This window comes from Stutzerimonas kunmingensis, from assembly GCF_032106285.1.
Taxonomy (GTDB): Bacteria; Pseudomonadota; Gammaproteobacteria; order Pseudomonadales; family Pseudomonadaceae; genus Stutzerimonas; species Stutzerimonas kunmingensis_B.
On sequence record NZ_DAMCPO010000011.1, the window covers coordinates 57,220 to 113,814 of the forward strand.

A 56,595-nucleotide genomic window follows, 5' to 3' on the forward strand; every position below is an offset into this window, starting at 1 on the left:
CATCGCCCGGCCAGCGCGGGTGCGGTGGGTTGCTGGCGTAACCGATCAGGTCGCGTGGGTAGTCGGCGCTCACTGGGGTGCTTCCTGTATGGCGGGTCGTCATGGCACGACCGGATGACTGGATTGTATACAAATTGAATGGGGCTTTGTAAATAGCAATTTTCATCCTTTCGCTATAGCTGGTATCTGCCGTGTCGCGATTAACCATGCTCAGAGCCATCTGCAGCTTGCAGGTAACGGGCCAAACGATGCTTGAAAAACTGTATACAAAAATATCTGCAGATTGTCTTGAGCGATGTGGGGCGGATGGTTATGCTCGGGGCAGTTTCCATTCAATGAAGCGGAGGTGCCCGTGGGCCGATTGACCACACACGTACTCGACGCCGCCCACGGTTGCCCGGGCAGCGGAATCAAGGTGGAGCTGTATCGCGTCGAGGATCAGGCGCTGACCCTGATCGCAACCCGTGAGACCAATGCCGATGGGCGCTGCGACAGTCCATTGCTGGAAGGTGCGGATTACCTGTCCGGTGTCTACCAGCTGCAGTTCAGTGCCGGCGACTATTACCGCCGCCGCAGTGTGGCCCTGGCGAATCCTGCGTTTCTCGATGTGGTGGTGCTGCGCTTCGGGATCGATTCGGCGCAGGAGCATTACCACGTGCCGTTGTTGGTATCGCCGTATAGCTATTCGACGTATCGGGGTAGCTAGTCGCTTTTCCGTTCAGTGCTGACTCTTGTGGAGTCCCTTTGCCCGCCATAATGGCGGGTTTTTTATGGGGTGAGTATGGTCTGCGTGAGGCGCTCGGCGCTGATTTTTAGCCTGAGTGACCTAGGCACCTGTGGCGTGAGATTCGCGCGATGGCGCCGCGCTTTCCTCACTTCTAAGCGACGAAAGAAAACGCGCATTGCTTGCTCCTAGTTGCACGGTCTAGCAGGCGACGTTCATCTTCCGCGACTGGAAAAATGAATTGCCCAGCAGCGCGGAACCAATGCCTCAGCCAGGAGCCTGGCTAGGGGGCTAGCTGCAGAGCGCTACCGGCTCATCAAAGACGTTGCCCCCGCGCCCCCAAACAGCGCCGCACTTGTCCGGTTGAACCACACATGCCCCTTCCCGGTGCGCAGGTAACGTGCCGCCCCCTGCGCGCCCAACCCGTAGGCCAGCTTGCAGAGCAGATCGAGCACGGCCCAGGTAACGATCATCACCAACAGCTGTGGCAACAACGGCTGGCCGGCACTGAGAAACTGCGGCAGGAAGGCGGCAAAGAAGAGGATGTCCTTCGGATTGCTGCCACCAAGGATGAACGCCCGGCCGAACAATCGATTGAAACGAGGGGTGAGGGCAGGGCTCTCGATCTCGCGGGCAGCGGGTGCCTGGCGCGCCTCTTGCCAGCTCTGCCAAGCCAGATAGAACAGGTACAGCGCGCCGACCAGCTTGAGTGCACTGAATAGGCGCTCGGAGGCCATCAGCAACGCGCCTAGCCCCAGCGCCGAGGCGCTGAGCAGGGCGATGGACGCTGTCACACCGCCGAGAAAGGCTGGCCAGGAGCGGCGTACTCCGTAGTTCAGGCTGTTGCTGATCATCAACAGCGACAGCGGCCCGGGGATCAGGATCACCACCAGCGCCGCACCGGCGAACAACAGCCACATCTCCAGGGTCATGACGGCCTCCTATAGCCAATCCAAAAGCCCCACCGCGAAGCAGTGGGGCCGTAGGTGAGCCGGACGCTGCCGGCCCGGTTCAGAGAAACGCGAACTTGGCGATGAAGATCACACACAGCACATACAGGCTGATCGACACCTTGTCACGCTGGCCGGTCAGCAGCTTGAGCGTCGCGTAGGTCAGAAAGCCCAGGGCGATGCCGTTTGCGATGGAAAAGGTCAGCGGCATCATCACCACGGTGACGATGGCCGGGATGGTGTCGGTGTGGTCCTTCCAGTCGATATTCGCCAGGCCGCTCATCATCAGCATCGCCACGTAGATCAGCGCGCCGGCGGTGGCATAGGCGGGAATCATGCCGGCCAGCGGGGCGAAGAACATGGCAATAAGGAACAGCACGCCGACGGTCACTGCGGTCAGCCCGGTGCGGCCGCCGGCGGCGACGCCCGCGGCGCTTTCCACGTAGCTGGTCACTGGCGGGCAACCGACGAAGGCGCCGACCACGCTGGAGCTGCTATCGGCCTTCAGCGCGCGGGAGAGGTTCTCGATCTTGCCGTCCTCGTTGACCAGGTTGGCGCGGTGGGCGACGCCCATCAGGGTGCCGGCGGTGTCGAACATGTTCACGAAGAGGAAGGCGAGGATCACGCTGACCATCGCCACGTTGAGCGCGCCGGCGATATCCATGGCCAGCCAGGTCGGTGCCAGGCTCGGCGGCATTGACATCAGGCCGTTGTACTCGACCAGACCAAGCGCCCAGCCGATACCGGTGACCACCAGCATGCTGACCAGGATCGCGCCGAAGACATTGCGGTGACTGAGGACCGCAATCATCAGGAAGCACACCGCGGCCAGCAGCGCCGACGGCTCGGCGAACGAGCCCATGGTCAGCAATGTCGCCGGGCTGTCGACGACGATGCCGGCGGTCTTCAGGCCGATCAGGCCGAGGAACAGGCCGACGCCGGCGCCCATGGCGAAGCGCAGGCTCATGGGGATGCTGTTGAGCAACCATTCGCGAATGCGCGACAGGCTCATGATCATGAACAGCACGCCCGAGATGAACACCGCGCCGAGCGCGATCTCCCAGCTGTAGCCCATCTCGCCGACCACCGTGTAGGTGAAGAAGGCGTTGAGGCCCATGCCTGGCGCCAGGCCCACCGGCCAGTTGGCGTACAGCCCCATCAAGAGGCAGCCGAGCGCCGCGCCAATGCAGGTGGCAACGAAGGCAGCGCCGTGGTCGATGCCGGCGTCGGCCATGATGTTCGGGTTGACGAAGATGATGTAGGCCATGGTGACGAAGGTCGTCAGGCCGGCGAGCAGTTCGGTGCGGATACTGGTGCGGTGTTCGCTGAGCTTGAACAGGCGGCCCAGCCAAACGGGGGCGGTGCGCTGCAAGGGTGCTGCCTGGGGCTTGCGCTTGATGCTTTCCACTGGGCGTTCCTCATCGTTCTTGTTGTCGATCACCCGGAGCGTGAGTACTCCCGAGGGGCGGGTGATGGTGGGCCATCTGCATCGGTAGTTGACCGAAAGGTCAGAAAGGCTTTCCGGATTATGCTTTTGTATACAAGAATTGCAAACAATAAATCGGTGGTCTCGCTGAATGCGCGTGGGCTGCGCGAGCTGAAAGATTTGCGCGTGGGAAACCTTGTGGCTGTGAATTGTGCACAAGGTTAACGGCGTTTCAGCGTATTTATTTGTCCAGCGAACTGCCAGTAGCGGCGCGAACCCAGTAAAGTTCGGCATTGCCGACACCTCATTTGCGAGCCATCGATGAACGAACAGTTGCAGCCCCTGAAGAAGCCGACCAAGACCGGCAAGACTCGCACCGGGACGCAGGACGATATCGTTTATGCGCACATCTTCGATGCCATCCTCGAGCAGCGTCTGGCGCCGGGGACCAAGCTCAGCGAAGAGGCGCTAGGCGAGATATTCGGCGTCAGCCGCACCATCATCCGCCGCGCGTTGTCGCGCCTGGCCCATGAGGGCGTGGTGCTGCTGCGGCCCAATCGCGGCGCGGTGGTGGCCAGTCCGAGCGTTGAAGAAGCGCGGCAGATCTTCTTCGCCCGCCGGCTGGTGGAAAAGGCGATCACCGAACTGGCCGTGCAGCACGCCAGCGACGAGCAACTCGCCGAGCTGCGGCAGATGGTGACTGATGAGCGTGATTGCTTCGACCGAGGCGATCGCGGGGCGGGCATCCGCCTGTCCGGCGAATTTCACCTCAAGCTGGCGGAGGCGGCGAAGAACGCGCCGCTGGTGAGCTTCCAGCGCAGCCTGGTTTCGCAGACCTCGCTGATCATCGCCCAGTATGAAAGCGGCAATCGCTCGCACTGCTCGTACGACGAACACAATGAACTGATCGACGCCATCGCTGCCCGCGACAGTGACAAGGCGGTGCGCCTGATGATGCACCACATGGACCACATCGACAGCAAGCTCAACCTCGAGGAAGACAGTGCCTCGGGTGATCTGCATGCGGTCTTCTCGCACCTGGGCCTGGCGAAGAAGAAGCCTCGCACGGCTCGCTAGCGTTGCCCCGCGCGCTGACTCGTTCTGAGTCAGCGCCGTCAGTCATCACCTGCCGCGGTGGGCGGCAGAGCCATGCCGGCCTGCCAGCGCCGATCGCCCGCCAGGACCGCACGCTGCAACCCAATTCAGCACTGATCACGGCATCAGTACGCTTCCCGCCTCCGATCCGATGCGCATAGCCGCGCTGTTCAGTGCGTCAGCTTGAATTTATCTCCTTAGTGTTATGTTATAACTATCACATGTTGCGCATTGGCGTCTCTCGTTCCTGTTATCGGAGGCGAGCGGTGCGCATTGTCTGGTTTTGAATCCTGAACACCGAGGTAACGATGATCGAATGCCACGGCCTGCAATGGGGCTCGGGTAGGCCGCTCACGCCGCCATTGGATCTGCAGTTGGCTGCGGGCAGCCTGACCGCTGTCATCGGCAGCAACGGATCGGGCAAGAGCAGCCTGCTCAAGGTAATCGCCGGTTTGGATCGCCCTTTGGTGGGACGTATAGAGCTGGGAGTACCGCTGCTGGGTGGTGTCTCCTATCTGCCGCAACAGCAGCATGTGGATAGGCAGTTTCCGATCCGACTTGCCGAACTGGTGAGCGCCGGTTTCTGGCGCAGCCGGCTCGGGCGTGACGAGCGTCGGACGCGGCTGCGCCAGACGTTGGCGGATTGGGGGCTGCTCGATCTACAAACCCAGGGGCTGCATGCATTGTCCGGCGGCGAGCTGCAGCGCGCCTTACTGGCACGGCTGAGCCTGACCGATGCTCAGGTGCTGTTGCTCGACGAGCCCGAAGCGGCGCTGGACGATGTCGGCCTGGGCTTGCTCTGGCAGCACATCGAGCGTTGGCAGCGCGAAGGGAGGACGCTGGTACTGGTCAGCCATAACCTAGTCGGGCTGACTCATCACCACTGTGACGGGTTGCTGATCGCTCGCAGCGGCTGCATCAAGGCACCGATCCGCCAGTTCATGGCCGAGCGGCAACGGCTTGGGCAAGTCGCGTGACGCCGGATTTGCTCTGGGCGCCGTTCGGCGAGTTTGCCTTTATGCGTCGAGCCTTGTTCGGTGGCGTGGCGCTGGCATGCAGCGCGGGGCCGCTGGGCGTATTTCTGATTCTGCGTCGAATGAGTCTGATCGGTGATGCCATCGCCCACGGCATCCTGCCCGGTGCAGCATTGGCGTTCTGGCTGTTCGGCTTGAGCCTGCCAGCATTGACCGCGGGCGGCTTGGTCGCCGGTCTCGGTATGGCGGGCGCAGCGGCCTGGGTCACACGGCGCACCGGGCTACGCGAGGACGCGAGCCTGGCCGCGCTGTATCCGATTTCGCTGGCCAGCGGCGTGCTGCTCCTTGGCCTGGCCGGGCGCAAGCTGGATCTGCTTCACCTGTTGTTCGGCTCGGCGTTGGCGGTCGATACCGCGACCCTGTACGGCATGCTCGGCACCTCGGTGTTCAGTCTGGTGGTGCTTGCGCTGAGCTATCGCGCCCTGGCGCTGGACAGCCTCGATCCGTTATTCCTGCGCAGCATCAGTCGCTTCGGTCCGTTGGCGCATGCCGCTTTCCTCACGCTGGTGGTGCTCAATCTGGTGATCGGCTTTCAGGCGATCGGCGCCTTGATGGTGGTAGGGCTGATGATGCTGCCAGCCGCAGCGGCGCGCTTCTGGAGCCGCAGATTGCTGGTCCTGCTACCGCTTGCCGCGCTGGTCGGTGCGGTGTGCGTATGGCTGGGGCTGGTTCTTTCCTTCTACGCCGGCTTGCCCAGCGGGCCGTGCATCGTGCTGCTGGCCGGCGTTTTCTATCTGTTCTCGCTGGTAGCAGGCCCGGTAAATGGCCTGCTGCGCTCGACTCCTTTCCCCATCACCGTTTGAGGTATTCACATGCGTTACCTGCTTATCGCGCTGGCCCTGTGGCTCCCGCTCTCACTGCAAGCCGCTGAAAAACTGCAGGTGGTGACGAGCTTCAGCATCCTCGCCGACCTGACCCGCGAGGTGGGTGGCGAGCATATCGAGCTCACCAACCTGGTCGACGCCGATGCCGATGCTCATGTCTACGAGCCCAGCCCGGACGACGCCAAGGCGCTATTGCGCGCCGACCTGATCATCGCCAATGGCCTGGGCTTCGAACCCTGGCTGGAGCGCCTGCTGGCCAGCAGCGAGCCCAAGGGCAAGCGGATCGACACCAGCGCGGGCGTTGTTCCGCTGATGCTGGATGAAGATGGCGAGATGGTTCCTGACCCTCATGCGTGGCAGAGCCTGACCAATGCCGAAATCTATGTGCGCAATATCGCCAAGGCACTTGGCGAACTGGACCCGGCCAACCTCAATGTCTACATCGAGCGCCGCGATGCCTACCTGGCGCGCCTGCACGCATTGCTGAAGAAAGCCGACGCGCAGATTGCCGGTTTGCCGGCCAGCCAGCGCAAGGTGGTGACCAGCCATGACGCCTTCGGCTACCTGGGGCAGGCCTGGCAGCTGAAGTTCATCGCGCCGCAGGGACTGTCCACCCATGACGAGCCCTCGGCGGCGGAAGTCGCGGCCTTGATCCGGCAGATACGCAATGAAGGGGTGCGAGCGGTGTTCGTGGAGAACATCCGCGATCCGCGGCTGATCCGCCAGATCGCCGACGAAGCCGGCGCCAAGGTCGGCGGGACTCTGTATTCGGATGCGCTGGCCAGCGAAGGGCCGGCCAGCACCTATCTCGGGATGTTCGAGCACAATCTCGACACGCTGATGGCCGCGCTCAAGCCGTAAGGTCGAACGCGGGTCATTGATTCTTGCGCCACCAAGCTCCGTGCGATCCGGCGCTGGATGTAAAAGCGACATCCACCCTACGAACGACGGTTGTGGTTCCGGCCCGTAGGGTGGATCACGCTTCACCGATCCACGCGCTCATCAAGCATGGAAACGACCGTTGATGATCAGGTTCTCGATCAGCTGGTCAGCAAGCCTTGCGGTGAACTGAAACCCCGGCGGCGTAGGTTTCCTTCACCGCGCGGTCGTCGCCGAGGATCATCAGGGCGAAGAGCTTTTCCTGCAGCGTTGTCGCCTGGCTCAGGCGATAGCTGATCAGCGGCGTTGCCTTGTAGTCGAGCACCACGAAGTCGGCGTCTTTGCCCGGCTGCAGGTTGCCGATCCTGTCGTCCAGATAGAGCGCGCGTGCGCCGCCGAGGGTGGCGAGATAGAGTGCCTTGAACGCGTCGAGCTTCTGGCCCTGCAGCTGCAGCACCTTGTACGCCTCGTTGAGGCTGGCGAGCTGCGAGAAGCTGGTACCGCCGCCGACGTCGGTGCCTAGGCCGACACGCACGCCGAAACCTTCCACCTTGGCCAGATCGAACAGGCCGCTGCCGAGGAACAGATTGGAGGTGGGGCAGAACGAGACCGCCGAGCCGGTCTCACCGAGGCGCCTGCATTCTTCGTCACACAGGTGCACGCCGTGCGCGAATACCGAGCGTGGGCCGATCAGGCCGTGGTGGTCGTAAACGTCCAGGTACCCCGTGCGTTCGGGGAACAGCTCCTTCACCCATTCGACCTCCTGCTTGTTCTCGGAGATATGCGTGTGCATGTACAGATCGGGGAATTCGGCGAACAGCTTGCCGGCGAGGGTCAGCTGCTCCGGGGTGCTGGTCGGGGCGAAACGCGGGGTGACGGCGTAATGCAGGCGGCCCTTGCCGTGCCAGCGCTCGATCAGCTCGCGGCTGTCGGCGTAGCCGGACTCGGCGGTATCGGTGAGGAAGTCCGGTGCATTGCGGTCCATCAGCACCTTGCCGGCGATCATCCGCAGGTTGAGCTTTTCCGCCGCTTCGAAGAAGGCATCCACCGACTGCTTGTGCACCGTGCCGAACACCAGCGCGGTGGTGGTGCCATTGCGCAGCAGCTCGCCGAGGAACAGCTCGGCCTGCTCGCGGGCATGCGCCATGTCGCTGAAGCGGCCTTCGTTGGGGAAGGTGTAGGTTTCCAACCAGTCCAGCAATTGCGCGCCGTAGGAGCCGATCACGCCGACCTGCGGGTAGTGGATATGGGTGTCGATGAACCCAGGGGTGATCAGCGCGTCCGGGTATTCGATCACTTCGGTGCCGGCGGCCAGCGTCGGCAGCAGCTCGGCGGCATGGCCGATGCGTGCGACCTTGCCGTCCTCGACGATCAGCAGGCCGTCCTCGAAGTATTCGTGGGATTGCTCGATGCCCACCTCGCGTGGATCGGCGAGGCAGTGGAGCAGGGCGGCACGGTAGGCTTTGGTGCTGGACATGGTGACTCTCGGAAATCGTTATATGAGGGTGATGCGTTGACATGGGCAGGCCGCCGCCGGAGGCGTGCCTGCAACGAGGAAATCGGGCGGTCAGTTTGTCTGGGCGCGACGCGAAGCGGGGACCAGCATCGGCACCGGCTTTTCACCGTCCTCGGCTTTCTCACCAAAGTTGGCGTTGTAAGTGGCGATCACTTCGCCGGCGATGGACACGGCGATCTCCACCGGCAGCTTGCCCTTCACCTCGGCGATGCCCATCGGGCAGCGCATGCGTTGCACAGTTTCGGCCTGGAAGCCACGGTCCCGCAGGCGGTGTTCGAACCTGGCGCGTTTGCTCTTTGAGCCGATCAGCCCGTAGTAGGTGAAATCGTTGCGCGAAAGGATCGCGGCGGTCAGCTCCAGGTCCAGCTGATGATTGTGGGTCATGACGATGAAGTAGCTGCCGGCGGGCATGTTATCCACTTCCTCGACCACATCGTCGTTGACCACCTTTTCCACGCCGCGCGGAATCTCGGCAGGAAATTCGTTATCGCGCGAATCGATCCAGCGCACTTTGCACGGCAGGCTGGCCAGCAGCGGCACCAGCGCGCGCCCGACATGCCCTGCGCCGAACACGGCGATATGCGCCTGCGGCTGGCCCATGGGCTCGAACAGCAGCACCGTGGCGCCACCGCAGCACTGTCCGAGGCTGGCGCCGAGGGAGAAACGCTCGAGGCGGGTGTCGCGGCTGCGTTTTTCCAGCATCTCGCGGGCGATCTCTTGCGCCTTGTATTCCAGATGGCCGCCGCCGATGGTGTCGTACAGCCGTTCGCGGCTGACGACCATCTTCGAGCCGGCATTGCGCGGCGTGGAGCCGCGCTCCTCAATGATGGTCACCAGCACGCAGGGTTCGCCTTGTTGTTGCAGTTCGGCGAGGGCGTCGATCCAGACCGTGTTGCTCATGGTTCTGTCCTTCGTATTGCCCGGTGGCGCGTGCAAAGCGCCGCCACCGGGACATTCGTGTTGCGCTAACGGTGGACAAGCACAGCGTTGTCCACCCTACGTCAGGCCGGGGTCGTCTGCGTTGCCGCAGGCTTGCCCGCCGCCTGCTTCAACTTGCGCATCTGTTCCACGCCCCAGAGCACGCGCTCGGGGGTCGCCGGAGCATCGATCTGCGGCTGCGCCCGGTAGTCGGCCAGGCTGGCGACGGCGTCCTTGATCGCGCACCAGACCGAGATGCCGAGCATGAACGGCGGCTCGCCCACGGCCTTGGAGTGGAACACGGTGTCTTCGGGGTTCTTGCGGTTCTCCACCAGCTTCACGCGCAGATCCAGCGGCATGTCCGCCACCGCCGGGATCTTGTAGCTGGCCGGGCCGTTGGTCATCAGCTTGCCCTTGTCGTTCCAGACCAGCTCTTCCATGGTCAGCCAGCCCAGACCCTGGACGAAGCCGCCTTCGACCTGGCCGATGTCGATGGCCGGGTTCAGCGAGGCGCCGACGTCATGCAGGATGTCGCTGCGCAGCATCTTGTATTCGCCGGTCAGGGTATCGACGATCACTTCCGAGCAGGCAGCGCCGTAGGCGAAGTAGTAGAACGGCCGCCCGCGCGCCTGGCTGCGGTCGTAGTAGATCTTCGGAGTGCGGTAAAAACCGGTGGACGACAGCGAAACCTGGCCGAAATAGGCCTGCTGGATCAGCTCCTCGAAGCCGATGTACTGGTCGCGCAGGCGCACCTGGCCATTCTTGAACTCGATGTCTTCTTCGAATATCTGCCACTTGCGCGCGGCGAACTCCACCAGTCGCTGCTTGATGGTCTGCGCCGCGTTCTGCGCCGCTTTGCCGTTGAGATCGGTGCCGCTGGAGGCGGCAGTCGGCGAGGTGTTCGGCACCTTGTCGGTATTGGTCGCGGTGATCTGGATGCGTTCGATGTCGACCTGGAACACCTCGGCCACCACCTGGGCGACCTTGGTGTTCAGGCCCTGGCCCATCTCGGTGCCACCGTGGTTCAGGTGGATGCTGCCGTCGGTGTAGACGTGCACCAGCGCGCCACCCTGGTTGAGAAAGCTGGCGGTGAAGCTGATACCGAATTTCACCGGGGTCAGCGCCAAGCCCTTTTTCAGGATGGGGCTCGCGGCATTGAACGCGCGGATATCTTCGCGTCGCTTTGCATATTCGCTGCTGGCTTCCAGCTCGGCGGTCATCTCCTCGAGCATGTTGTGCTCGACGGTCTGGTAGTAGTGGGTGACGTTGCGCTCGGTCTTGCCGTAGTAGTTGCGCTTGCGCACCTCGAGCGGGTCCTTGCCCAGCTCGCGGGCCACGGCATCCATGATTTCCTCGATGGCGACCATGCCTTGCGGGCCGCCGAAGCCGCGGTAGGCGGTGTTCGAGGCGAGGTTGGTCTTGCAGCGATGGCCGTTGATGGTGGCGTCGCCCAGGTAGTAGGCGTTGTCGGAGTGGAACATGGCGCGGTCGACGATGGAGCCGGAGAGGTCCGGCGAGTAGCCGCAGTTGCCGGCAAGGTCGATCTCGATGCCATGCAGCAGACCGTCGTCATCGAAACCGACGTCGTACTCGACATAGAACGGGTGGCGCTTGCCGGTCATGGTCATATCTTCCATGCGTGGCAGACGCATCTTGGTCGGCCGACCGGTGAGGTGTGCGATCACCGCGCACATGCATGCCGGGCCGGCGGCCTGGGTTTCCTTGCCGCCGAAGCCGCCGCCCATGCGGCGCATGTCGATGACGATCTTGTTCATCGAAACGCCGAGCACCTCAGCGACGAGCTTCTGCACCTCGGTGGGGTTCTGCGTCGAGGTGAAGACGATCATGCCGCCGTCCTCGGTGGGCATGACCGAGGAAACCTGGGTCTCCAGATAGAAGTGCTCCTGCCCGCCGATGTGCAGCGAGCCCTGCAGCCGACGCGGCGCGCTGGCCAGGGCCGTGGCCGAGTCACCACGCTGGTGGGTGTGGCTGTCGAGCACGAAGTGCTTCTTGTGCAGCGCCTCGACCACGTCGAGCACCGGCTCCAGATCCTCGTATTCGATGATTGCGGCCATGGCCGCCTTGCGCGCGGTTTCCAGGCTGTCGGCCGCGACGGCGATCACCGGCTGGCCGATGTATTCGACCTTGCTGTCGGCCAGCAGTGGATCGCCGGGCAATACGGCGCCGATATCCAGCTGCCCGGGTACATCCTGAGCGGTGATGGCGATGGCCACGCCCGGCACTTCATAACACGGCGCCGTGTCGATGCGGACGATGCGGGCGTGGGCCCGGTCGCTCATGCGAGCATAAATATGCAGCTGATTGGGAAACTCCAGGCGGTCGTCGACGTACACCGCCTCGCCAGAGACATGCTTGGGCGCGCTGTCGTGCTTGACGCTCTTGCCGACGCCGGTGACCAGATCTTCGGTAAACAGCGCCGCGATTTCTTCCTGAGTGCGGGTGGTTACGTGGTTAGACATAAGCGGTCACCCTCGTTTCGGTTTTCGGTGCGTGTTGTTCGAGGAAGCATTTACGCAGCAGGTTCTGCGCGACCAGCAGGCGATATTCGCGGCTGGCGCGAAAGTCGGTCAGCGGCGTGAAATCCTCGGCCAGCGCATCGCAGGCCGCCTCCACGGTTTGCTGGTTCCAGGGCGCGCCGTTCAGAGTCGCCTCGCAGGCCGCGGCGCGTTTTGGGATCGCCGCCATGCCGCCAAAGGCGACGCGGGCATCGGCGATCATGCCATCAGTGATTTTGAGATCGAACGCGGCGCAGACCGCGGAGATGTCGTCGTCCAGTCGTTTGGAAACCTTGTAGGCACGGAACAGGCGATCCGGCGTGGCGCGCGGCACGATGATCTGCTCGATGAACTCGCCGGGCTGGCGTGCGGTGACCTTGTAGTCGAGGAAGTAATCTTCCAGCGGCAGGGTACGGCTGACATCGCCCTTGCGCAGCACGACCTCGGCGCCTAGGGCGATCAGCAGCGGTGGGGCATCGCCGATGGGCGAGGCGTTGCCGATGTTGCCGCCCAGCGTGCCCTGATTGCGGATCTGCAGCGAGGCGAAGCGCTGCAGCAGATCGCCGAAGTCCGGGTACTCGGCAGCCAGCGCGGCGTAGCAGTCGGTCAGCGGTGCGGCTGCACCGATCTCGATATGACGGTCGGTGATCTGGACCTGTTTCATCTCGGTGATCTGGCCGACATGGATCATCACCGGCAGCTCGCGATGGAACTGGGTGACCTCCAAGGCCAAGTCGGTGCCGCCGGCGAGCAGCCGCGCTTGCGGATTGGCGGCATACAGCTCGGCCAGCTCAGCGACCGTCAGCGGCGACAGGCTGCGCTTTTCGCCGTCGCTGAGTTCGGCGGTTTCGCGCGGCGTGATGCGCTGCAGCTGGGCGATGGTCTCGGCTTCGCGGGCATCGAACTGGTCCGGCTGCTTAGCACAGCAGGCCTGTTCGGCGGCTTCGAGAATCGGGCGATAGCCGGTGCAGCGGCAGAGGTTTCCGGCCAGGGCTTCGTGGGTCTGGTGTGGATCGTAGGTCTGCACGCCGTCGCCGCGATTCTTCTGCAAGGCGAACAGGCTCATGACGAAGCCGGGAGTACAGAAGCCGCACTGCGAGCCGTGGCAATCGACCATCGCCTGCTGGACGCTGTGCAGCTGACCCTGATGCTTGAGGTCTTCGACGGTGATCAGCTGTTTGCCGTGCAGAGCGCAGACGAAGGTCAGGCAGGAATTCAGAGTGCGGTAGCGCAGCCGATCGCCGACCAGTTCGCCGACCACGACGGTACAGGCGCCACAGTCGCCGGAGGCACAGCCTTCCTTGGTGCCCGTCTTGCCGCGGTGTTCGCGCAGGTACTGCAGCACCGTGGTGTTGGGGTCGAGAGTCTGCTCGCTGCGCAGCTCACGATTGAGGAGAAACTGGATCAAGGCGGTGCCTCCGACTGTTGTTGTTCTGACGCGCAAATTATCGCTATCTGACTTTTCGGTCAACTTATTCCTGACTCAAAAGTCAATGCGGCATGCGCGCGCAGGTCGGGCGAGGGCTGGGTGGCCATCGCCCGGTTTTTCCTACTGCAAGTAAAGCCCGCTCAGGCCGATTCGGCCTCGCCCTGCCGTCGGTAGGCGTAGGTCTCGGCGAAGCGCGAGAGCATGTATCGGCTGCAGGTGGTGCTGGGGTATTTCGGCGGGTTGGTTTCGTCGTAGCAGCCGGGCAGGCAGGCGATTTCGGTGTCTGGATGCGGCTCGGCGAAGAACGGCATCGAATAGCGATCCACGCCCAGCGGGCTGATCACGCGATGTGGCGTCGACTTGTAACGATCATTGCTCCAGCGCGCCATCATGTCGCCGATGTTGACCACGTAGGTGCCTTCGATGGGTGGCGCGTCGATCCATTCGCCCCTGACGTTCTGCACCTGCAGGCCGCCGGCCTGGTCCTGATAGAGCAGGGTGACGCAGCCGTAGTCGGTATGCGCGCCGGCGCCTTGCTGATCGGCGCTAGTGGCCGTCTGCCGGGGCGGGTAGTGGATCATGCGGAATACGCTGATCGGCTCGACGAAGCGCTTGTCGAAGAAGTCCCGCTCGATGCCCAGGGCGAGCGCGATGGCACGCAGCAGGGTGCAGGCGAGATCCTGCATGTCGCGGTAATGGCCCTCCATCAGCTCGGTCCAGCCTTCGATCTGGAGCGGATGACGGTTGGGCCCGCGCAGTGGTTTTTCGGCCAGCACTTCGGGGTGATCGGCAGGCATATGGAAACCCATGTCGAAGGTTTCCTTGAGGTCGCACGGCTGGCTCGGGTCGAGCTGCTCGGTAGCGACGGCACCGTAGCCGCGGTGGTGGCGGCTCTTGGTGATGTCGATCTTCAGCTTTTCTTCGGCGGGCAGCGCAAAGAAACGCTGGGCATGGTCGGTGAGGGTGGCGATGCGCTCGGCGCTGATCGGATGACCCTTGATATAGAAGAAGCCCCACTCGCGGCAGGCGCGGTCGATGGCCTCGGCGACGGCCAGATGGCCGGCTTCGTCGGCGTTATAGAGCGGGGCAATATCGATGATGGGCAGTGAGTTCATGGCTGACTCCGGGTACGGCGCCGCCGGTCTTCTCGTACCGGCGGCCTTCGAGGGCAATGCCCCTGCGTGCGGTTCGCCCGGAGGCGGGACGGCACGCGAGATTCCGCAGTGCGCCGGTTGGGCCGGCGCAGGTGACGCTTACTTCGGCATTTCAGCCTTGACGCCCTGGACGTAGTAATTCATCGAGGCGAGGTCCTTGATGCTGGCGGTCTCGCCCTCGGCGATGCGCACTTCGCCAGCCTGATCCTTGATCGGGCCGGTGAACGGGTGGAATTCACCGCTCTTGATGCTGGCGATGATCGCTTCGGCTTCGGTCTTCACATCGGCCGGCACCAGATCGCTGATCGGCAGGCTGATGCTGTCCTGGGCCAGACCACCCCAGAAGTCTTCGGATTTCCAGGTGCCGGCCATCACCGCTTCGGCGGACTTGGTGTAGTGCGGGCCCCAGTCGTTGACGATGGAGGTCAGCACGGCCTTGGGCCCGAAGTGCTGCATGTCCGAGGCATAGCCGACGGAATAGACGCCACGACGCTCGGCGGCCTGGATGGGGGCCGGGCTGTCGGTGTGCTGGAAGATCACGTCGACGCCCTGGTCGATCAGCGCGTTGGCGGCATCGGCTTCCTTGCCCGGATCGAACCAGGTGTTGACCCACACCACCTTGATCTCGGTGCCGGGGTTGTACTTGTCCAGCGCCAGCTGGATGGCGTTGATGTCGCGGATCACTTCCGGAATCGGGAAGGAGGCGATGTAGCCGACCTTCTTGGTCTTGGTCATCTTCGCGGCGAGGAAGCCGCCTACATAGCGGCCTTCATAGGAACGGGTCAGGTAGGTGCCGACGTTCTTTGCCTGCTTGTAGCCGGTGGCGTGCTCGAAGGTGACCTTGGGGAACTGCTTGGCGACTTTCAGCGTGGGGTTCATGTAGCCGAAGGAGGTGGTGAAGATCAGGTCGTAGTCGCTCTTGGCCATGTTGCGGATGACCCGCTCGGCATCGGCGCCTTCCGGCACGTTCTCGACGAAGCTGGTCTTCACCTTGTCGCCCAGTTTTTCTTCCATGTACTTGCGGCCCTGCTCGTGCTGGTAGGTCCAGCCGTGGTCGCCGATCGGGCCGATGTAGACGAAGCCGACCTTCAGCGGATCGGCGGCCGACGCTGCGGCGGTCGTCAGTGCGGCGCTGAAGCCGATCGCTGCGGCGAGTGCACGCAGCAGGGTTTTCCGAGTGTTGTTCTGCATGGCGGATGACGCTCCTGTTTGTCTAGCTACAGAGCCTATGTTGGCTGATAGCTGGTTAGCAAAAAGCTGACCAACTGGACAGATACCTTCGTTGTGCCGGATTGCGGGCGCTTCGACTCGACGCTGATGCCTGGTCGAGGCTTGCGCTGGTGCGCCAGTAATCCACGGCGCCCAGCTTTGGTGCAAGCCTCGATCATTGCCGGTCAGCCGTTTACCAGCTGCCGGGCCGCCTGCTGGTGGTCGGCGATCAGACCCTGCACGTCGAGGCCTTCGACTTGGCCATCGATGACGCGCCACTTGCCGCCAACCATCACCCGGTCGGCTCGGTCGGCGGCGCACAGCAGCAGCGCGGCGACGGGATCGTGGCTGCCGGAGAAGCGCAGTTCGTCGAGCCTGAAGAGGGCGAGGTCGGCCTGCTTGCCGACCGCCAGTTCGCCGATGTCGCTGCGCCCGAGCAGGCGCGCGGAACCGTGGGTTGCCCAACCGAGGACCTTCTCTGGCGTGATCTTCTCGGCGCCGTAGCGCAAGCGCTGGATGAACAGCGCCTGGCGCGCCTCGAGCATCATGTTGGAGGCATCGTTGGAGGCCGAGCCGTCGACGCCCAGGCCAATGGTGGCGCCCTTGTCTTCAAGCTCCAGCGTGTGGCAGATACCGGAGGCCAGGCGCATGTTGGAGCTTGGGCAATGACAGATGCCGACCCCGGCCGCGCCCAGGCGGTGAATCTCCACCTGATTGAAGTGAATGCCGTGCGCCAGCCAGGTCCGCGGCCCGAGCCAGCCGACGCTCTGCAGATAGTCCACGGTGCGCATGCCGAAGCGCTGCGCGCAGAACTCCTGCTCGTCGAGCGTTTCGGCCAGATGGGTATGCAGACGTACGTCGCGCGCTTCGGCCAGCTCGGCGCAGGCACGCATGATGTCGGTGGTGACCGAGAAGGGCGAGCAGGGCGCCAGGGCGATCTGGATCTGCGCGCCGTCGCCGCGCTCGTGGTAGCGATCGATCAGCCGCTCGCTGTCGGCAAGAATCGTCTCGGCGCCCTGCACCACGCTCTTGCAGGGCAGGCCGCCGTTCTCCTTGGACAGGTTCATCGAACCGCGGGTGAGCATGGCGCGCATGCCCAGCTCGCGGACGGCCTCGACCTGGATATCGATGGCGTCCTCGAGCCCGCCCGGAAACAGGTAGTGGTGATCCGCTGCCGTGGTGCAGCCGGACAGCAGCAGCTCGGCCAGCGCCACCTTGCTCGCCAGCTGCAGCGCCTGCGGCGTGAGCCGCGCCCAGACCGGGTAGAGGGTCAGCAGCCAGTTGAACAGCGGCTCGTTGACCACCGGCCCCCAGGCGCGGGTGAGGGTCTGGTAGAAGTGGTGGTGGGTGTTGATCAGCCCCGGCAATACCACGTGCTCACGGGCGTCGAAGGTCTCATCCACCGGCAGCGCGGGCGTGGCGCCAGCGGTTAGTAGTTCGGTGATGACACCGTCTTCGATCACCAGTCCGCCTGGGGCTTTCTGGTCGTTGGCAGTGAAGAGGGCGAGAGGATTCTTGATCCAGATTCGATGAGCAGCCATGGCCGGCTTTCTCCTGAATGGTTGAGTTCAGAGTAGCCAGCTCAGTTATGCCCTGTCTGCTGATCCAGGAGGCGGAGCGGTGGATGCCTCGCCGGGGGAGGAAGATAAAGGGTTTGGGGTGGATTTGTCACAGGGCTGCCAAGGGTTGGGTAGTGGGAGCGGCCAATCCGACTCCCGAGATAACCCTTGTGGCCGTCATCACCAGGGCAGCGGATTGCCCTGGTAATCCAGATACCGATGCCCACCCTGTCCAATGGCCTGGGTAACCTGCTCGAGCATACCGCGCGTGCTGGTCTCGACATCCAGTGGCGCCTGATCGCCACCCATGTCGGTCTTGACCCAGCCGGGATGCATCGACAACACGGTCAGCCGGGTCTCGCCCAGTCCGGCGACGAAGGTACGGGTCATGTGATTCAGCGCGGCCTTGCTCGCGCCGTACAGGTCCATGCCCATGCCCGGACCGGTTTCGACGCTGCCGAGGATGGAGCTCATAAAGACGATCACGCCCTGCGCAGAATCGACCAGCGGCAGCAACCGCTCGGCCAGGCGCACCGGTGCGACGGCATTGGTGAAGAACAGCTGGCCGACTTCTGTTTGAGTGGCTTGCGTGGCCGATTTGTCCTGCGGGCCGGCGACGCCGGCGTTGACGAATAGCACGTCGAGTCTGGTACCGGCCAGGCGGGCGGCCAGCTGGTCTACGCTGCCTGCATCGTCCATATCCAGCGTTTCGACGCGCACCTGCGGTATCTGGCTGAGGGCTTCGGCGTGCTGCGGGTTGCGCACCGTGGCGATCACCTGCCAGCCTGCGGCGCAGAACTGTTTCGCCAGGCCGAGGCCCAGACCGCGGGAGGAGCCGATGATGAGTGCTGTTTTTTGCATGCTGCGTCCTCGGTAGGTCATGACTGACCGGCAAGAATAGCGCGGCTGCGACGCGCGCGTGCAGCAATGCTGGGGTGCGACATCTGGTCGTTGTGCGAGTGTTGCAAGCGGTTTCGCGGCGGTGGTCATAGGGGCGCTGTTTCGGCTCTGATGGGCCAGCGTTGCCGGTGCCTCCGGCATCATCGAATCAAAATCAGGGGGATCCAATGCCCGACCCGCAAACACAGTCGAACCGCTGGCATGCTCGGCAGAGCGATGAAGCGTTGCTCGAACTGGAGTCCTCGAGCGCCGGCCTCAGCCACGAACAGGCCCGGCAGCGCCTGCTGCAATACGGTCCCAATCGGCTCGATGAGGCCAAGCCGGCGAGTGTCTGGCTGCGCCTGCTGCGTCATCTCAACAATCTTCTGCTTTATGTGCTGATCGCCGCGGCGCTGGTAACCGGCCTGATGGGGCATCTGGTCGACACCTTCGTGATCCTGGCGGTGGTGGTGGTCAACGTGGTGATCGGCTTCGTTCAGGAGGGCAAGGCGGAAAAAGCGCTGCAGGCGATTCGGCATCTGCTGGCGCCGCACGCGGTGGTGTTGCGCGATGGCCGCCAGCAGGACCTCGATGCCGCCGAGCTGGTGCCCGGGGATGTGGTACTGCTGGCTTCCGGCGACAGCCTGCCGGCTGACGTGCGGCTGCTGCAGGCGCGCAACCTGCGTATCGACGAGGCGGCGCTGACCGGCGAATCGGTTCCAGTCGACAAGCAGGTCGAGGCCGTGGCCGCCGATGCTTCCATCGGGGATCGGCTTTGCATGGGTTATGCCGGCACGCTGGTGACCCAGGGCCAGGCGCGTGCGGTGGTGGTCGCCACGGGCGCGGCGACCGAGATCGGGCGTATCGGGACGATGCTGGAATCGGTCGAACAGGGCACCACGCCGCTGCTGCGCAAGATGTCCGATGTCGGCCGGGCGCTGACAGCCGTGATCCTGGCCGCGGGCGCTCTGCTGTTCCTGTTCGGCACGCTGGTGCGGGGCATGGGCGCCGGTGAGATGTTCATGGCGGCGGTGGGGCTTTCGGTCGCGGCGATCCCCGAGGGGCTGCCGGCGATCATGACCATCACCCTGGCCATCGGCGTGCAGCGTATGGCCAGTCGCAATGCAGTGATCCGGCGCCTGCCGGCGGTGGAGACGCTGGGCTCGGTGACGGTGATCTGCTCGGACAAGACCGGCACCCTGACGCGCAACGAGATGACGGTGCAGGAAGTGATCTGCGCCGGGCAGGCACTGGAGGTCGAAGGCGCGGGCTATGCACCGCAAGGTGCGTTGCTGTTCGAGGGCGACGCAGTCGAACCGGCGGCCCTGGCAGCGCGCACGCCGGCAGCCAGCGCGCTTGCCGAAGCCGCGGCGCTGTGCAACGACGCCAGCCTGCACGAGAAGGACGGACTGTGGACCCTTGCCGGCGACCCCACTGAGGGCGCGTTGCTGACCCTGGCGATGAAGGCAGGACTGTCGCCGGCCAACCTCCACGTCGACCGCCCGCGGCTGGACGTGATTCCCTTCGAGTCGGAACACCGCTTCATGGCGACTCTGCACGCCTGCGAAGGCGGCAGCGAAGTGCTGGTCAAGGGCGCGCCGGAACGGGTCCTGGCCATGTGCGCGCGGCAGCTTGAGGCCGACGGCCAGGAGCGGCTGCTGGATCAGTCGCACTGGCATGAACAGGTCGAGGCGCAGGCGCGGGCCGGTCGTCGCGTGCTGGCCCTGGCGCGGCGCAGGCTGCCGGCCGGCAAGGAAGCGATCGAGCATGCCGACGTTGCCAGCGAGCTGACCCTGCTCGGGCTGGTCGGCATTATCGATCCGCCGCGTGACGAGGCGATCCGTGCGGTGGCACAGTGCCGTGCAGCTGGCATTCGTGTGGTGATGATTACCGGCGACCACGGCGTCACTGCCAGTGCCATTGCCAGACAGCTGGGCATGGGGGATGACATCAAAGCGATCACCGGGCCGGAGCTGGAGCTGATGGATGAAGCGGCCATGCGCCAGGCCGTCGCCGAGGCCCGGGTGTTCGCCCGCGCCAGTCCGGAACACAAGCTGCGCCTGGTGCGTGCGCTGCAGGCCAATGGCGAGGTGGTCGCCATGACCGGCGACGGGGTCAACGACGCGCCAGCGCTGAAGCAGGCAGATGTCGGCGTGGCCATGGGCATGAAGGGCACCGAGGCGGCCAAGCAGGCCGGCGCCATCGTGCTGGCGGACGACAACTTCGCTTCCATCGCCCATGCGGTGGAGGAGGGGCGCACCGTCTACGACAACCTGCGCAAGACTGTGACCTTCCTGCTGCCGATCAACGGCGGCGAGTCGCTGTCGCTGCTGCTGGCGGTGCTGCTCGGTATCGCGCTGCCGATCACGCCGGTGCAGGTGTTGTGGGTCAACATGGTCAGCTCGGTGGCGTTGGCCATGGTACTGGCGTTCGAACCGACCGAGGCGGATGTAATGCAGAGGCCGCCGCGGCGGCCGGACGAGCCGATGCTGTCGCGCTTCGTCATCTGGCGGATCTTCTTCGTTTCCGCGCTGTTTCTCGCCGGCATCTTCGGCATGTACCAGTGGATGCTGACGCAGGGCGCGACGATCGAGGCGGCACGCACCGTCGCAGTCAACACGCTGGTGTGCATGGAGGTGTTCTATCTGTTCAGCGTGCGTTATCTGAAGGCGCCTTCCTTCACCGTGCAGGGCGTCAAGGGTACGCCGCGGGTGCTGGTGGCGGTGTTCGGTGTGTTCGCCCTGCAGCTGATGTTCACCTACGCGCCGTTCATGCAGTCGCTGTTCGCGTCCGAAGCGTTGCCGCTTGCGACCGGTGTGCTGGTGGTGCTGGCCGGGGTGGCCGTGTTGGTTATTCTGGAGATCGAGAAGGCGCTGTTGCGTCGGATGGGCGTTGGCCCGGCGTGAGTCAGGCTTGCGCAAAGGTCAGAGCGGCGGCAGCTCTTCCATCAGGTCGGTCGTGTACACGCCGGGGATATGCAGCTCGCTCTTGGCCAGCTGCTGGCCTTCCATCTGCGGCTGGGTCACCCAGGTGAGGATGTCGTAGTAGCGGCGGATGTTGGCCACGAAGTGCACCGGCTCGCCGCCGCGGGCATAGCCGTAGCGGGTCTTGCTGTACCACTGCTTCTGCGCCAGGCGCGGCAGCATTTGCTTCACGTCCAGCCACTTGTTGGGGTCCAGCCCCTCGGCTTCGGCGAGTTTGCGGGCGTCTTCGAGATGCCCTCCGCCGACGTTGTAAGCGGCGAGGGCGAACCAGGTGCGATCGGGTTCCTGCACGCTTTCGGGCAGGCTGGCGTGCACCTTGACCAGGTATTTGCCGCCGCCCTGGATGCTCTGCACCGGGTCCAGGCGGTTGGTCACGCCCATGGCGTTGGCGGTGCGCAATGTCAGCATCATCAGCCCGCGCACGCCGGTCTTGGAGGTGGCCTCGGGCTGCCAGTGGGATTCCTGATAACCGATCGCGGCCAGCAGGCGCCAGTCGATGCCGTGTTTCCTGGCGGTCTCGCGGAAGGCTTTCTCGTAACGCGGCAGACGCTGCTGCAGATGCTTGGCGAAGGCGTAAGCGCCGACGTAGCCGAGCACGTCCACATGACCGTAGTAGCGTTCGCGCAGGCGCTGCAGCGAGCCGTTCTGCTGGGCCTGCTCGAGGAAGGAGTTGGCGGCCTCGAGCAGGCTGTCGTCCTCGCCCTTGGCCACGACCCAGGCCAGGCTGTTCTGCTCGCCGACATCGAAGCCGGCGCGGATGTTGGTGAAGTACACCTGGTTCATGGACATCTCGTTGGATTCCACCAGGGTCAGGTCGATCTGCCCCTCGTCGACCATGCGCAGCAGGTCGACCACTTCCACGGCGTCGGATTCTTCGTAGCGCAGGTCGGGATATTCGGCCTGCAGCGTGGCGAGCTTCTCCGCCTGGCTACTGCCTTTGAGCACGAGGATGCGCTTGCCGATTAGGTCCTTGGGGCTGGTCGGACGGCGCTGGCCGCTGCGGTAGACGACCTGGGTGGTAACGTCCAGATAGGAGCGGGTGAAGCGTGCCAGTTCCTGCCGGCCTTCGCTGGCGACCAGGCCGGCGGCGGCGAGCGCCGGGCCGCCAGGCCGGTTGAGACGGTTGAAAATGTCTTCGATGTTGTCGGCGGTTTCGATCTGCAGCTCGACGCCGAGATTGCTGGCGAAGCGCTTGGCCAGCTCGTACTCGAAGCCGGCTTCGCCGTTGCGGTCCTGGAAATAGGTGGAAGGGCTGTTGCGGGTGATCACGCGCAGTACGCCTTCCTCCTGTATACGCTCAAGCTCGCTGGGCTTCTCGGCGCAGCTACTGAGCATCAGGAAGAGTCCGGTCGCCAACAGCCAGATGGCGCAGCGCTTGCGGAACACGGTTTGGGCAAACATCGGCGCAGTATACGCAAAGGCGAACCGCCACCATATCTGGACAGCGGTCGGGCTCTCTGCTAGGCGAGCACCTTCCTCCGACAGGGTGATGCTGCCAAACGCCCGTGGCGCGCAAGTCCGGCATAATGCCGGCCCGTACCGCCACCGACTCCGAGAGTTTTGCGAAACATGACCGAGGTTCAGCCCAAGCCCTGGTTCGTCTATCTGGTGCGCGCCGCCAACGGTGCGCTGTACTGCGGTATCAGCGACGATGCGCAGCGTCGTTTCGCCGAGCACCAGCGCGGGCGCGGCGCGCGTTTCTTTCACTCCAGTCCGGCGCAGGCGCTGGTCTATGTCGAGACTTGCGCCAGCAAAGGCGATGCGTTGCGTCGCGAAATCGCCATCAAGCGACTGGACAAGCGTGCCAAGGAACGCCTGGTGAGCCTGGCCAGCCCCGTTGCGTGAATGACGCACCAATCAGCCGGTAGGCTCGGTGGAGCGGAGCGTCTAAGCTGATGCTCTTCCAACGGGGCGACGCCCCATCTCGAGACCTCTGGCGGAGCCTGTCATGCACGAGCTGATCCTGCACCACTATCCCACCTCGCCCTTTGCCGAAAAGGCGCGCCTGATGCTGGGGTTCAAGCAGCTGTCCTGGCGCTCGGTGATGATCCCTCCGGTCATGCCCAAGCCCGATCTGACCGCGCTCACTGGCGGTTATCGACGCACGCCGGTGCTGCAGGTCGGCGCCGACATCTATTGCGACACCGCCCTGATCGCGCGTCGGCTCGAGGCCGAAAAGACCACCCCGGCGCTGTTCCCGGAAGGCCAGGAGTTCACCGCCGCGACGCTTGCCCAGTGGGCCGATTCGGTGCTGTTCCTGAACGCCGTGAGCCTGGTGTTCCAGCCCGAATCCATGGCCGTCCGCTTCGCCCAGGTGCCCAAGGAGTTCGTCCAGATCTTCAGCAAGGACCGTGCGCAGCTGTTCTCCAACGGCTCGGTCAGTCGCGTTCCGCTGGAGCAGGCGAAGAGTGATTGGCCAACCTTCATGACGCGCCTGCAGCAGCAGCTGGCGCGGGAGGAGGGCGAGTTCCTGTTTGGTGCGGCGCCGTCGATTGCCGACTTCGCCGTCGCGCATTGCCTGTGGTTCCTGCGTGCAACGCCGGTCACCGCGCCGCTGGTGGATGGCTACCCGGAGGTGGCGGCCTGGCTTGGCAAGGTACTCGGCGTGGGCCATGGCTCCAGCAGCGAGCTATCCGCCGAGGATGCACTGCGCATGGCGCTGGAGGCCGAGCCTGCGCCGCTGCCGGACGAAGCATTCAGCGAGCCGAATGGTTTTCAGGAAGGGCAGAATGTGGCCATCGCCGCAGTGGATTACGGCGCCGATCCGGTCGAGGGCGAGTTGGTCTTCGCCGGTAGCGAAGAGCTGATCCTGCGCCGCAGCGATGACCGCACCGGGGTCGTACACGTGCACTTCCCGCGTGTCGGCTATCGCATCGAGGCGCGCTGAAGACGCCTCAGTGCGGCGTCGGTGATTCGCCGGCGCGCAGCTTCGGCAGCTCGCGGGCCAGCGTGCGGAAGTAGGCGATGCGCTCGTAGCACAGCGTGAGCTCACCGCTGATGCGGTTGAACCAGGCGTCCGGCGCGCCGCAGGTGGACATGCGCAGGGTTAGGTCGCGGGGCAGCTCGAAGGCCTCGCTGGCCTTCGCCGCGACCGCTTCCAGCTCGCCGCTGGCGCGAATCTTTTCCAGCAGTTCGGTACCACCCGGCAGATGTCCGGGGGGGGGGTCGTAGATCACCCGAATGCGGTGCCGCGCCGGTCGCTCGTCGCTGCGGCCGAAGTGCTCGCGAAACCACTGCACTGCGTGGGCCGCCTGTTCGTATTCCTCGGGACAGTACAGCGCGCGTTCCACCGGCAAGCCGCTGACTTCCAGCACCCAGTCGAGCCGATCCGGGTCGCTGCCGTAGGCCAGGCAGGCGATGTTGTAGAAGCGCTGGGCGTCCAGCGCATGGCTGTCCCAGACCGGCACCGGGGAGCCGTCGCGTTCCGCGTTCTGCCATTCCAAACGCCAGTAATCGGCGACATCCATCAGCTTGGCGTAGAAATCGTCGCGGTGCTGTTCCTGCTGCAACAGGAACAGGCCCATGAAGCCGAGCTGGTCGGCGGCGTCTTCCTCACGCCCCAGTACCGGCAGCTGCAGTTCGCTGATCAGCAGGTGCCCCATCTCGTGCATCAGGGTGAACTCGGAGTTGGCGACCGTGAAGCGGACCTCGTCCACCGACAGCTCCGGCGCTGTTTCGCCTTGCTGCGCCTGCGCCAGCGCCAGCAGCGGCAGAAGCAGCAGCGGCAACAGAGCGAAGCGCTTCATGGCGTGCCGTCCAGATCGGCATGGGTGAATGGCGCCAGCCGCGCCGGCCAGTCTAGTGCCAGGCGCTCGAACGCGCGGGCGAGCAGGCTGGCGACGAGCAGGTCGCGCAACCAGCGGTGGTCGGCCGGTATCACGTACCAGGGTGCTTCGCGGCTGTGGCTTTTGCTCAGCACGGCAGCCCATTGCGCCTGCTGCTGGGCGAAGGTGCGGTGGTCCTGCAGATCGCCGAGGGTCAGCTTCCAGCGCTTTTCCGGCTGCTCCAGGCGCCGATGCAAGCGCTGCTTCTGCTCGCCGGCAGACAGCTGCAGGTAACTCTTGAGCGGCTGGATGCTGGCGGTCGGCAGCTCGCGCTCGAAAGCCAGGATTGCGGCCTCGCGCTGCGGAATATCGGTAGGCGAGCACAGGCCGTCGCGCAGATCGCTGACCAACGCTTCGTAGTAGCTGCGATTGAATACGCCGAGCATGCCGGGCACCGGCAGCCGCTCCCGGTAGCGCCAGAGGAAGTCGTGGCGGCGTTCTTCTTCGCTCGGCGCCTGGAAGCTGTGCGGCGACAGCCCCAGCGGGTCCAGGCCACCCAGCACGCGGCGGATCACGCCGTTCTTGCCGGAGCAGTCCGGCCCCTGCAGCACGAGCAGCAGGGCGTCGCGGCGGTTGGCCCAGAGCATGGTCTGCTGTACCCGCAGCCATTCCTTCAGGCTTGCCAGCTGCGCTTGAGCCTGTGCTTTGTCCAGGCCGTAGCAGCGTGCCGGATCGCGCGCCAGCGGCGCCGCCGGGTCGCACAGGCAGTCATCGAGAATGGCGTCCGCCAGGCGCATGGCGTGGTCAGTCCTTGCGCCGCTTGAGCTGGTCCTTCAGTTGGGTCGGCAGCTGGCGGATGATCAGCATGTCGCGCGCCTCGTCGTACTCGACCTTCGAGCCCAGCAGATGCGACTCGAAGCTGATCGACAGCCCTTCGGCGCGCCCGGTGAAGCGCTGAAACTGGTTTAGCGTGCGTTTGTCGGCGGGAATTTCCGGCGACAGCCCGTAATCCTTGTTGCGGATGTGCTCGTAGAAGGCGCGCGGACGTTCCTCGTCGATCACCCCGGACAGCTCTTCGAGCGACATGGGTTCGCCGATCTTCGCCTGGCTACTGGCGTAGCCGACCAGCGCGCTGGTCTTCTCCCGTGCTTTTTCCTCGGGCAGGTCTTCGCTTTCGACGTAGTCGCTGAAGGCCTTGAGCAGCGTGCGGGTCTCGCCCGGGCCGTCGACGCCCTCCTGGCAGCCGATGAAGTCGCGGAAGTACTCGGACACCTTCTTGCCGTTCTTGCCCTTGATGAAGGAGATGTACTGCTTGGACTGCTTGTTGTTCTGCCACTCGGAGATGTTGATCCGCGTCGCCAGGTGCAGCTGTCCGAGGTCGAGGTGCCGGGCTTCGGTCACGTCCAGCGAGTCGGTAACGGTGACGCCGTTGCTGTGGTGCAGCAGCGCGATGGCCAGGTAATCGGTCATGCCCTGCTGGTAGTGGGCGAACAGCACGTGGCCGCCGGTGGAGAGGTTGGATTCCTCCATCAGCTTCTGCAGATGCTCGACTGCCTGGCGGCTGAATGCGGTGAAGTCCTGATTGCCTTCCATGTACTGCGCGAGCCAGCCGCTGAACGGATAGGCGCCGGACTCCTCGTGAAAGAAGCCCCAGGCCTTGCCCTGCTTGGCGTTGTAGCTCTCATTGAGATCGGCCAGCAGGTTCTCGATAGCCTGGGAGTTGCCCAGCTCCGAGTCACGGGCGTGGAGCACGGCGGGGGTGCCGTCCGGCTTTTTCTCGATCAGATGGACGATGCAGTGGCGGATGGGCATGGTGGTCTCACGGCTGGAATGCAACAGGTTGGGCAGTTTACCCGAGAGCGGGTGGTGCGTGCCTGCAGCCGAAGCTGCGGTCTGGCGGAGTCGATCTGTGTCAAGGACGCCTGGCGGCGTTGGGGTTAGCCTGCCGTACACCAGACGATAGCGGGAGGCGTAGATGAGCGGAACCTTGGACTGGCTGGGTGTGGCGCGCGGTCGTTTCCTGCTGCTGACGCTGAGCTGCGTGGCGCTCGGGCTGGCCTTGGCAGCGCGCGGGAGCGCGGAAGCGATGTCCTACAGTGATGCACTGCTGGTGATGCTCGGCGCCCTGGCCGCCCATGTGGCAGTCAATGCGCTCAACGAATGGGGTGATTACCGCAGTGGGCTGGACCTGCAGACCCGCCGCACGGCATTCAGCGGTGGCAGCGGTACCTTGGTGACCCACCCGCATCTGCTGGGTCGCACATTGCTGCTCGGTCTCGGCAGCCTGCTGACCTGCGCGCTGATCGGCCTGTTCTTCCTGCTGCGCCAGCCGCCGCTGTTGCTCAGTCTGGCGCCGATCGGTCTGGCGGGACTGTTGCTGGTGCTGCTTTACACGCCTTGGCTGACCCGCCACCCCTGGCTGTGCCTGTTCGCGCCGGGCTTGGGCTTCGCGCTGATGGTGCTGGGTACGCGCATCGTTCTCGGCGGCGCGCCGGATCTCGGCGATCTGTGGTTGATCCTGCCCCCTCTGCTGCTCTGCAACAACCTGCTTTTGCTCGGCCAGTTTCCGGACATTGATGCCGACCGCGCTGTCGGCCGGCGTACCCTGCCTATGCATATCGGCTGTACCAACGCCGTGCGCGTGGCGTTTGAGCAGTGGCTGCTGGCCTACGGCGTACTCCTGGCTGTGCTGGCGCAGCCAGGTCTGGCCGGTGGCGCACTCGGCTTGTTGACCTTGCCGTTGGCCCTGCGAGCGGCATGGTTGCTGCGTCGCGAACCGCTGCAGGCGCAGCGCCTGCTGCCGGCATTGGGGCTGAACGCTGCGGTCAGCGTGGCGACGCCGTTGTTGATGGCCGTAGGGTTGCTGGCGCTTTAGCGTTCCGCGAGAGCGGAGGGCACCCGATCGGACACATGGGGTGACGAAAGAAAGGCTTAACTGAGTAAACTGGTCGCCTTTTCTTCGAGGAATGACCCCCATGACCGCTGCATGGCGCAACTCTGCCTGGATTCTCGCTGGTGGCTCGCTGATCCTCGCGATTTCCCTCGGCGTGCGCCACGGTTTCGGTCTGTTCCTGCCGCCCATGAGCGCGGAATTCGGCTGGGGCCGCGAGGTGTTCGCCTTCGCCATCGCGATACAGAACCTGATCTGGGGCCTGGTACAGCCGGTGACCGGCGCGCTGGCCGATCGCTTCGGCGTGGCTCGTGCCGTGCTGATCGGCGGCATTCTCTACGCCATCGGGCTGGCATTGATGGCGGTGTCCGATTCGCCGACGACCCTGACGCTGAGTGCCGGGCTGCTGATCGGACTTGGGCTGTCAGGCACCTCGTTCTCGGTGATCCTCGGCGCAGTAGGGCAGGCGGTTCCGCCGGAGAAGCGCAGCATGGCGATGGGCATCGCCAGCGCTGCGGGCTCTTTCGGCCAGTTCATCATGCTGCCCGGCAGCCTGGGGCTCATCGAGTGGCTGGGGTGGTCCTCGGCGCTTATGGCGCTCGGTTTGCTGGTGGCGCTGATCGTGCCGCTCGCGGGGATGATGCGCAGCCCCGCGCGGCCTCCGGCGGCACCCGGAACTCAGCAGTCGCTGGGCGAGGCGCTGCGCGAAGCGGCCGGGCATTCCGGGTTCCGTCTGCTGGCGCTGGGCTTTTTCGTCTGCGGCTTCCAGGTGGTCTTCATCGGCCTGCACCTGCCGGCCTATCTGGTCGATCAGCATCTGCCGGCGCAGGTCGGTACCACGGTGCTCGCACTGGTCGGGCTGTTCAACGTCGTCGGCACCTACACTGCGGGCTGGCTGGGCAGCTGCTACTCCAAGCCAAAGCTGCTGGCCGGGTTGTATCTGATTCGCGGGGTGGTGATCAGTGTTTTCCTGCTGGCGCCGCTGAGTGTCTGGAGCGCGTACGCATTCGGCATCGCCATGGGCTTGCTGTGGCTGTCCACGGTTCCACTCACCAACGGTACGGTGGCGACCATGTTCGGCGTGCGCAACCTGTCGATGCTCGGCGGTATCGCCTTCCTTTTCCATCAGCTGGGCTCGTTCTTTGGCGGCTGGCTGGGCGGCTGGCTGTACGACCGTACCGGCAGTTACGACCTGGTCTGGCAGATCGCGATCGCGCTGAGCCTGATGGCGGCGGTACTCAACTGGCCGATTCGTGAGCAGCCGGTCGAGCGCCTGCGCGAGGCGCAGGTCAACTGATGCGGCCGCTCTGGCTGGGTGTGAGCGTCGCCCTGGTGCTGGGTCTGCTGATGCTGGCCTGGTGGGGCTGGCAGCGTGGCGGCCTGGCGCTGCTGCAGATGGGGCTGGGCACCTGCTGATTCCAGCTGGCCTGCGATCTCGTAATTCCTTCTTTTCCGCGTGGCCGGTTTATCCGGTCGCGCCAAAGCTGTCATGCCCGCAATACCGATCTCATGGCCTCGCTCTGCAGTTCGAAAGCGGCGACGAACGTGACGGAATCAATTCGGTATTCATCGCTCCAAAGCGAAGCGGCGTAGAAGACGTTAAGAACAAATCGCCGGTTCTTAGCAGCAACCTACCGGCTTTTGTGCATACGCCTGCGATCGAGTGGCAGCCTGGAAACCCTGTTCTAAGCTCGGCTGTCGTATAACCGTCATCAACAGTTGGTAAATACCTGCGGCACGCAGTCAATGGAGCAACAAGCAATGTCCACCCTTACCGAACTCGCCCAACAAATCGCCAAGCTCTATCCGTTGAAGGACAAGCGTGTAGGCAAGCGTTATCGCGTGGTAGGCGAGCTGGCCGGGATGACCGAACTGGAAGAGATCAACGGTGAACCGCGCTATATCCAGACCATGGCGCTGAAGAACAAGCAGCTCTGGGACGTGGCGGTCTAAACCTTTCCGTTGACGCCTGCCTGAATTTCACCCTTTCGCCCAGCGCTCGGCGCGCCAACTCGCCTGCTCCGTTTGACTCAGGAAGGTCCAGGCGACGAAGCGGCTCTTCTTCTGCCCCTGAGCCATGTCCAGCGTGTGCATCTGGCGGGCACCGAGGCGTTTCAGCCGCGCCTCCAGCGGCGCCACGTTGGCGCCCTTCGATACCAGGGTACTGAACCAGTAGACCTGTCCGGCGAACGCGACGCTTTCCTCCGCCATGCGCGCGACAAAGGCCGCTTCGCCACCTTCGCACCAGAGCTCCGCCGCCTGACCGCCGAAATTGAGCGCGGGTAGTTTGCGGCTCGGATCGAGCTTGCCGAGGTTACGCCACTTGCGCTGGCTGCCACTGCTGGCTTCGGCCGGTGACGCATGGAAGGGCGGATTGCACAACGTCAGGTCGAAGCGATCCTCCGGCAACATCACTCCCTTGAAGATGTGCTTCGGCACCGCCTGCTGTCTCAGCTCGATGGCCTTGGCGAGGCCATTGGCCGAGACGATGGTGCGTGCCGAGGCCAGAGCGGTGGTGTCGATATCGCTCCCGGTGAAGCGCCAGCCGTATTCCCGGTGGCCGATCAGCGGGTAGATGCAGTTGGCACCGGTGCCGATGTCCAGCGCGTGAATGGCGGTGCCGCGGGGAATGGCGCTGGCATCGTTCTGCCCGAGCAGATCGGCCAGTCCATGCAGATAATCGGCGCGCCCTGGCACCGGCGGGCACAGGTAGCCCGGCGGGATATCCCAGTGCTGGATGCCGTAGAACTGCCGCAGCAAGGCGCGGTTGAATACCCGCACCGCATCCGGGTTGGCGAAGTCGATGCTTTGCTTGCCGTAGGGATTGAGGATGACGTACTCGGCCAGCTCCGGGCAGCCAGCAATCAGCGCCGGGAAGTCGTAGCGGCCGGTATGGCGGTTGCGTGGATGCAGTACGGCCTTGCCGGGTTCGGCACGGCCGGGCTGCGGAGTCGAGGACGGGGATCTGCGCGGCATCTGATCAGCGGGAGGTTGGCGGCTGGGGCGCGCATTGTCCCACAACCGCTGCCCGCGGATAGGTCTCGTTGCTAACGGCGGCGCGGCACCATCAGCATCCACAGCAGGCCCCAGAGCAGCGCCCCGGCGCCGAGCCAGAAGGCGCTGTGCAGGCTGCCGCCCATGCCCATCCAGATGCTGGTCAGCCAGGGGGCGGCGAGCTGGGTCAGGCCGTAGAGTGCGATCAGCGCCGCTGACAGCCGCGGCCCCTGGTGTGGATGCAGCGCCCGCGCCAGGCGCTGGGTCAACAGCACGGTGCCGAGAAAGGTGCCGCCGACCAGTACCGCACAGAGCAGGATGCCGACCGCGCCGGGCAGCAGTAGCGCGGCCAGTACGCCGAGCAGTTGGGTGAGATAGCTCAGGCGCAAGGCGATGTCGTCACCCATGCGCACGCCGAGACGATTCCACAGCCAGGGCGCCGGCAGCGTCGCCAGCGCCACCACCAGCCAGCTGCCACCGATGAGGAAGTCACCGGGCTCCACCTGCAGACGCGCGACCATCGGCAGGAAAGTCATCGGCAGGATGTAGCCCATGCCGGCACCGGCATAGGAAAGAAACAGCGGTGTGCTGGAGCGATCGAGCAGCTTGCCGCTGGGTGGCTCCTCCGCAGAATGGGCCTGTTCCTCGTCAGGCATGTCCAGCCGCGACAGCTGCCGCCAGCCCCACCAGGCCAGCGGTATCGAAAGCAACGCCGCCGGCCACCAACGCTCGGCTCCCAGCAGATACCCGTCGCTCAGGCTCACCAGCAAACTGGAGAGAATCAGCCCGACGCAGACACCGAGATAGACCAGGCCGCTGGAGGAAACGCGCTGCTGTCGCGCCAACCATTCGAGGATCAGCGAAGGCGCCTGGACGAATACCAGACCGTTGCTGATGCCATTGGCCAGGCGCAATGCGGCGAGGGCGTCAGCGGATTCCGCCTGGGTCTGCAGCAGGGCGCTCAAGACGTGTAGCGCCAGTGCCCAAGGCAGCGTACGGCGGATCTGCGCGACGCGATGCCAGCGCACCGCGAGCAGGGCGCCGATCAGATAGCCCAGGTAGTTCCAGCTGGCGATGCTGGCGCCTTCCTGCACGGTCAGCAGACCGTCCTCCACCAGCCAGGGCAGCAGCGGGGTATAGACGAAGCGGCCAAGGCCATGGACGACCAACAAGAGAACGGCACCGGCCAGCAGGACCGGAAACAGGGCGACACGCTGAGGCATGGAGTCTGTTCTTTTTAGAATGAGAGCTGGAGCTTAACGGCTGGCCCTTTCAGCCGCCATGCCACTTTTCGCTGGCTACCCGTCGGTGGGTGTCCCGAGGCAGCCGGCATTCATAGCGGAAACAGCAGCGGCACCAGCAGCACCGAGACGATCATGATCAGCGCGGTAAAGGGCACGCCAACTCGGACGAAGTCGGCGAAGCGGTATTGCCCGGGACCGAGCACCAGGGTGTTCACCGGCGAGGAAATCGGCGTCATGAACGCGGCTGAGGCGGCCAGCGCGACGATCATGGCGAACGGATAGGGCGAGGCGCCCAGCTGTTCGGCGGTGGACAGCGCAACGGGTGCCATCAGCACAGCCGTCGCCGTGTTGGAGATGAACAGCCCGATCACTGCGGTCAGCAGAAACAGGCAGGCGAGCAAGGCATGCGGTCCGGCGTCGCCGAGCAGGCCGACCAGCCCCGATGTCGCCAGGGCGATGCCGCCGGTCTTCTGCAACGCCAGGGCGAACGGCAGCATGCCGACGATCAGCACCAGGCTTTGCCAGTGAATCGCCTTGTAGGCGCTGTCCATGTCGATGCAGCGGAACAGGCCCATGACCAGGCAGCCAATCAGCGCCGCCAGCACGTTGGGCACCAGGCCGCTGACCATCAATGTCACCATCACCGCCAGCCCGAGCAGCGCGAACGGTGCCTGGTTGGCCGCGGGCGCCACATCGTCCACCTCGGCCGGCAGGCTCAGCACGAGGAAGTCGCGGCTCATGCCCTGCAGACGGTGAATGTGCTTCCAGCTGCCGGCCACCAGCAGCGTATCGGCTGGCTTGAGCTTTTCATCCACCAGCAGCCCCTGCAGGGCTTGGCGATTGCGGCGCAGACCGACCACGTTGAGCTTGTGCCGGCTGCGAAAACCCAGTTGCTGGATTGTCTTGCCCGGTAGGCGCGAATCCGGTGGCAGCGCCACTTCCGCCAGCCCCAGCTCGCGACCGTGCACCGAATAGTAGGAGGTGCTGAGTTGCAGGGGTTCGAGGCCCAGCTCCTGATAGGCGCCGAGCAGGCCGATGGCCGGGCTGGCCAGATCGACCAGCAGCACATCGCCGACGAACAGTTCGGTATTGCCCGTCGCGATCAGCAGAAGGTTGCGAAAGCGGTCATGGCGTTCCACGGCGATCACGTTGATGCCGTACTGGGTTCGCAGCTTCAGCTCGTCCAGCGCCTGGTTGGCGAGAATCGATCCCGGCATCACCCGCAGTCGCCGCTCGCGTTCTTCCAGTCGATACTCCCGCGCCAGATCCGCCAGCGTATGGCGATGTTCTGTCGTTTCGATGCGCTTTTCGCTGCCCAGCCAGCGGCGCGCCAGCAGCATATAGCCGACGCCGAGCAGCAGAATCGCCAGGCCGATGGGGGTGAAATCGAAGAAGGAGAAGCCGTCGAGCCCGGCGCGGCGCAGTTCGCTGTTGATCACCAGGTTCGGCGGCGTCGCCACCAGCGTCAGCATGCCGCTGATCAGGCCGGCGAACGCCAGCGGCATCATCAGCCGCCGTGGCGAGACCTTCATGCGATTGGCGATGCCGAGCACCACGGGAATGAAGATCGCCACCACGCCGGTCGAACTCATCACCGAGCCGAGCGCCGCGACGGCCAGCATCAGCAGAATCAGCAAGCGGGTCTCGCTGCTGCCGGCGGTACGCATCAGCCAGTCGCCCAGGCGATAGGCGATGCCGGTGCGCACCAGGCCGTCGCCGATGACGAACAGGGTGGCGATCAGCACCACGCTCGGATCGCTGAAACCGGCCAGTGCCTCCTGCACGCTGAGCACACCAGTGAGCGGCAGCGCGACCATGGCCAGTACCGCCACCACGTCCATGCGTGGCTTGTTCAGCGCGAACAGGCCGATGCAACCGGTGAGCAGGCCGAGAACCAGCAGCAGGTCGCCACTCATGGTCGATCAGGGATATTCGAGAATGGATTTGATACGCGGCAGGTTGCGCTCGATCCAGCCCTTGTCGATGGCACCCCAGTCGCGGATGGCGTAGTGGCCGGCATTGTGGCGTTCGCCGTCGTCCTGCTCGAAGCTGCAGTCGATGTCCAGCTCCGCGAGCGCGGCAAGGGTGTCCTGGGCGGTGCGCCGCGGCATGCCGGTCGCGGCCATCAGTGCAGGGACACCGCAGGCGGTGCCGCTGTCGATCAGCCAGGCGACGTAGAGTCGGCGATAGAAACTGGTTTTGGTCTTGCTGACGGTCATGGAAGGTCCCTGGCCAGGTCGTCTATGGGGGGCAGCGACCTGGCCAGGCTCACTGCGGTTTAGCGCAGGGCGAGCATGCCGATGTAGGTCACGGCGCCCGCAGTGTAACCGAGGAAGGCCAGCAAGCTGACGCGCTTGACGTACCAGGTGAAGCTGATCTTCTCCATGCCCATCGCCGCGACCCCCGCAGCCGAGCCGATGATCAGCGTGCTACCGCCGGTACCGGCGCAGAAGGCGAGCATCTCCCAGAAGTTGCCATCGACGACGAACTGGGACATCCAGCTAATTTCCTCTGCCGCGGTTGCAGCCAGCATCTTCTCGCTGACCAGCGGGTACATCTTCATCGCACCGGCCACCAGCGGCACGTTGTCGACCACGGCCGAAAGCAGGCCGATGGCGTAGGTGATCGGGTAGATGTGGCCGAGCGATTCACGCAGCGCGGTCGCGACCTGGGTCAGGTGGCCCGCGGTAGCGAGACTGGATACGGCCAGCAGAATGCCGAGGAAGAACAGCACGCTGGGGGTGTCCACCTTGCGCAGAACGCCGACTACCGAAAGCGGGTGCTTGTCTTCGGCATTCTTGTTGCGGTGGATGAACTCGGTGGTCACCCAGAGCACGCCGAGGCCGAAGAGGATGCCCATGTAAGGCGGCAGGTGGGTCACGGTCTTGAACACCGGGACGAAGAGCAGGGCAGCGAGGCCAAGACCGAGTACCAGATTGCGCTCGAATACGGTGGTGGTCGGCGGGTGCTTCTCGGCCAGGTGAGCACGAGGACGCGGGCGTGGTGCCTCGCCGCGCAGACGGAAGCTGAGAATGATCAGCGGCACCAGCAGGCACACCAGGCTTGGCAGGAACAGGCCGGTGATCACGCCGGAAGCGCTGATCTGGTTGCCGATCCAGAGCATGGTGGTGGTCACGTCACCGATCGGCGACCAGGCACCACCGGCGTTGGCGGCGATTACCACGACGCCGACGAACAACCAGCGCTCGGGACGGCCACGGATGAGCTTGCGCAGCAGCGAGACCATGACGATGGTGGTGGTCAGGTTGTCCAGTGCTGCGGAGAGGAAGAAGGTGAGGAAGCCGATGATCCACAGCAGGTGCACGCGCTTGCGGGTCTGGATGCGGTCGGTGATTACCTTGAAACCTTCGTGGGAGTCGATCAGCTCGACGATGGTCATCGCGCCGAGCAGGAAGAAGAGAATCTCCGAGACTTCTCCCAGGTGATGACGCAGCGATTCGACCACCACCGCCGAGGAGTCCCCGGGGTTGTGGCTGCCGGGTTGCAGCAGCGGAAGTATCTGGTCGGCGCCTAGCACCAGAATGGTCCAGGTCACAACCGCGGTCAGGATCGCGGCAGCGGCCTTGTCTATCTTCAGGGGATGTTCAAAGGCTATGCATAGATAGCCTATGACGAACACGACAGCCATGAGTGCATACATCGGAGGGACTCCATCTTGAGGAACCTTGCCGGGCATGCGGGTGTGTCGACGCAGCCTCAGCGGCTGGCAGGGGAACGATTCGCTAGCGAGGTGAAACAAATCGGGGCGGTGGACTGCCCTGGGAGACGGTTGCGCGTTCGGCGAAATACGTGGGGCATTGCGCTTCGCAGCAGGGGGCTCATTTCACATCGTCGAGCTGTTCGTCTTGGCTTTAACGGCCTGCCAGTTTGTAAAGGGGTGTTTCATGTGCGGCATAGTGTATCAGCGTTGCCGGTAATAACTTGTCATCAATCAAGATGACCTCCTTAAGCAAAAAGGCCAGCACCTTTCGGGCTGGCCTTTTGCGTTTACCGCGTCCTGATCAGAGCGTGGCGATGCGGTCGCGCTGCTCCTGCAGCCTGGCTTTGGCCTGTTCGGCCTCGGCCAGTTTGGCGCGTTCCTTGTCGATCACCTCGGCGGGTGCCTTGTCGACGAAACCGGCGTTCGACAGCTTTCCGCCGACGCGCTTGACCTCGCCGTCCAGCCGGGCGAGTTCCTTGTCCAGGCGAGCCAGTTCGGCATCCTTGTCGATCAGGCCAGCCATCGGCACAAGCACCTGCATGTCACCCACCAGCGCGATGGCCGACAGCGGTGCTTCTTCGCCGTCGTTGAGCAGGCGCACGCTTTCCAGCTTGGCCAGTTTCTTCAGCAGCGGCTCGTTGTCGGTCAGGCGGCTTTGATCGGTAGCCGAGGCGTTGCCCAGCACCACGTCGATGCGCTTGGCCATGGAGATGTTCATCTCGCCGCGGATCTGGCGGATGCCCAGCATGAAGGCCTTGAGCCACTCGATATCGCCTTCGGCGGCTTCGTCGATACGCTCCGGGTTGAACTCCGGCCACGGCTGCAGCATCAGCGTCGGACCGGACTTGCCGGCGAGCGGCGCGACGCGCTGCCAGATTTCCTCGGTAATGAACGGCATGAACGGATGCGCCAGGCGCAGCGCGGTTTCCAGCACGCGCACCAAGGTGCGGCGGGTGCCGCGCTGGCGTTCGGCGCTTGCGGTCTCGTCCCACAGCAGCGGCTTGACCAGCTCCAGGTACCAGGCGCAGTACTCGTCCCAGATGAACTCGTACAGCGCCTGCGCGGCCAGGTCGAAGCGGAACGCCTCCAGCTGTCGATTCACCTCGCTCTCGGTACGCTGCAGCGCGGAGATGATCCAGCGATCCACCGACGAGAGCTCGACGGGCTCGCCATTGACCCCCGTGTCCTTGCCCTCGGTGTTCTCGAAGACGAAGTTGGCGGCGTTCCAGATCTTGTTGCAGAAGTTGCGGTAACCCTCGACGCGGCCCATGTCGAACTTGATGTCGCGGCCGGTTGAGGCCAGCGAGCAGAAGGTAAAGCGCAGGGCGTCTGTGCCGTAGCTGGCGATGCCTTCGGGGAACTCGGCGCGGGTCTGCTTGGCGATCTTCTCGGCCAGCTTGGGCTGCATCATGCCGCTGGTGCGCTTGGTCAGCAGTTCATCGAGGGTGATGCCATCGACGATGTCCAGCGGGTCGAGCACGTTGCCCTTGGACTTGGACATCTTCTGCCCCTGACCATCGCGTACCAGACCGTGCACGTAGACGGTCTTGAACGGAATCTGCCCGGTCAGGTGAGTGGACAGCATGATCATCCGGGCGACCCAGAAGAAGATGATGTCGAAGCCTGTGACCAGCACGTCGGTGGGGTGGAAGGTCTTCAGGAACTCGGTCTGCTGCGGCCAGCCGAGTGTGGAAAAGGTCCACAGGCCGGAGCTGAACCAGGTGTCCAGGACGTCCTCGTCCTGACGCAGTTCGACGTTGTTGCAGAGGTTGTACTTGCTGCGTACCTCCACTTCATCGCGGCCAACGTAGACGTTGCCGGCTTCGTCGTACCACGCAGGAATGCGATGGCCCCACCAGAGCTGACGGCTGATGCACCAGTCCTGGATGTCGCGCATCCAGCTGAAGTACATGTTCTCGTACTGCTTGGGCACGAACTGGATTTCGCCGCTTTCGACGGCGGCGATGGCCTTCTCGGCCAGCGGTTTGGTGGAAACGTACCACTGGTCGGTCAGCCACGGCTCGATGATGGTGCCGGAGCGATCACCGCGGGGGACTTTCAGCGCGTGGTCGTCGATCTTTTCCAGCAGGCTCATGGCGTCGAACTCGGCGACGATGGCCTTGCGCGCATCGAAGCGGTCCATGTGCGCGTAGCCGTCCGGCAGGTTGGCATCGATCTTGTCGTTCGGCGTCCCGTCGATGTTGAACACCTGGGCCTTGGCGAGCACCGCGGCGTTGCGGTCGAAGATATTGATCAGCGGCAGGTGATGACGCTTGCCCACCTCGTAGTCGTTGAAGTCATGCGCCGGGGTGATCTTCACGCAGCCGGTGCCGAACTCGAGGTCGACGTAGTCGTCGGCGACGATCGGGATCAGGCGGTTGACCAGCGGCAGCATGACGTGACGGCCGATCAGGCTCTTGTAGCGCTCGTCCTCCGGGTGCACGGCGATGGCGGCGTCACCGAGCATGGTTTCCGGACGGGTAGTGGCGACCACCAGGTAATCCAGGCCATCTGCAGTCTTGCAGCCGTCGGCCAGCGGATAACGCAGGTGCCAGAGATGACCTTTCTCGTCATGGTTCTCGACTTCGAGGTCTGAGATCGCGGTGTGCAGCTTGGTGTCCCAGTTGACCAGGCGCTTGCCGCGATAGATCAGGCCGTCCTCGTGCAGGCGGACGAAGGCTTCCTTGACCGCCTCGGAGAGGCCGTCGTCCATGGTGAAGCGCTCGCGCGACCAGTCCACCGAGGAGCCCAGACGACGGATCTGCCGGGTGATGGAGCCGCCGGACTCTTCCTTCCACTGCCAGACCTTCTCGAGAAACTTCTCGCGTCCAAGGTCATGACGCGAAACGCCCTGCGCGCCGAGCTGGCGCTCGACCACCATCTGCGTGGCGATACCAGCATGGTCTGTACCTGGCTGCCACAGGGTGTTGCGGCCCTGCATGCGGCGCCAGCGGATCAAAGCATCCATGATGGCGTTGTTGAAGCCGTGACCCATGTGCAGGCTGCCGGTGACGTTCGGCGGCGGGATCATGATGGTGTAGGGCTCGCCGGAACCTTGCGGGGCGAAATAGTTGTTCGATTCCCAAGTCTGGTACCAGGAAGTCTCGATGGCGTGCGGCTGGTAGGTCTTGTCCATGCGGCGGGACCCTTAAAACGGCTGGTCGGAAAAACGGGCAAGTATAAAGGCAAACGGCCGCGAGATTTCGCGGCCGTGCTTATTAACTGCGCATTGTCGCGGATGACTCAGGAGCGAGGCGGGGGCGTGCGTACCAGGCGCTCGATTCGGCTCTCGAGGCGACGCTTGAGTTCCGCCTCGATCTGCGGCACGAAGTCGTCGATCACTTCCTGCAGGATCAGATTGGCCGCGGTGCGCAGCTCATGGTCGATGTGCCGTTCGGCCAGGGAGCGAAACGCGCTACGCACGCTGGTTTCCCGTGGCTCGTCGTCGCTGGCGCTCGCGGCCGGAACGGCAGGCGCTGGCTCGACGATATCGGACAGCAGCGGAATGCTGTCCGGGTCCAGCGCTGCGCCGGCCGGAGCCTCGTCTGGAAAATCGTCACCGAGCAGGGCGCGAATGGACTCGAGATCGCTCAGCAGTTCGGCGGGTTTGTTCGGGGCTTTCGGTGTCATCTCAGAAGTTTCCGGGGCTTGAGCATCCCGGCGGCTGCCAGGGGTTTTCCCTTGCTGTCGAATGGTTGGTCTTAAAGCTCGACCCGTTTCGGATCATAGCCCTGGCGTCGATACAGGCGGAAATTCTCCCGGCAGGCGGTCAGCAGTTGCGGTTCCTGGTTGACGATCTCGATGACCCGGCTGAACTGGTCGATGTGCGACGAAAGCGTCGATGCCAGGTTGATCAAGAGGCCCTGCGTGAATTGAGGTGCCTGGTCGACACCGATCACCACCGGGGCCTTCGGGTCGTCGACGTGCTGCTCGTGGGGAATGAAGCGCTCGGCGCGAAAGCCCCAGAGTAGCTCGTCGACCTCGCTCGACTGCGTTTCATCGACGCAGCGAATGAATACCTGCATGCCGTGTTGCCAGCCCTTGGCCGCCAACTGACAGGCCGCCCGCAGGCGGCCGGTCGGGTTGGCGTCGGGCAGGACGTAGAATTCGATCCGCGTCATGGGCGTGCTCCGCTCTGGCCGGGCAGCGCAAGGCGGCTCCGGCCCGAGGGATCAGGCGCGACGGCCAGGTGCATCTCAGTTGACCCGGTCCAGCAGGTACTGGGTCAACAGCGGCACGGGCCGGCCGGTGGCGCCTTTTTCCTTGCCGCCGCTGGTCCAGGCGGTGCCGGCGATATCCAGGTGCGCCCAGGCGAACTTCTTGGTGAAGCGCGAGAGGAAGCAGGCAGCCGTGATGGTGCCTGCTTTGGGGCCGCCGATGTTGGCGATATCGGCGAATGGACTGTCCAGCTGTTCCTGGTATTCGTCGAACAGCGGCAGCTGCCAGGCGCGGTCGGCAGCGTTCTCGCCAGCCTGCAGCAGTTGCTGCACCAGGGCTTCGTTGTTGCCCAGCAGACCGGAAGTGTTGCTGCCCAGGGCGACGATGCAGGCACCGGTCAGCGTGGCCACGTCGATCACCGCGCGCGGTTCGAAGCGTTCGGCGTAGGTCAGCGCATCGCACAGCACCAAACGGCCCTCGGCATCGGTGTTGAGGATTTCCACGGTCTGACCGCTCATGGTGGTGACGATGTCGCCCGGGCGGGTGGCGCCGCCGCTGGGCATGTTCTCGGCACAGGCCAGCAGGCAGACCAGGTTGATCGGCAGCTGCAGTTCCAGCACGGCCTTGAGTGTGCCGAGTACGCTGGCGGCTCCGCCCATGTCGTACTTCATCTCGTCCATGCCCTGGCCCGGCTTGAGGCTGATGCCACCGGTATCGAAGGTGATGCCTTTGCCCACCAGGGCATACGGCTGCTCGCCCTTCTTGCCGCCGTTGTACTGCATGACGATGATGCAGCCGGGCTGGTCGCTGCCCTGGGAAACCGCGAGGAAGGCGCCGGCGCCGAGATCACGCAGCTTCTTCTCGTCGAGCACGTCGACCTTCAGGCCCTTGTAGGCCTTGCTCATCTGCTTTGCCTGTTCGGCGATGTAGGTCGGGTGGCAGACGTTCGGTGGCAGGTTGCCGAGGTCGCGGGTGAAGGCCATGCCACTGGCGATCGCCGAGGCTTCGCGGGTCGCGCGTTCCACGTCGGGCTGCTCGCTCTTGTCACACAGCAGGATGATCTTCTGCAGAGCGCGCGGGTCGGCTTTCTTGCTCTTGAAGCGATCGAACACGTACTGGCCGTCGGCAAGGATTTCCACCAGCAGGCGAGTGCGGCCGTAATTGTCGCGGCCTTTGATCTGAACATCCTGCATGGCGAAGGCCGCATCGGCACCGCCGAGGCCCTTGATTGCGGCAAGTGCGGCATTGGCGATCTTGCGCCACTGGCGGTTGTCCAGTTCGTCGAGCTTGCCGATCCCGACCAGCAGTACGCGCTCAGCCTTGAGGCCGGGCAGGCCATGCAACAGCAGGGTCTGACCCGCTTTGCCCTGGATGTCGCCACGCTTGAGCGCAGTGCTGAGCGCGCCGCCGCTGGCGCTGTCTACGCTCTGCGCGACGCTGCCGAGAAGGCAGTCATCGCCGAGCGGCAGAACCAGGGTGGCGGTCTTCTGGGTGGAGGCTTTGGCGCTTTTGACAACAAATTCCATGACGTGGTGTCCCCAAGACAAAGAGTCGGGTTTGCAGGATAATGCCGGGCTTATTTTTCCGGTGGTTCGCCTGTTCGGTCGTTGCTAACGACTGCGCTAGGCTAGAAACGTTGCAATCGTCGATGCTTCGGCGATTGTTTCGGCGCGGCGGTCCGCGTCCGCTCGGTGCGTCATTACCCAATTTCCAACGGCCCGCTCCGGCGGGCCGGCAACTGGCGGCTAGTTTGAGCGTTGCCGCCAGAGCCTGACAACCCTGGAGTGTCTGGTTTGATCGTCTTTCGTTACCTGTCCCGAGAGCTGCTGGTCACCATGAGCGCGGTCAGTGCCGTGCTGCTGGTGATCATCATGAGTGGCCGTTTCATCAAGTATCTGGCGCAGGCTGCGCAGGGACTGCTCGACCCAGGGGTGCTGTTGCTGATCATGGGCTTTCGTCTGCCCGGCTTTCTGCAGCTGATCCTCCCGCTCGGACTGTTTCTCGGCATTCTGCTGGCCTACGGGCGCCTCTATCTGGAAAGCGAAATGACCGTGCTTTCGGCCACGGGCATGAGCCAGCGCCGGCTGCTGGTCTACAGCCTGGCGCCCGCCGCCCTGGTGGCGGTGGTGGTGGGATGGCTGAGCCTTGGGTTGGCGCCGCAGGGCATCGCCGAGGTGGACCGTATCCTCAATCAGCAGGACTCCCTGACCGAGTTCGACACGCTGGTGCCGGGGCGCTTCCAGACGTTGCGCGGCGGTTCACGGGTAACCTACACCCGCGAACTTTCGGCTGACCGCAGCGAACTCGGCGGGGTGTTCATCTCCGAAACCAATGTCTCGCGTCAGACCGGAAAGGAAAGCGGGCTGTCGGTGCTGGTTGCCGAGAGCGGACGGCAGGAAGTCCAGCCCGATGGCAGTCGCTATCTGATTCTGGAAAACGGCTATCGCTATGACGGCAACCCTGGGCAGGCCGGTTACCGCGCCATCCAGTACGATACCTATGGCGTGCTGCTTCCCAAGCCGGAAGTGAGCATGGAGCTGAGCGAACGTGAGGCGCTGCCGACTCGGGAGCTGCTCGGCAGCGACAACATCCGTCATCGCACCGAGCTGCAGTGGCGCTTCTCATTGCCGTTGCTGGTGTTCGTCGTCACCGTGCTCGCGGTGCCGCTGGCCAAGGTGAATCCGCGACAGGGGCGTTTTCTCAAGCTGCTGCCGGCGATCCTTCTGTACATGACTTACCTCGCGTTGCTGATCGCCGTGCGCGGTGCGCTGGACAAGGGGCGAATCCCGATAGCGCTGGGCCTTTGGTGGGTGCACGGGCTGTTCCTGGCGATAGGCCTGTTGATGCTTTACTGGGAGCCGATCAGGCTGCGGATGAAGAAGGGCAGTGCGCAGCGGGAGGTGGCTCGTGGTTAAGCTGGATCGCTACATCGGAGTCCATGTCTTTCTCGCGATTCTGACTGTCCTCGGCATCATCGTGGGTCTGGCTCTGCTATTCGCGTTCATCGATGAATTGAGTGATGTAGAAGGCAGCTACGGGCTGGGCGATGCCCTGCAGTACGTGCTGCTGACGTCGCCTCGGCGTCTGTATGAAATGCTGCCTATGGCGGCACTGATCGGTTGTTTGATCGGCCTTGGCACGCTTGCCAGCAGCAGCGAGCTGACCATCATGCGCGCGGCTGGTGTCTCGCTGGGGCGCATCGTGGTGGCGGTGATGAAGCCGATGCTGGTGCTGCTCATTGCCGGCATTCTGATCGGTGAGTACGTTGCGCCAGCGACCGAGGACATCGCCCAGGCACGGCGCTCCCTGGCGCAGGGCGCAGGCGAGGCGCAGAGCAGCAAGCGCGGCCTGTGGCACCGGCAGGAGAACGAGTTCGTGCACGTCAACGCCGTGCAGCCCGGCGGCATGCTGGTGGGGGTGACACGTTATCGCTTCGATGACGAGCGCCGCTTGCTGTCGTCCAGTTTTGCCCGTCGCGCCAGCTATCAGGCTGATCACTGGCTGCTCGAGAATATCTCGACCACCCATTTTCGCGGCGATCACACCGAGGTGGTGCGCACGCCGCAGGAACGCTGGGATGTTCAGCTGACGCCGCAGCTACTCGGGACGGTGGTGATGGAGCCGGAAGCGCTATCGATCACCGGCTTGTGGCGCTATATCCACTACCTGGGTGAGCAGGGGCTGAACAACGGTCGTTACTGGCTGGCGTTCTGGACCAAGGTGCTGCAGCCGGCCGTCACCGTTGCGCTGGTGCTGCTGGCGATCTCGTTCATCTTCGGGCCGCTGCGCTCGGTCACGCTTGGTCAGCGCATCTTTACCGGCGTAGTGGTCGGCTTCGTGTTCCGCATTATTCAGGATTTGCTCGGGCCGGCTAGCCAGGTGTTCGGCTTCTCGCCGTTGCTTGCGGTGGTGCTGCCAGCGGGCATCTGTGCACTCATCGGTGCCTGGTTGCTGCGTCGGGCGGGATGACGGGTGCCTCCGGCGCGAACCGCGCGGAGGCGCTGTCGACAAGGTTTGGGTCAGTGTTGGCTCGGTGCGCAGAGCAAAGTCACTTCTTGTGAATGTTCTTCGGTAGCTGAACGGCCTGGCTCTCCGAGTACATGTCGTGCCAGGTGCGGTTCTGTTTGTCGAGCAGCATCCACCAATAACCCATGCCCAGGCATAGCAGCGAAACCAGTGCGATCAAAAAACGCAGAAGCGCCTGCCAAAGATCGATGGCGGTTCCGTCTGCATTCTGGATTCGGATGCCCCAGACCTGCATGCCCAGCGTTTGGCCGCTGTGGGTCCAGAACTTGGCGAAAAAGCCGAACAGGCTGAACAGCAGCAGCGTCGAGAGCAGGGGGTCGATGTCCAGGCGGCCGGCATCCGCGAGCTGCTGCAGCTGTTCACTGCCGTAGAGCAGGCGCAGCAGCACTTGCTGATAGAGCAGTGTCACTACCATCATCAAGGCGATGCACAGCAGGCTGTCATAAAACATTGCAGCAAGCCGGCGTACCAGGCCGGCGGCGGGAAACTGGCCCTGCGGGCTGAGCAGGTGTCTGCGCATTGGGTGTCTCGATCAAAGAGGTGGGCGGCGCATTCTACGGAAGTGCGCGCATAAAAAAGCCCCTGATGTTGCCATCAGGGGCTTTTCGGAGAAGAGGCTTAGCCCAGGATCTGAACCTGGTCTGCCTGCATGCCCTTTTGACCTTGCACTGCGACGAAACTGACTTTCTGGCCTTCTTTCAGGCTCTTGAAGCCGTTGCCTTCGATTGCGCGGAAGTGCACGAACAGATCCGGACCGCTCTCGGGAGTGATGAAACCAAAACCTTTCTCGTCGTTAAACCACTTGACGGTACCGTTCTGACGATTCGACATGTCTTTGTATCCTTGAAACTCAAAAGTAGAATTGCCCCCGCAGAGCAGGAAGCTGGAACTGGTTGCAAGGAGTAAGAGAGTCGAGCGGAGTAGCGGATCTGAAGATCTACTGCACCAGGTCACGATTCAACAGCGACCCATGCAAACACAGTGGGCACACTCTACGATAACTCGCCAGGGAATGCCAACCCCTCGGAGCCATAGAATTTGCCTGTCCAGGCGGCGCCATTTGGCGCTTTTTGACGTGGCTTTGACTCGCCTTATTCGCTGTTGCGAGAGAGGCAATGCCACGAGTCGACTGCATCGATATCGAGTGTCAGTCTGAGGAAAAGCGATGTAGCTGACGTTGCTTGCCGTGCTGCCGATCCAGATTGTCTGGATGCTTGCATGCGGCTTGGTGCGCTTTGAAGCTTCGCTACGGCGTTAGACTTGCAGGCGATCCGGTTGCCCGTTTCGCTAAGCATGCAGCTTGGCTGCGTTGTAGCGATTCACTGATGGTGCCTCGAGAGAGACTCGAACTCTCACGTTGTTACCAACGGCGGATTTTGAATCCGCTGCGTCTACCGATTCCGCCATCGAGGCACAGTGGGCGCGCAGTATAGGGATGCGCGCCGGGGTGGTCAATCGCTTGGCGTGGTCAGGTCGACGTGTTTCGGATAAGATTTGCGCCCTTTCCGCGTCCCGACCTCCGATCCATGCAAGTTGCCGATTTTTTCTTCCAGCTGCCCGATGCCCTGATCGCACGACATCCCCTGGCGGAGCGGCGCGCCAGTCGTCTGCTGGTGCTCGAAGGCGAAACGGGAAAGCTCTCGCATCGCAACTTCGCCGATCTGCTGGACCATGTACGGCCCGGCGATCTGATGGTGTTCAACAATACCCGGGTGATCCCGGCGCGCCTGTTCGGTCAGAAAGCTACCGGCGGCAAGCTGGAAATCCTTGTCGAAAGGGTAGTCGGCAATCGCAGTGTTCTGGCGCATGTCCGTTCCAGCAAGTCGCCCAAGGCCGGATCGAAGATCCTGCTCGATGGCGGCGGCGAAGCGGAAATGATCGCCCGGCATGATGCGCTGTTCGAGCTCGAGTTCGACGAGGATGTTCTGCCGTTGCTCGAGCGCATCGGGCACATGCCATTGCCTCCTTATATAGACAGGCCTGACGCCGCCGCCGACCGCGAGCGTTACCAGACCGTCTACGCGCAGCGCGCCGGTGCCGTGGCTGCGCCGACCGCAGGACTGCACTTCGATGAGGCGCTGCTGCAGACGCTGCGTGAGTCTGGCGTGGAAACGGCCTACGTTACCCTTCATGTCGGCGCCGGCACCTTTCAGCCGGTGCGCGTGGAGCGTATCGAAGAGCATCACATGCATCGCGAATGGCTGGAGGTCGGCCAGGATGTCGTCGATGCGGTGGCGGCCTGTCGCTCCCGTGGTGGGCGCGTGATCGCTGTCGGCACCACCAGCGTGCGTTCGCTGGAGACGGCGGCGCGCGATGGTGAACTCAAGCCGTTCAGTGGCGACACCGATATCTTCATCTACCCAGGCAAGAGCTTTCATGTGGTGGATGCGCTGGTCACCAATTTCCATCTGCCTGAATCCACGCTGCTGATGCTGGTTTCCGCCTTCGCCGGTTATCAGGAGACCATGGCGGCCTACGCCGAAGCGGTGGCTCAGCGTTATCGCTTCTTCAGTTACGGCGATGCCATGTTCATCACCCGCAATCCCGCGCCGCGCGGCCCCGAGGAAACCCAATGACTCGCTCCTGCCATATGTCCTTCGAGCTGCTTGCCACCGATGGCAAGGCGCGCCGCGGACGTCTGACCTTTCCGCGCGGCACCGTCGAGACGCCGGCGTTCATGCCAGTGGGCACTTACGGTACCGTCAAAGGCATGCTGCCACGTGACATCGAGGCGATCGGAGCGCAGATCATTCTGGGCAACACCTTCCATCTCTGGTTGCGCCCTGGCACTGAAGTGATCAAGCGCCATGGGGACCTGCACGACTTCATGCAGTGGCAGGGGCCTATCCTCACCGACTCGGGCGGCTTTCAGGTGTTCAGCCTGGGGGCGATGCGCAAGATCAAGGAGGAGGGCGTCTACTTCGCCTCTCCGGTAGATGGCGCAAAAGTCTTCATGGGGCCGGAGGAGTCGATGCAGGTCCAGCGTGACCTGGGCTCGGATATCGTGATGATCTTCGATGAATGCACGCCTTATCCCGCTGACGAGGACGTGGCGCGGCGTTCGATGGAGCTGTCGCTGCGCTGGGCCAAGCGCTCGAAGGCCGCCCATGGCGACAGTCCGGCTGCGTTGTTCGGCATTGTTCAGGGCGGTATGCACGAATCTTTGCGCATGCGCTCGCTGGAAGGGCTTTGCGAGATCGGATTTGACGGCCTGGCGATTGGCGGCCTTTCGGTTGGCGAGCCGAAGGAAGAGATGATCCGTGTGCTGGATTTCCTTCCGCCACAGATGCCAGCGGATAAGCCACGCTATCTGATGGGGGTGGGTAAGCCGGAGGACCTGGTCGAGGGTGTGCGGCGCGGCGTCGATATGTTCGACTGCGTGATGCCAACGCGCAATGCGCGAAATGGGCATCTTTTCGTTGATAGCGGTGTGATCAAGATCCGCAACGCCGTTCACAAACACGACGATTCTCCGCTGGATCCGAGCTGTGACTGTTACACCTGCAAACATTTCTCCCGCGCTTATCTGCATCATCTGGATAAATGCGGCGAAATGCTGGGTAGCATGTTGAATACCATCCATAACCTGCGGCATTACCAGCGGGTTATGGCTGGTTTACGCGACGCCATTCAACAGGGTACATTGGCGGCCTTTGTCGACGCCTTTTATGCCAAGCGCGGTCTGCCAACGCCGCCGCTTGCGTGACGTGCCAGAACAAAATAATCCTTTCTGCAACAGGAGTGCTACATGAGCTTTCTGATTCCCGCCGCCTATGCCCAGGAGGCTGCTGCTGGTCCTGCTGGTACTGGTTTCGAGTGGGTTTTTCTGGTCGGTTTTCTGGTCATCTTCTACCTGATGATCTGGCGTCCCCAGTCCAAGCGTGCCAAGGAACACAAGAACCTGATTGCCGGCCTGCAGAAGGGCGACGAAGTGGTCACTTCCGGCGGTATCGCTGGCAAGGTCACCAAGGTCGCCGATGACTTCGTGGTGATCGAGGTGTCCGACAACGTTGAGCTGAAGTTCCAGAAAGTAGCGATCGCCGCAACGTTGCCCAAGGGCACACTGAAAGCCATCTGAGCTGACTTCATTCAATATCGACGGGGCGCGCAAGGCGCCCCGCGTTCATTAAACGGGCTGCGTCATGCTCAATAGATTCCCTCTCTGGAAATACCTGCTGATTCTGGCAGTGCTCGCGATCGCCTTTATTTACTCTGCGCCCAACCTCTATCCGGATGACCCGGCGATTCAGGTTACCGGTGCCAGCACATCGCAGGAGATCGGCGAGGCAGACCTCGAGCGCATCAGCAAAGCACTCGTGGATGGCGGTATCGCGGTCAAGTCTGCGTCCCTGGACGAGCAGGGCCGAGGTGGCCTTGTGCGTCTCGAGCGTCAGGATGATCAGTTGCCGGCAAAAGATATCGTGCGCCGCGCGCTCGGCGACGCCTACGTAGTTGCGCTCAATCTGGCGCCTACGACTCCCGACTGGTTGCGCAATCTTGGCGCAAGCCCGATGAAGCTTGGTCTGGATCTCTCCGGTGGTGTGCACTTCCTCCTGGAAGTGGACATGGACAAGGCAATTGAAACGCGCCTGAACGTCTCCGAGGGTGAGGTCAAGAGTCTGCTGCGCAAGGAGCGTGTGCGATACCGCAGTCTGCCGAATCTGAAGGATTCCGTGCAGTTGGGCTTTGCCGATGAGGCTACCTTGGATGCCGCCCAATCGCTCATCCGCAAGGAATTTACCGACTTCGAGCTGACGTCCGCAGAGCGCAACGGCCAGTACGTGCTGCGTCTGACGCTGACCGAAGCCAAGCTGGCGGAAATTCGCGAGTACTCGATCAAGCAGAACCTGACCACGGTGCGTAATCGCGTCAACGAACTCGGCGTGGCTGAGCCGTTGGTTCAGCGTCAAGGTGCCAATCGGATCGTCGTCGAGCTGCCGGGTGTGCAGGATACGGCCGAGGCCAAACGTATCCTCGGCAAGACGGCGAACCTCGAGTTCCGCCTGGCTGCCGATTCAGATGCATCGCGTGCTTCCACCGAAACCTTCGAGTTCCGCGAAGAGGGCCGCCCGCCGGTTCAGCTTGAGCGCACACTGATCATTACAGGTGATCAGGTGACCGACGCCCAGGCCAGCTACGACGAGAATGGCCGTCCGCAGGTGAATATCCGGCTCGATGGCCACGGCGGCGATCTGATGAATCGCGCCACGCGCAACAATGTCGGGCGCAGCATGGCCGTGATCTTCATCGAGCAGCGGCCGATGACTCGCTATGTGCGGCAGACGGTTGATGGTGTTGAGCAGGAAGTGCGCGTCGAGACCTTCCAGGAAGAAAAGAAGATCATCAGCCTTGCAACTATCCAGTCGCCGCTCGGCAGCCAGTTCCGCATCACCGGCCTCGATGGCCAGGGCGAGTCGTCAGAGCTGGCGTTGCTGCTGCGCGCCGGTGGTCTGGCGGCGCCGATGTACTTCGCAGAAGAGCGCACCATCGGCCCGAGCCTGGGCGCTGAAAACATCAAGCTGGGCGTCCAGGCAGCCATGTGGGGCTTCCTCTTCGTCGCCATCTTCATGGTGCTGATCTACAAGTTCTTCGGTGTGTTGGCGACCATTGCGCTGCTGTTCAATATGGTCGTGCTGACAGCCCTGATGTCGATGCTCAATGCCACGCTGACCCTTCCGGGTATTGCCGGTATCGTGTTGACCATGGGTATGGCGGTGGATGCCAACGTGCTGATCTTCTCGCGAATCCGCGAGGAGATCGCCAATGGCATGTCGATCCAGCGCGCCATCCATGAAGGCTTCGATCGGGCCTTCTCGGCGATCGTCGACGGCAACCTGACCACTCTGCTGGTCGGCGGCATCCTGTTCGCCATGGGGACCGGCCCGATCAAGGGCTTCGCGGTCACCCTTTCGATCGGCATCCTGACGTCGATGTTTACCGCAATCATCGTGACGCGCGCCATGGTCAACCTGATCTACGGTGGCCGCGATCTCAAGAAGCTGTGGATTTAAGGGGCTAGCACGATGAAACGCATAATCAATTTCATGGGTGTCCGCCATGTGGCCTTCGCCCTGACCGTGGTGCTGACCGTTGCGTCACTGGCGAGCCTGGTGGTCAAGGGGCTCAACTTCGGGTTGGACTTTACTGGCGGTACACTGATCGAGCTCGGCTATGAGCGCCCGGTTGAACTCGAGCAGGTGCGTGGGCAGCTGGTGCAATCCGGTTTTGGCGACGCTGTAGTGCAGAGCTTCGGTGCGACTACTGACGTGCTGGTGCGCATGCCGGGCGACGATCCTCAGCTGGGAGAGCGCATCGCTGATGCATTGCGCGGCGCTGACAGCGCCAACTCGGTGAGCGTCAAGCGAGTCGAGTTCGTCGGGCCTGCGGTGGGTGAGGAGCTGCGCGACCAGGGTGGCCTGGGCATGCTGCTCGCGCTGGGTGGTATTCTGGTCTACGTGGCATTTCGCTTTCAGTGGAAGTTCGGTCTCGGTGCCGTGCTGTCGCTGTTCCACGATGTGATCGTCGTTCTCGGGGTGTTCTCCTTTTTCCAAATATCGTTCGATCTCACCGTGCTGGCCGCTGTGCTGGCGGTTATCGGCTATTCGCTGAACGACACAATCGTCATCTTTGACCGGATCCGCGAGAACTTCCGCATGCTGCGCAAGGCGGAGTTGCTGGAAAACATCAATATTTCCACGACGCAAACCTTGCTGCGCACCATGGCAACTTCGGTATCCACGTTGCTGGCTGTCGGTGCGCTCATGGTCTTTGGTGGCGAGAATCTGTGGGGCTTCTCGTTGGCGCTGTTGATCGGCGTTGGGGCAGGCACGTACTCGTCGGTCTATGTCGCTGGCATGCTGCTCGTCTGGCTGAAGCTCACCCGTGACGACCTGATTCCACCAGTGGTGGAAGAGGAAGCGGACGAGCGCCCCTGATCTTCTTCGAACTTCCGCAACCTAAAGGAGTCCAAGGCTGCGGAACGGGCGCAGCCCGAAGGAAGAGGAAGTCACAGTGAACAAGTCCATGTTGGTCGGCACGGCGCTCGGAGTGGTGGTCGCCACGGCTGGCGGCGCTTTCGCTACTTATAGTCTGGTTGATCGCGGGCCGAAATTCGCCGATGTGCTGGCGGTGGAGCCGATCAAGGAAACCATTCGGACTCCGCGAGAGGTTTGCAAGGATGTCGCGGTGACTCGGCAGAAACCAGTGCAGGATCAGCATCGCATCGCAGGGACAGCAGTGGGTGCGGTGGTTGGTGGCCTGCTCGGCAATCAGGTTGGTGGCGGTACCGGCAAGAAAATTGCGACGGTCGCCGGTGCGGTCGGTGGCGGTTATGCAGGCAATCAGGTGCAGGGCCGTATGCAGGCCAGCAGCACCTATACCACTACCGAAACACGTTGCAGCACGGTAACCGATTCGCACGACAAGATCGTCGGCTACGACGTGAAGTACGACCTCGCCGGCAAGGTGGGTCGCGTACGCATGGATCGCGATCCGGGTAGCCAGATCCCGGTGCAGGATGGACAGTTGTCGCTATCGCAGCAGTGAGTTGAGCGATTGTGCAGCAACAAAAAAACGCCCCGTTGGGGCGTTTTTTTATGCCGCTATCGTTCTCAGCGTTTGAGAGAAGGTGTCAGGTGCGGCTGGATGGTGGTTAGTACCGCCTTGAAGCATTTGGTGTTGCCGGCAACGATCTGACCCTTCTCAAGGAAGTCATGGCCGCCGCTGAAATCGCTCACCAAGCCGCCGGCTTCCTGGATCAGCAGTGCGCCTGCCGCCATGTCCCATTCGGAAAGACCAAACTCCCAGAACGCATCGAAGCGGCCTGCAGCGACATAAGCCAGGTCGAGGCTTGCGGCGCCGGCACGACGTAGGCCGGAGGTCTGGCCGACCAGGCTGCGGAACATCTTCAAGTAGCTGTCCAGGTTGTCCATCTGGCCATCCTTGAACGGAAAGCCGGTGCCGAGCAGTGCGCCGTCCAGGCTCTTGCGTGCGCTAACGCGCAGGCGGCGGCCGTTCAGGGCGGCGCCACGGCCGCGGCTGGCGGTGAATTCTTCCTGGCGTACCGGGTCCAGCACGACCGCGTGTTCCAGGCGCCCGCGGTACTTGCAGGCGATGCTGACGGCGTAGTGAGGAATGCCGCGGACAAAATTGGTGGTTCCATCCAGCGGGTCGATGATCCACAGGTAATCGGCGCCGTCCCCGCTGCCTTCGAGCAGTCCGCCTTCCTCGCCCAGGATGCCGTGATTCGGGTAGGCCTTGCGCAGCGCATTGACGATGCTCTGCTCTGCGGCCTTGTCGATTTCGGTGACGTAATCCTTCGCTTCTTTCTCGTTGACCGAGATTGCATCCAGGCGATCGGTGGAACGGACAATCAGTTCGCCGGCGCTGCGGGCGGCGCGCAGCGCGATATTCAGCATGGGCTGCATGGATCAATTACCTGGTCGTTAAAGAAAGCGCGAAATTCTATCAGGAAAGCGCCGGCGCATGTAGCGTCACGGTGGTGGTTGCAGGGGGCGGCAGATGGCGGATCGAGAGCCGCTTCCTGTAAGCTTTCTGCTCGCTTTCAAGCAGAGAATTATTGTGTCGCTGCAGAACATTCGTGTCGTGCTGGTCAATACCAGTCATGCCGGCAACATCGGTGGTGCGGCTCGCGCCATGAAGAACATGGGGCTTTCGAGCCTGGTATTGGTCGATCCCGAGGATTTCCCGAGTCCCAACGCGGTGGCCAGGGCGTCCGGTGCAACCGACATTCTCGATAGTGCACGGGTCGTTGCAACGCTGGAAGAGGCGCTCGCTGGTTGCAGTCTGGTGCTCGGAACCAGCGCTCGTGACCGGCGCATTCCCTGGCCGTTGCTCGACCCTCGGGAGTGCGCGTCGGTTTCCGTGGAGCAGTCTGCCGGGGGCGGCGAAGTCGCATTGGTATTCGGTCGCGAGTACGCGGGGCTGACCAATGAAGAGTTGCAGCGCTGCCAGTACCACGTCCATATCCCGTCTGATCCACAGTTCAGTTCATTGAATCTCGCTGCTGCCGTGCAGGTGCTTACCTACGAGGTGCGCATGGCCTGGTTGGCTGCCGAGGGGCGGCCAACCAAGGTCGAGAAACTGGAAACCACGGCGATGCTGGATGCCCAGCCCGTGACTGTCGACGAGCTGGAGAATTACTTCGGTCATCTTGAGCGGACTCTGGTGGATATCGGCTTTCTCGATCCGACCAAGCCCAGGCATCTGATGCCCCGATTGCGTCGGCTCTACGGGCGCAGCGGTATCAGCAAGCTGGAAATGAATATCCTGCGCGGTATTCTCACCGAGACACAAAAGGCTGCCCGCGGCGAGCCTCACAAGCGGAGAAGTGATTGATGTTCGAACGCATGCGCGAAGACATTCAAAGCGTTTTCCATCGCGATCCGGCGGCACGCAATGCGTTCGAAGTCCTGACCTGTTATCCGGGGCTGCACGCCATCTGGATTCATCGCCTGTCCCATTGGCTGTGGGTGCATGAATTCAAGTGGCTTGCGCGGATGTCCTCGAATCTGGGGCGCTGGCTGACCGGGGTCGAGATCCATCCGGGCGCCAGGATTGGCCGGCGATTCTTCATTGATCACGGGATGGGCATCGTCATTGGCGAGACCGCGGAAATTGGCGATGACGTGACGCTCTATCACGGCGTGACACTCGGTGGCACCAGCTGGAGTAAGGGCAAGCGCCATCCGACGCTTGAAGACGGTGTGATCGTGGGGGCGGGCGCGAAGATCCTCGGGCCGTTCACCGTCGGCGCGGGCGCGAAGATCGGCTCCAATGCGGTGGTTACCCGTGAAGTGCCGCCAGGAGCGACGGCGGTTGGGATTCCGGGGCGGGTGATCGTCAAATCCAGCGATGAGCAGGAAGCCAAGCGCAAGGCCATTGCCGAGAAGATCGGATTCGACGCCTATGGCGTCAGCGAGGATATGCCCGATCCCGTCGCGCGAGCCATTGGGCAGTTGCTGGATCATGTTCAGGCCGTAGAGGAGCGCTTGGAGGGCATGTGTGGCGCGCTCAAGGCGCTGGGCAGCGATTATTGCGCCAAGGACCTTCCGGAGCTGCGAGAAGAAGACTTCGTTGAAGTGAAGTCCGACGCTGGCGATGCCCGCACCTGAAGTGCGCGGGCTGGCAGCAGCTGGTATCATGCCGGCCCGTTGCCTCCGGCCGGGCGTGGTTCCAGACTAAAGACCTACTGAATTAATAGGTCTTATAGTTGACTCAAATACTCGGGAATTGCATAATTGCGCCAAACCGTAATGCTTGGTGCAGACCGATGCGATTAACCACCAAAGGCCGTTATGCCGTGACCGCCATGCTCGATCTGGCGCTGCATGCGCAGCATGGGCCGGTCTCCCTGGCCGATATTTCCGAGCGGCAGGGTATATCCCTTTCCTATCTCGAGCAGCTCTTCGCGAAGCTGCGCCGCGGCAGCTTGGTGACCAGCGTGCGAGGGCCCGGCGGCGGCTATCAGCTTTCTCGCGACATGGCCGGCATTCAGGTCGCCCAGGTCATCGACGCTGTGAACGAGTCGGTCGATGCCACGCGTTGCCAAGGTCTGGGCGGCTGTCATTCTGGCGATACCTGCCTGACTCACCATCTGTGGTGTGACCTCAGCCAGCAGATTCATGAATTCCTCAGCGGCATCAGCCTGGCCGACCTGGTCAAGCGCCAGGACGTGCAGCAGGTCGCCCTGCGCCAAGACATGCGCAAGGCTGGTGGCACTTCGCCGCATATGGACAAGATAGAAACGTCCGCCATCGATTGAGCAGGGCGACTGCCTGATAGGAGATATCTGAATGAAATTGCCGATTTACCTGGACTACTCTGCGACCACACCTGTGGATCCGCGTGTTGCCGCCAAGATGATCGAGTGCCTCACCAACGAAGGCAACTTCGGCAATCCGGCGTCGCGCTCTCATGCCTTTGGCTGGAAAGCCGAGGAAGCCGCGGAGAATGCGCGCCGTCAGGTTGCTGAGCTGGTCAATGCCGATCCCCGTGAAATCGTCTGGACATCCGGTGCAACCGAGTCGGACAACCTGGCCATCAAGGGCGTCGCGCATTTCTATGCGTCCAAGGGCAAGCACATCGTCACCACCAAGATCGAGCACAAGGCGGTACTGGATACTACTCGCCAGCTCGAGCGCGAAGGCTTCGAGGTTACGTATCTCGAGCCGAGCGAGGATGGCATCGTCACGCCGGCGATGGTCGAAGCTGCGCTGCGCGACGACACTATTCTTGTGTCGGTCATGCACGTGAACAACGAGATCGGCACTATCAACGACATCACCGCCATCGGCGAGCTGACCCGTTCTCGCGGCATTCTTTTCCATGTCGATGCGGCGCAGTCGACCGGCAAGGTCGAAATCGATCTGGAGAAGATGAAGGTCGATCTGATGTCCTTCTCCGCTCATAAGACCTATGGGCCGAAGGGCGTGGGTGCGCTGTATGTTCGCCGTAAGCCCCGCGTCCGCCTTGAGGCACAGATGCATGGCGGTGGCCATGAGCGTGGCATGCGTTCCGGTACGCTGGCTACGCACCAGCTGGTTGGCATGGGCGAGGCCTTTCGTATCGCGAAAGACGAAATGGCCCAAGAGAACGAGCGCGTCCGCTCCCTGCGTGATCGCTTCTACAAGCAGGTCGAGCATCTCGAAGAGCTTTATGTGAACGGTAGCCTGACCGCCCGTGTACCGCACAATCTGAACCTCAGCTTCAACTACGTCGAGGGTGAGTCGCTGATCATGGCGCTCAAGGATCTGGCGGTATCGTCTGGCTCCGCCTGTACGTCCGCTTCGCTGGAGCCGTCGTACGTGCTGCGTGCCCTGGGTCGTAACGACGAATTGGCGCATAGCTCCATCCGTTTCACCTTTGGTCGGTTCACTACCGAAGAGGAAATCGACTACGCAGCGCAGAAGGTTTGCGAGGCCGTCACCAAGCTGCGCGAGCTTTCGCCCCTGTGGGACATGTTCAAAGACGGCGTCGACATTTCCAAGGTCGAGTGGCAAGCCCACTGACCGGCGTCAAGCGCCGCACAGCCTGATCTAAGAGGATTGCACCATGGCATACAGCGATAAGGTCATCGACCACTACGAAAATCCGCGCAACGTCGGCAAGTTCGACGCTGAAGACCCGAGCATCGGTACCGGCATGGTAGGTGCGCCGGCATGTGGCGACGTGATGCGTTTGCAGATCAAGGTCAACGAGCAGGGCGTCATCGAAGACGCCAAGTTCAAGACCTATGGTTGCGGTTCCGCCATCGCCTCCAGCTCGCTTGCTACCGAGTGGATGAAGGGCAAGACCCTAGAAGAAGCGGAAACCATCAAGAACACGCAGCTGGCTGAAGAGCTGGCGCTGCCGCCGGTGAAGATTCACTGCTCCGTGCTCGCTGAAGATGCGATCAAGGCAGCTGTGCGTGACTACCGCGAAAAGAAAGGTCTGCTTTAAATAGGGAGGTTGCGATGGCTATCACCATGACGCCCGCTGCAGCCCAGCACGTTCGCCGTTCGCTGGACGGGCGAGGCAAGGGTGTAGGTGTGCGACTCGGGGTGCGTACGACCGGCTGTTCCGGCTTGGCGTACGTACTTGAGTTCGTCGACGAAACGGCAGCCGAAGACTCGGTGTTCGAGAGTCATGGGGTCAAGGTGATCATTGATCCCAAGAGCTTGGTATACCTCGACGGTACGGAAC

Annotated in this window: 52 protein-coding genes and 1 tRNA gene (2 of these 53 cut by a window edge); 25 read left to right on the forward strand and 28 right to left on the reverse strand. The window is 63.2% G+C overall.

The annotated features are described in order from the left end of the window. Positions 1–73, reverse strand: the 5' portion of a protein-coding gene (gene puuE, locus RT582_RS10820; protein ID WP_125862678.1) for an allantoinase PuuE. 857 nt of this gene lie to the left of the window's left edge; only the first 73 of its 930 coding nucleotides appear in the window; the start codon lies at positions 71–73; the stop codon falls past the left edge of the window. 222 nt (positions 74–295) lie between these two features. On the opposite strand from puuE, the gene uraH reads away from it, so the two are divergent. Continuing rightward, a complete protein-coding gene (uraH, locus tag RT582_RS10825; RefSeq protein WP_185744000.1) occupies positions 296–706 on the forward strand; it encodes a hydroxyisourate hydrolase in 411 nt (136 codons plus the stop codon). 323 nt (positions 707–1,029) lie between these two features. Here the strand turns inward: uraH and RT582_RS10830 are convergent, their stop codons facing one another. Next, complete coding sequence (locus RT582_RS10830) at positions 1,030–1,656, reverse strand: LysE family translocator (RefSeq protein WP_313477359.1); 627 nt, start codon at positions 1,654–1,656, stop codon at positions 1,030–1,032. Between the two features lie 79 nt (positions 1,657–1,735). Then, positions 1,736–3,082 (reverse strand): NCS2 family permease, encoded by a 1,347-nt coding sequence (locus tag RT582_RS10835; RefSeq protein ID WP_125862681.1) that lies wholly within the window; start codon positions 3,080–3,082, stop codon positions 1,736–1,738. A 339-nt stretch (positions 3,083–3,421) separates the two neighbouring features. Here RT582_RS10835 and RT582_RS10840 point away from each other — a divergent pair, with 339 nt between their 5' ends. The 4 genes from RT582_RS10840 (at position 3,422) to RT582_RS10855 (ending at position 6,914) form a co-directional block, all read left to right on the forward strand. Next, positions 3,422–4,177, forward strand: a complete 756-nt coding sequence (locus RT582_RS10840) for a GntR family transcriptional regulator (RefSeq protein ID WP_125862682.1) — start codon at positions 3,422–3,424, stop codon at positions 4,175–4,177. 326 nt (positions 4,178–4,503) lie between these two features. Further along, a complete protein-coding gene (locus RT582_RS10845; RefSeq protein WP_125862683.1) occupies positions 4,504–5,172 on the forward strand; it encodes a metal ABC transporter ATP-binding protein in 669 nt (222 codons plus the stop codon). A 41-nt stretch (positions 5,173–5,213) separates the two neighbouring features. Beyond that, complete coding sequence (locus tag RT582_RS10850; protein WP_185744001.1) at positions 5,214–6,032, forward strand: metal ABC transporter permease; 819 nt, start codon at positions 5,214–5,216, stop codon at positions 6,030–6,032. 9 nt (positions 6,033–6,041) lie between these two features. Next, entirely contained in the window at positions 6,042–6,914 is an 873-nt protein-coding gene (locus RT582_RS10855) for a metal ABC transporter substrate-binding protein (protein ID WP_125862685.1), read from the forward strand. Between the two features lie 187 nt (positions 6,915–7,101). On the opposite strand, the gene guaD is transcribed toward RT582_RS10855, so the two are convergent. The 8 genes from guaD to RT582_RS10895 form a co-directional block, all read right to left on the reverse strand. Continuing rightward, the gene (gene guaD / locus RT582_RS10860; protein ID WP_125862686.1) at positions 7,102–8,409 is read right to left on the reverse strand and encodes a guanine deaminase; all 1,308 of its coding nucleotides are present in this window, start codon (positions 8,407–8,409) and stop codon (positions 7,102–7,104) included. A gap of 90 nt (positions 8,410–8,499) precedes the next feature. Next, a complete protein-coding gene (gene xdhC / locus RT582_RS10865; protein ID WP_313477366.1) occupies positions 8,500–9,348 on the reverse strand; it encodes a xanthine dehydrogenase accessory protein XdhC in 849 nt (282 codons plus the stop codon). Between the two features lie 101 nt (positions 9,349–9,449). Continuing rightward, positions 9,450–11,846: a xanthine dehydrogenase molybdopterin binding subunit gene (gene xdhB, locus RT582_RS10870; protein ID WP_313477368.1), complete on the reverse strand. Its 2,397-nt coding sequence runs from the start codon at positions 11,844–11,846 to the stop codon at positions 9,450–9,452. Next, positions 11,839–13,290, reverse strand: a complete 1,452-nt coding sequence (gene xdhA, locus RT582_RS10875; protein WP_313477371.1) for a xanthine dehydrogenase small subunit — start codon at positions 13,288–13,290, stop codon at positions 11,839–11,841. Before xdhA ends, xdhB begins: the two co-directional genes overlap by 8 nt. A gap of 161 nt (positions 13,291–13,451) precedes the next feature. Continuing rightward, positions 13,452–14,426, reverse strand: coding sequence for a 2-oxoglutarate and iron-dependent oxygenase domain-containing protein (locus RT582_RS10880; RefSeq protein WP_313477373.1), 975 nt, complete (start codon positions 14,424–14,426; stop codon positions 13,452–13,454). Positions 14,427–14,564: 138 nt separating this feature from the next. Then, on the reverse strand, positions 14,565–15,656 hold the full coding sequence (locus RT582_RS10885; protein ID WP_125862691.1) for a BMP family ABC transporter substrate-binding protein: 1,092 nt from the start codon (positions 15,654–15,656) through the stop codon (positions 14,565–14,567). A 203-nt stretch (positions 15,657–15,859) separates the two neighbouring features. Then, the gene (locus RT582_RS10890) at positions 15,860–17,215 is read right to left on the reverse strand and encodes an 8-oxoguanine deaminase (protein ID WP_125862692.1); all 1,356 of its coding nucleotides are present in this window, start codon (positions 17,213–17,215) and stop codon (positions 15,860–15,862) included. A 198-nt stretch (positions 17,216–17,413) separates the two neighbouring features. After that, positions 17,414–18,094, reverse strand: a complete 681-nt coding sequence (locus RT582_RS10895; RefSeq protein WP_125862693.1) for an SDR family oxidoreductase — start codon at positions 18,092–18,094, stop codon at positions 17,414–17,416. Between the two features lie 206 nt (positions 18,095–18,300). Between RT582_RS10895 and RT582_RS10900 the strand changes: the two genes are divergently transcribed. Beyond that, complete coding sequence (locus RT582_RS10900) at positions 18,301–21,018, forward strand: HAD-IC family P-type ATPase (protein WP_313477379.1); 2,718 nt, start codon at positions 18,301–18,303, stop codon at positions 21,016–21,018. Positions 21,019–21,036: 18 nt separating this feature from the next. Here the strand turns inward: RT582_RS10900 and mltF are convergent, their stop codons facing one another. Beyond that, positions 21,037–22,497 carry a membrane-bound lytic murein transglycosylase MltF gene (gene mltF, locus RT582_RS10905; RefSeq protein ID WP_014819434.1) on the reverse strand — a complete coding sequence of 487 codons (1,461 nt, stop codon included), beginning with the start codon at positions 22,495–22,497 and terminating at the stop codon, positions 21,037–21,039. A 168-nt stretch (positions 22,498–22,665) separates the two neighbouring features. Between mltF and RT582_RS10910 the strand changes: the two genes are divergently transcribed. After that, positions 22,666–22,941 carry a GIY-YIG nuclease family protein gene (locus RT582_RS10910; RefSeq protein ID WP_003284707.1) on the forward strand — a complete coding sequence of 92 codons (276 nt, stop codon included), beginning with the start codon at positions 22,666–22,668 and terminating at the stop codon, positions 22,939–22,941. Positions 22,942–23,044: 103 nt separating this feature from the next. Beyond that, positions 23,045–23,983, forward strand: a complete 939-nt coding sequence (locus RT582_RS10915; RefSeq protein ID WP_041013175.1) for a glutathione S-transferase family protein — start codon at positions 23,045–23,047, stop codon at positions 23,981–23,983. Positions 23,984–23,990: 7 nt separating this feature from the next. Here the strand turns inward: RT582_RS10915 and RT582_RS10920 are convergent, their stop codons facing one another. The 3 genes from RT582_RS10920 to yejK are packed head-to-tail and all read right to left on the reverse strand — an operon-like array spanning position 23,991 to position 26,672. Beyond that, entirely contained in the window at positions 23,991–24,842 is an 852-nt protein-coding gene (locus tag RT582_RS10920; protein ID WP_125862695.1) for a DUF4344 domain-containing metallopeptidase, read from the reverse strand. After that, on the reverse strand, positions 24,839–25,657 hold the full coding sequence (locus tag RT582_RS10925) for a hypothetical protein (RefSeq protein WP_125862696.1): 819 nt from the start codon (positions 25,655–25,657) through the stop codon (positions 24,839–24,841). The genes RT582_RS10920 and RT582_RS10925 overlap by 4 nt, the downstream gene beginning before the upstream one ends. Before the next feature lie 7 nt (positions 25,658–25,664). Further along, positions 25,665–26,672 (reverse strand): nucleoid-associated protein YejK, encoded by a 1,008-nt coding sequence (yejK, locus tag RT582_RS10930; RefSeq protein WP_041013178.1) that lies wholly within the window; start codon positions 26,670–26,672, stop codon positions 25,665–25,667. 163 nt (positions 26,673–26,835) lie between these two features. Here yejK and RT582_RS10935 point away from each other — a divergent pair, with 163 nt between their 5' ends. From RT582_RS10935 to RT582_RS10945, 3 genes are all read left to right on the forward strand, one after another. Continuing rightward, positions 26,836–27,735 carry a prenyltransferase gene (locus tag RT582_RS10935; protein WP_125862697.1) on the forward strand — a complete coding sequence of 300 codons (900 nt, stop codon included), beginning with the start codon at positions 26,836–26,838 and terminating at the stop codon, positions 27,733–27,735. Positions 27,736–27,835: 100 nt separating this feature from the next. Further along, positions 27,836–29,047 (forward strand): MFS transporter, encoded by a 1,212-nt coding sequence (locus tag RT582_RS10940; RefSeq protein WP_042922477.1) that lies wholly within the window; start codon positions 27,836–27,838, stop codon positions 29,045–29,047. A gap of 464 nt (positions 29,048–29,511) precedes the next feature. Continuing rightward, positions 29,512–29,703 (forward strand): hypothetical protein, encoded by a 192-nt coding sequence (locus RT582_RS10945; RefSeq protein ID WP_003298204.1) that lies wholly within the window; start codon positions 29,512–29,514, stop codon positions 29,701–29,703. Positions 29,704–29,730: 27 nt separating this feature from the next. Here the strand turns inward: RT582_RS10945 and rlmF are convergent, their stop codons facing one another. From rlmF to RT582_RS10990, 9 genes are all read right to left on the reverse strand, one after another. Next, the gene (gene rlmF, locus RT582_RS10950) at positions 29,731–30,726 is read right to left on the reverse strand and encodes a 23S rRNA (adenine(1618)-N(6))-methyltransferase RlmF (RefSeq protein ID WP_125862698.1); all 996 of its coding nucleotides are present in this window, start codon (positions 30,724–30,726) and stop codon (positions 29,731–29,733) included. 71 nt (positions 30,727–30,797) lie between these two features. After that, positions 30,798–31,967 carry a YbfB/YjiJ family MFS transporter gene (locus RT582_RS10955; RefSeq protein WP_125862699.1) on the reverse strand — a complete coding sequence of 390 codons (1,170 nt, stop codon included), beginning with the start codon at positions 31,965–31,967 and terminating at the stop codon, positions 30,798–30,800. A gap of 110 nt (positions 31,968–32,077) precedes the next feature. Beyond that, complete coding sequence (locus tag RT582_RS10960; RefSeq protein WP_125862700.1) at positions 32,078–33,904, reverse strand: SLC13 family permease; 1,827 nt, start codon at positions 33,902–33,904, stop codon at positions 32,078–32,080. A 6-nt stretch (positions 33,905–33,910) separates the two neighbouring features. Beyond that, the gene (locus RT582_RS10965; protein ID WP_125862701.1) at positions 33,911–34,207 is read right to left on the reverse strand and encodes a winged helix-turn-helix domain-containing protein; all 297 of its coding nucleotides are present in this window, start codon (positions 34,205–34,207) and stop codon (positions 33,911–33,913) included. A 59-nt stretch (positions 34,208–34,266) separates the two neighbouring features. Continuing rightward, positions 34,267–35,649, reverse strand: a complete 1,383-nt coding sequence (gene nhaD / locus RT582_RS10970; protein ID WP_125862702.1) for a sodium:proton antiporter NhaD — start codon at positions 35,647–35,649, stop codon at positions 34,267–34,269. A 361-nt stretch (positions 35,650–36,010) separates the two neighbouring features. Continuing rightward, positions 36,011–38,845 (reverse strand): valine--tRNA ligase, encoded by a 2,835-nt coding sequence (locus tag RT582_RS10975; protein WP_313477389.1) that lies wholly within the window; start codon positions 38,843–38,845, stop codon positions 36,011–36,013. Between the two features lie 107 nt (positions 38,846–38,952). Then, entirely contained in the window at positions 38,953–39,339 is a 387-nt protein-coding gene (locus RT582_RS10980) for a hypothetical protein (protein WP_023444163.1), read from the reverse strand. Positions 39,340–39,410: 71 nt separating this feature from the next. Next, positions 39,411–39,830 (reverse strand): DNA polymerase III subunit chi, encoded by a 420-nt coding sequence (locus RT582_RS10985; RefSeq protein ID WP_045666647.1) that lies wholly within the window; start codon positions 39,828–39,830, stop codon positions 39,411–39,413. Positions 39,831–39,905: 75 nt separating this feature from the next. Beyond that, the gene (locus RT582_RS10990) at positions 39,906–41,393 is read right to left on the reverse strand and encodes a leucyl aminopeptidase (protein ID WP_313477390.1); all 1,488 of its coding nucleotides are present in this window, start codon (positions 41,391–41,393) and stop codon (positions 39,906–39,908) included. 267 nt (positions 41,394–41,660) lie between these two features. Between RT582_RS10990 and lptF the strand changes: the two genes are divergently transcribed. Both lptF and lptG read left to right on the forward strand, forming a co-directional pair. Then, positions 41,661–42,782, forward strand: coding sequence for an LPS export ABC transporter permease LptF (gene lptF / locus RT582_RS10995; protein ID WP_313477393.1), 1,122 nt, complete (start codon positions 41,661–41,663; stop codon positions 42,780–42,782). Next, positions 42,775–43,836 (forward strand): LPS export ABC transporter permease LptG, encoded by a 1,062-nt coding sequence (lptG, locus tag RT582_RS11000; protein WP_023444166.1) that lies wholly within the window; start codon positions 42,775–42,777, stop codon positions 43,834–43,836. The genes lptF and lptG overlap by 8 nt, the downstream gene beginning before the upstream one ends. 79 nt (positions 43,837–43,915) lie before the next feature. Here lptG and RT582_RS11005 read toward each other — a convergent pair whose 3' ends face one another. The 3 genes from RT582_RS11005 to RT582_RS11015 all read right to left on the reverse strand — a co-directional run bounded on the left by RT582_RS11005 (position 43,916) and on the right by RT582_RS11015 (position 45,306). Further along, positions 43,916–44,413: an RDD family protein gene (locus RT582_RS11005; protein ID WP_014819452.1), complete on the reverse strand. Its 498-nt coding sequence runs from the start codon at positions 44,411–44,413 to the stop codon at positions 43,916–43,918. A gap of 98 nt (positions 44,414–44,511) precedes the next feature. Next, positions 44,512–44,724, reverse strand: coding sequence for a cold-shock protein (locus RT582_RS11010; protein WP_003298189.1), 213 nt, complete (start codon positions 44,722–44,724; stop codon positions 44,512–44,514). A 495-nt stretch (positions 44,725–45,219) separates the two neighbouring features. Beyond that, positions 45,220–45,306 (reverse strand) — tRNA-Leu (locus tag RT582_RS11015). 113 nt (positions 45,307–45,419) lie between these two features. Between RT582_RS11015 and queA the strand changes: the two genes are divergently transcribed. The 6 genes from queA (at position 45,420) to RT582_RS11045 (ending at position 51,438) form a co-directional block, all read left to right on the forward strand. After that, positions 45,420–46,469, forward strand: coding sequence for a tRNA preQ1(34) S-adenosylmethionine ribosyltransferase-isomerase QueA (gene queA, locus RT582_RS11020; RefSeq protein ID WP_044315441.1), 1,050 nt, complete (start codon positions 45,420–45,422; stop codon positions 46,467–46,469). A gap of 14 nt (positions 46,470–46,483) precedes the next feature. Then, the gene (gene tgt / locus RT582_RS11025; protein ID WP_152623984.1) at positions 46,484–47,599 is read left to right on the forward strand and encodes a tRNA guanosine(34) transglycosylase Tgt; all 1,116 of its coding nucleotides are present in this window, start codon (positions 46,484–46,486) and stop codon (positions 47,597–47,599) included. 42 nt (positions 47,600–47,641) lie between these two features. Further along, positions 47,642–47,971, forward strand: a complete 330-nt coding sequence (yajC, locus tag RT582_RS11030) for a preprotein translocase subunit YajC (protein WP_003296020.1) — start codon at positions 47,642–47,644, stop codon at positions 47,969–47,971. Positions 47,972–48,035: 64 nt separating this feature from the next. Continuing rightward, a complete protein-coding gene (gene secD, locus RT582_RS11035) occupies positions 48,036–49,904 on the forward strand; it encodes a protein translocase subunit SecD (RefSeq protein WP_014819455.1) in 1,869 nt (622 codons plus the stop codon). Between the two features lie 12 nt (positions 49,905–49,916). Beyond that, positions 49,917–50,828 carry a protein translocase subunit SecF gene (secF, locus tag RT582_RS11040; protein ID WP_044315443.1) on the forward strand — a complete coding sequence of 304 codons (912 nt, stop codon included), beginning with the start codon at positions 49,917–49,919 and terminating at the stop codon, positions 50,826–50,828. A gap of 76 nt (positions 50,829–50,904) precedes the next feature. Then, positions 50,905–51,438: a glycine zipper 2TM domain-containing protein gene (locus tag RT582_RS11045; RefSeq protein WP_014819457.1), complete on the forward strand. Its 534-nt coding sequence runs from the start codon at positions 50,905–50,907 to the stop codon at positions 51,436–51,438. A gap of 65 nt (positions 51,439–51,503) precedes the next feature. Here the strand turns inward: RT582_RS11045 and suhB are convergent, their stop codons facing one another. Next, complete coding sequence (gene suhB / locus RT582_RS11050; RefSeq protein ID WP_023446554.1) at positions 51,504–52,319, reverse strand: type III secretion system regulator SuhB; 816 nt, start codon at positions 52,317–52,319, stop codon at positions 51,504–51,506. A gap of 94 nt (positions 52,320–52,413) precedes the next feature. On the opposite strand from suhB, the gene trmJ reads away from it, so the two are divergent. The 6 genes from trmJ to iscA form a co-directional block, all read left to right on the forward strand. Continuing rightward, positions 52,414–53,250, forward strand: a complete 837-nt coding sequence (trmJ, locus tag RT582_RS11055; RefSeq protein ID WP_236690593.1) for a tRNA (cytosine(32)/uridine(32)-2'-O)-methyltransferase TrmJ — start codon at positions 52,414–52,416, stop codon at positions 53,248–53,250. Further along, positions 53,250–54,026 carry a serine O-acetyltransferase gene (gene cysE / locus RT582_RS11060; RefSeq protein ID WP_044315445.1) on the forward strand — a complete coding sequence of 259 codons (777 nt, stop codon included), beginning with the start codon at positions 53,250–53,252 and terminating at the stop codon, positions 54,024–54,026. Before trmJ ends, cysE begins: the two co-directional genes overlap by 1 nt. 158 nt (positions 54,027–54,184) lie before the next feature. Next, a complete protein-coding gene (gene iscR / locus RT582_RS11065; RefSeq protein WP_014819461.1) occupies positions 54,185–54,676 on the forward strand; it encodes a Fe-S cluster assembly transcriptional regulator IscR in 492 nt (163 codons plus the stop codon). 31 nt (positions 54,677–54,707) lie between these two features. Beyond that, positions 54,708–55,922: an IscS subfamily cysteine desulfurase gene (locus RT582_RS11070; protein WP_044315446.1), complete on the forward strand. Its 1,215-nt coding sequence runs from the start codon at positions 54,708–54,710 to the stop codon at positions 55,920–55,922. 43 nt (positions 55,923–55,965) lie between these two features. Further along, entirely contained in the window at positions 55,966–56,352 is a 387-nt protein-coding gene (gene iscU, locus RT582_RS11075; protein ID WP_003284664.1) for a Fe-S cluster assembly scaffold IscU, read from the forward strand. Positions 56,353–56,366: 14 nt separating this feature from the next. Next, positions 56,367–56,595, forward strand: the 5' portion of a protein-coding gene (gene iscA / locus RT582_RS11080; RefSeq protein WP_003298170.1) for an iron-sulfur cluster assembly protein IscA. The gene runs 95 nt beyond the window's last position; the window shows 229 of its 324 coding nt (coding positions 1–229); the start codon lies at positions 56,367–56,369; its stop codon lies off the right edge, out of view.

Coding starts and splice junctions, on each gene's coding strand:
- uraH (WP_185744000.1), top strand. CDS start 296: ATGTGGGGCGGATGGTTATGCTCGGGGCAGTTTCCATTCAATGAAGCG.
- RT582_RS10830 (WP_313477359.1), bottom strand. CDS start 1,656: ATGACCCTGGAGATGTGGCTGTTGTTCGCCGGTGCGGCGCTGGTGGTG.
- RT582_RS10840 (WP_125862682.1), top strand. CDS start 3,422: ATGAACGAACAGTTGCAGCCCCTGAAGAAGCCGACCAAGACCGGCAAG.
- RT582_RS10845 (WP_125862683.1), top strand. CDS start 4,504: ATGATCGAATGCCACGGCCTGCAATGGGGCTCGGGTAGGCCGCTCACG.
- RT582_RS10850 (WP_185744001.1), top strand. CDS start 5,214: ATGCGTCGAGCCTTGTTCGGTGGCGTGGCGCTGGCATGCAGCGCGGGG.
- RT582_RS10855 (WP_125862685.1), top strand. CDS start 6,042: ATGCGTTACCTGCTTATCGCGCTGGCCCTGTGGCTCCCGCTCTCACTG.
- guaD (WP_125862686.1), bottom strand. CDS start 8,409: ATGTCCAGCACCAAAGCCTACCGTGCCGCCCTGCTCCACTGCCTCGCC.
- xdhC (WP_313477366.1), bottom strand. CDS start 9,348: ATGAGCAACACGGTCTGGATCGACGCCCTCGCCGAACTGCAACAACAA.
- xdhB (WP_313477368.1), bottom strand. CDS start 11,846: ATGTCTAACCACGTAACCACCCGCACTCAGGAAGAAATCGCGGCGCTG.
- RT582_RS10880 (WP_313477373.1), bottom strand. CDS start 14,426: ATGAACTCACTGCCCATCATCGATATTGCCCCGCTCTATAACGCCGAC.
- RT582_RS10885 (WP_125862691.1), bottom strand. CDS start 15,656: ATGCAGAACAACACTCGGAAAACCCTGCTGCGTGCACTCGCCGCAGCG.
- RT582_RS10890 (WP_125862692.1), bottom strand. CDS start 17,215: ATGGCTGCTCATCGAATCTGGATCAAGAATCCTCTCGCCCTCTTCACT.
- RT582_RS10895 (WP_125862693.1), bottom strand. CDS start 18,094: ATGCAAAAAACAGCACTCATCATCGGCTCCTCCCGCGGTCTGGGCCTC.
- RT582_RS10900 (WP_313477379.1), top strand. CDS start 18,301: ATGCCCGACCCGCAAACACAGTCGAACCGCTGGCATGCTCGGCAGAGC.
- mltF (WP_014819434.1), bottom strand. CDS start 22,497: ATGTTTGCCCAAACCGTGTTCCGCAAGCGCTGCGCCATCTGGCTGTTG.
- RT582_RS10910 (WP_003284707.1), top strand. CDS start 22,666: ATGACCGAGGTTCAGCCCAAGCCCTGGTTCGTCTATCTGGTGCGCGCC.
- RT582_RS10915 (WP_041013175.1), top strand. CDS start 23,045: ATGCACGAGCTGATCCTGCACCACTATCCCACCTCGCCCTTTGCCGAA.
- RT582_RS10920 (WP_125862695.1), bottom strand. CDS start 24,842: ATGAAGCGCTTCGCTCTGTTGCCGCTGCTGCTTCTGCCGCTGCTGGCG.
- RT582_RS10925 (WP_125862696.1), bottom strand. CDS start 25,657: ATGCGCCTGGCGGACGCCATTCTCGATGACTGCCTGTGCGACCCGGCG.
- yejK (WP_041013178.1), bottom strand. CDS start 26,672: ATGCCCATCCGCCACTGCATCGTCCATCTGATCGAGAAAAAGCCGGAC.
- RT582_RS10935 (WP_125862697.1), top strand. CDS start 26,836: ATGAGCGGAACCTTGGACTGGCTGGGTGTGGCGCGCGGTCGTTTCCTG.
- RT582_RS10940 (WP_042922477.1), top strand. CDS start 27,836: ATGACCGCTGCATGGCGCAACTCTGCCTGGATTCTCGCTGGTGGCTCG.
- RT582_RS10945 (WP_003298204.1), top strand. CDS start 29,512: ATGTCCACCCTTACCGAACTCGCCCAACAAATCGCCAAGCTCTATCCG.
- rlmF (WP_125862698.1), bottom strand. CDS start 30,726: ATGCCGCGCAGATCCCCGTCCTCGACTCCGCAGCCCGGCCGTGCCGAA.
- RT582_RS10955 (WP_125862699.1), bottom strand. CDS start 31,967: ATGCCTCAGCGTGTCGCCCTGTTTCCGGTCCTGCTGGCCGGTGCCGTT.
- RT582_RS10960 (WP_125862700.1), bottom strand. CDS start 33,904: ATGAGTGGCGACCTGCTGCTGGTTCTCGGCCTGCTCACCGGTTGCATC.
- RT582_RS10965 (WP_125862701.1), bottom strand. CDS start 34,207: ATGACCGTCAGCAAGACCAAAACCAGTTTCTATCGCCGACTCTACGTC.
- nhaD (WP_125862702.1), bottom strand. CDS start 35,649: ATGTATGCACTCATGGCTGTCGTGTTCGTCATAGGCTATCTATGCATA.
- RT582_RS10975 (WP_313477389.1), bottom strand. CDS start 38,845: ATGGACAAGACCTACCAGCCGCACGCCATCGAGACTTCCTGGTACCAG.
- RT582_RS10980 (WP_023444163.1), bottom strand. CDS start 39,339: ATGACACCGAAAGCCCCGAACAAACCCGCCGAACTGCTGAGCGATCTC.
- RT582_RS10985 (WP_045666647.1), bottom strand. CDS start 39,830: ATGACGCGGATCGAATTCTACGTCCTGCCCGACGCCAACCCGACCGGC.
- RT582_RS10990 (WP_313477390.1), bottom strand. CDS start 41,393: ATGGAATTTGTTGTCAAAAGCGCCAAAGCCTCCACCCAGAAGACCGCC.
- RT582_RS11005 (WP_014819452.1), bottom strand. CDS start 44,413: ATGCGCAGACACCTGCTCAGCCCGCAGGGCCAGTTTCCCGCCGCCGGC.
- RT582_RS11010 (WP_003298189.1), bottom strand. CDS start 44,724: ATGTCGAATCGTCAGAACGGTACCGTCAAGTGGTTTAACGACGAGAAA.
- queA (WP_044315441.1), top strand. CDS start 45,420: ATGCAAGTTGCCGATTTTTTCTTCCAGCTGCCCGATGCCCTGATCGCA.
- tgt (WP_152623984.1), top strand. CDS start 46,484: ATGTCCTTCGAGCTGCTTGCCACCGATGGCAAGGCGCGCCGCGGACGT.
- yajC (WP_003296020.1), top strand. CDS start 47,642: ATGAGCTTTCTGATTCCCGCCGCCTATGCCCAGGAGGCTGCTGCTGGT.
- secD (WP_014819455.1), top strand. CDS start 48,036: ATGCTCAATAGATTCCCTCTCTGGAAATACCTGCTGATTCTGGCAGTG.
- secF (WP_044315443.1), top strand. CDS start 49,917: ATGAAACGCATAATCAATTTCATGGGTGTCCGCCATGTGGCCTTCGCC.
- suhB (WP_023446554.1), bottom strand. CDS start 52,319: ATGCAGCCCATGCTGAATATCGCGCTGCGCGCCGCCCGCAGCGCCGGC.
- trmJ (WP_236690593.1), top strand. CDS start 52,414: ATGGCGGATCGAGAGCCGCTTCCTGTAAGCTTTCTGCTCGCTTTCAAG.
- cysE (WP_044315445.1), top strand. CDS start 53,250: ATGTTCGAACGCATGCGCGAAGACATTCAAAGCGTTTTCCATCGCGAT.
- iscR (WP_014819461.1), top strand. CDS start 54,185: ATGCGATTAACCACCAAAGGCCGTTATGCCGTGACCGCCATGCTCGAT.
- RT582_RS11070 (WP_044315446.1), top strand. CDS start 54,708: ATGAAATTGCCGATTTACCTGGACTACTCTGCGACCACACCTGTGGAT.
- iscU (WP_003284664.1), top strand. CDS start 55,966: ATGGCATACAGCGATAAGGTCATCGACCACTACGAAAATCCGCGCAAC.